This window comes from Halococcus salsus, from assembly GCF_009900715.1.
Taxonomy (GTDB): Archaea; Halobacteriota; Halobacteria; order Halobacteriales; family Halococcaceae; genus Halococcus; species Halococcus salsus.
Genome location: NZ_JAAAJC010000009.1, coordinates 1 through 57,671, shown reverse-complemented (window position 1 = coordinate 57,671; position 57,671 = coordinate 1). Strand labels below are relative to the sequence as shown.

Annotated in this window: 49 protein-coding genes, 2 tRNA genes and 5 pseudogenes (1 of these 56 running past the window's edge); 30 read left to right on the top strand and 26 right to left on the bottom strand. The window is 54.3% G+C overall.

Features of this window, described 5'->3' with window-relative positions; genetic code table 11:
- On the bottom strand, positions 1 to 1,402 hold the 5' portion of the coding sequence (locus tag GT355_RS15600; RefSeq protein ID WP_160135477.1) for an alkaline phosphatase D family protein. 587 nt of this gene lie to the left of the window's left edge; only the first 1,402 of its 1,989 coding nucleotides appear in the window; the start codon lies at positions 1,400 to 1,402; its stop codon lies off the left edge, out of view.
- 283 nt (positions 1,403 to 1,685) lie between these two features.
- Here GT355_RS15600 and GT355_RS15595 point away from each other — a divergent pair, with 283 nt between their 5' ends.
- Positions 1,686 to 2,033, top strand: a complete 348-nt coding sequence (locus GT355_RS15595; protein ID WP_160135476.1) for a DUF4870 domain-containing protein — start codon at positions 1,686 to 1,688, stop codon at positions 2,031 to 2,033.
- A gap of 15 nt (positions 2,034 to 2,048) precedes the next feature.
- On the opposite strand, the gene GT355_RS15590 is transcribed toward GT355_RS15595, so the two are convergent.
- Positions 2,049 to 2,357, bottom strand: coding sequence for a hypothetical protein (locus GT355_RS15590; protein ID WP_160135475.1), 309 nt, complete (start codon positions 2,355 to 2,357; stop codon positions 2,049 to 2,051).
- A gap of 320 nt (positions 2,358 to 2,677) precedes the next feature.
- Between GT355_RS15590 and GT355_RS15585 the strand changes: the two genes are divergently transcribed.
- Entirely contained in the window at positions 2,678 to 2,977 is a 300-nt protein-coding gene (locus tag GT355_RS15585; protein WP_160135474.1) for a hypothetical protein, read from the top strand.
- 355 nt (positions 2,978 to 3,332) lie between these two features.
- On the opposite strand, the pseudogene GT355_RS18615 reads toward GT355_RS15585, so the two are convergent.
- Positions 3,333 to 3,568, bottom strand: a pseudogene (locus tag GT355_RS18615) (zinc ribbon domain-containing protein); the annotation flags it as partial.
- Positions 3,569 to 3,750: 182 nt separating this feature from the next.
- On the opposite strand from GT355_RS18615, the pseudogene GT355_RS18610 reads away from it, so the two are divergent.
- Together GT355_RS18610 and GT355_RS18325 are read left to right on the top strand one after the other, a co-directional pair.
- A pseudogene (locus GT355_RS18610) lies at positions 3,751 to 3,954 on the top strand (HNH endonuclease); the annotation flags it as partial.
- 39 nt (positions 3,955 to 3,993) lie between these two features.
- Entirely contained in the window at positions 3,994 to 4,434 is a 441-nt protein-coding gene (locus tag GT355_RS18325) for a hypothetical protein (protein WP_240145841.1), read from the top strand.
- 24 nt (positions 4,435 to 4,458) lie between these two features.
- On the opposite strand, the gene GT355_RS15570 is transcribed toward GT355_RS18325, so the two are convergent.
- Together GT355_RS15570 and GT355_RS15565 are read right to left on the bottom strand one after the other, a co-directional pair.
- On the bottom strand, positions 4,459 to 4,839 hold the full coding sequence (locus GT355_RS15570) for a hypothetical protein (protein WP_160135473.1): 381 nt from the start codon (positions 4,837 to 4,839) through the stop codon (positions 4,459 to 4,461).
- Between the two features lie 600 nt (positions 4,840 to 5,439).
- Positions 5,440 to 5,871: an SRPBCC family protein gene (locus GT355_RS15565; protein WP_160135486.1), complete on the bottom strand. Its 432-nt coding sequence runs from the start codon at positions 5,869 to 5,871 to the stop codon at positions 5,440 to 5,442.
- 747 nt (positions 5,872 to 6,618) lie between these two features.
- Here GT355_RS15565 and GT355_RS15560 point away from each other — a divergent pair.
- Positions 6,619 to 7,134 carry a hypothetical protein gene (locus tag GT355_RS15560; RefSeq protein WP_160135472.1) on the top strand — a complete coding sequence of 172 codons (516 nt, stop codon included), beginning with the start codon at positions 6,619 to 6,621 and terminating at the stop codon, positions 7,132 to 7,134.
- A gap of 610 nt (positions 7,135 to 7,744) precedes the next feature.
- Here the strand turns inward: GT355_RS15560 and GT355_RS18605 are convergent.
- Positions 7,745 to 8,173, bottom strand: a complete 429-nt coding sequence (locus GT355_RS18605; protein ID WP_160135471.1) for a class I SAM-dependent methyltransferase — start codon at positions 8,171 to 8,173, stop codon at positions 7,745 to 7,747.
- 174 nt (positions 8,174 to 8,347) lie between these two features.
- Here GT355_RS18605 and GT355_RS18750 point away from each other — a divergent pair, with 174 nt between their 5' ends.
- Positions 8,348 to 8,731 carry a DUF8106 domain-containing protein gene (locus tag GT355_RS18750; protein WP_476702762.1) on the top strand — a complete coding sequence of 128 codons (384 nt, stop codon included), beginning with the start codon at positions 8,348 to 8,350 and terminating at the stop codon, positions 8,729 to 8,731.
- A 38-nt stretch (positions 8,732 to 8,769) separates the two neighbouring features.
- Here the strand turns inward: GT355_RS18750 and GT355_RS15550 are convergent.
- The 3 genes from GT355_RS15550 to GT355_RS15540 form a co-directional block, all read right to left on the bottom strand.
- Positions 8,770 to 8,844 (bottom strand) — tRNA-Thr (locus GT355_RS15550).
- A 449-nt stretch (positions 8,845 to 9,293) separates the two neighbouring features.
- The gene (locus GT355_RS15545) at positions 9,294 to 9,947 is read right to left on the bottom strand and encodes a hypothetical protein (RefSeq protein WP_160135470.1); all 654 of its coding nucleotides are present in this window, start codon (positions 9,945 to 9,947) and stop codon (positions 9,294 to 9,296) included.
- Positions 9,944 to 10,288 (bottom strand): DUF8112 family protein, encoded by a 345-nt coding sequence (locus GT355_RS15540; protein WP_160135469.1) that lies wholly within the window; start codon positions 10,286 to 10,288, stop codon positions 9,944 to 9,946. The genes GT355_RS15545 and GT355_RS15540 overlap by 4 nt, the downstream gene beginning before the upstream one ends.
- A 378-nt stretch (positions 10,289 to 10,666) precedes the next feature.
- On the opposite strand from GT355_RS15540, the gene GT355_RS15535 reads away from it, so the two are divergent.
- The gene (locus tag GT355_RS15535; protein ID WP_160135468.1) at positions 10,667 to 10,897 is read left to right on the top strand and encodes an ArsR family transcriptional regulator; all 231 of its coding nucleotides are present in this window, start codon (positions 10,667 to 10,669) and stop codon (positions 10,895 to 10,897) included.
- Between the two features lie 554 nt (positions 10,898 to 11,451).
- Here the strand turns inward: GT355_RS15535 and GT355_RS15530 are convergent.
- On the bottom strand, positions 11,452 to 12,447 hold the full coding sequence (locus GT355_RS15530; RefSeq protein ID WP_160135467.1) for an ABC transporter permease: 996 nt from the start codon (positions 12,445 to 12,447) through the stop codon (positions 11,452 to 11,454).
- 265 nt (positions 12,448 to 12,712) lie between these two features.
- Between GT355_RS15530 and GT355_RS15525 the strand changes: the two genes are divergently transcribed.
- The 3 genes from GT355_RS15525 to GT355_RS15515 are packed head-to-tail and all read left to right on the top strand — an operon-like array spanning position 12,713 to position 16,274.
- On the top strand, positions 12,713 to 13,912 hold the full coding sequence (locus GT355_RS15525) for an ABC transporter permease (RefSeq protein ID WP_160135466.1): 1,200 nt from the start codon (positions 12,713 to 12,715) through the stop codon (positions 13,910 to 13,912).
- Positions 13,909 to 15,009 carry an ABC transporter ATP-binding protein gene (locus GT355_RS15520; protein ID WP_160135465.1) on the top strand — a complete coding sequence of 367 codons (1,101 nt, stop codon included), beginning with the start codon at positions 13,909 to 13,911 and terminating at the stop codon, positions 15,007 to 15,009. Before GT355_RS15525 ends, GT355_RS15520 begins: the two co-directional genes overlap by 4 nt.
- Positions 15,006 to 16,274, top strand: a complete 1,269-nt coding sequence (locus GT355_RS15515) for an ABC transporter ATP-binding protein (protein WP_160135464.1) — start codon at positions 15,006 to 15,008, stop codon at positions 16,272 to 16,274. The genes GT355_RS15520 and GT355_RS15515 overlap by 4 nt, the downstream gene beginning before the upstream one ends.
- 100 nt (positions 16,275 to 16,374) lie before the next feature.
- On the opposite strand, the gene GT355_RS15510 is transcribed toward GT355_RS15515, so the two are convergent.
- Both GT355_RS15510 and GT355_RS15505 read right to left on the bottom strand, forming a co-directional pair.
- The gene (locus GT355_RS15510) at positions 16,375 to 16,851 is read right to left on the bottom strand and encodes a toxin-antitoxin system TumE family protein (RefSeq protein WP_240145840.1); all 477 of its coding nucleotides are present in this window, start codon (positions 16,849 to 16,851) and stop codon (positions 16,375 to 16,377) included.
- Positions 16,852 to 16,854: 3 nt separating this feature from the next.
- Entirely contained in the window at positions 16,855 to 17,454 is a 600-nt protein-coding gene (locus tag GT355_RS15505) for an ArsR/SmtB family transcription factor (protein ID WP_160135463.1), read from the bottom strand.
- An 802-nt stretch (positions 17,455 to 18,256) separates the two neighbouring features.
- Here GT355_RS15505 and GT355_RS15500 point away from each other — a divergent pair.
- Both GT355_RS15500 and nucS read left to right on the top strand, forming a co-directional pair.
- Positions 18,257 to 19,120 carry a TSUP family transporter gene (locus GT355_RS15500; RefSeq protein ID WP_240145839.1) on the top strand — a complete coding sequence of 288 codons (864 nt, stop codon included), beginning with the start codon at positions 18,257 to 18,259 and terminating at the stop codon, positions 19,118 to 19,120.
- Between the two features lie 69 nt (positions 19,121 to 19,189).
- Positions 19,190 to 19,966, top strand: a pseudogene (gene nucS, locus GT355_RS18600) (endonuclease NucS).
- A gap of 104 nt (positions 19,967 to 20,070) precedes the next feature.
- Here nucS and GT355_RS15490 read toward each other — a convergent pair.
- The 3 genes from GT355_RS15490 to GT355_RS15480 all read right to left on the bottom strand — a co-directional run bounded on the left by GT355_RS15490 (position 20,071) and on the right by GT355_RS15480 (position 22,690).
- Positions 20,071 to 20,145 (bottom strand) — tRNA-Thr (locus GT355_RS15490).
- Positions 20,146 to 20,668: 523 nt separating this feature from the next.
- On the bottom strand, positions 20,669 to 21,409 hold the full coding sequence (locus GT355_RS15485; RefSeq protein ID WP_160135461.1) for a ThuA domain-containing protein: 741 nt from the start codon (positions 21,407 to 21,409) through the stop codon (positions 20,669 to 20,671).
- 213 nt (positions 21,410 to 21,622) lie between these two features.
- Positions 21,623 to 22,690, bottom strand: coding sequence for a Gfo/Idh/MocA family protein (locus GT355_RS15480; RefSeq protein WP_160135460.1), 1,068 nt, complete (start codon positions 22,688 to 22,690; stop codon positions 21,623 to 21,625).
- Between the two features lie 113 nt (positions 22,691 to 22,803).
- Here GT355_RS15480 and GT355_RS15475 point away from each other — a divergent pair, with 113 nt between their 5' ends.
- The 7 genes from GT355_RS15475 to GT355_RS15445 all read left to right on the top strand — a co-directional run bounded on the left by GT355_RS15475 (position 22,804) and on the right by GT355_RS15445 (position 30,209).
- The gene (locus GT355_RS15475; protein ID WP_160135459.1) at positions 22,804 to 23,781 is read left to right on the top strand and encodes a Gfo/Idh/MocA family protein; all 978 of its coding nucleotides are present in this window, start codon (positions 22,804 to 22,806) and stop codon (positions 23,779 to 23,781) included.
- 26 nt (positions 23,782 to 23,807) lie between these two features.
- Positions 23,808 to 24,575 (top strand): hydroxypyruvate isomerase family protein, encoded by a 768-nt coding sequence (locus GT355_RS15470; RefSeq protein WP_160135458.1) that lies wholly within the window; start codon positions 23,808 to 23,810, stop codon positions 24,573 to 24,575.
- 105 nt (positions 24,576 to 24,680) lie between these two features.
- Positions 24,681 to 25,733 (top strand): TrmB family transcriptional regulator, encoded by a 1,053-nt coding sequence (locus GT355_RS15465; RefSeq protein ID WP_160135457.1) that lies wholly within the window; start codon positions 24,681 to 24,683, stop codon positions 25,731 to 25,733.
- A 243-nt stretch (positions 25,734 to 25,976) separates the two neighbouring features.
- The gene (locus GT355_RS15460; RefSeq protein WP_160135456.1) at positions 25,977 to 27,200 is read left to right on the top strand and encodes an extracellular solute-binding protein; all 1,224 of its coding nucleotides are present in this window, start codon (positions 25,977 to 25,979) and stop codon (positions 27,198 to 27,200) included.
- Entirely contained in the window at positions 27,200 to 28,360 is a 1,161-nt protein-coding gene (locus GT355_RS15455) for an ABC transporter ATP-binding protein (protein ID WP_160135455.1), read from the top strand. The genes GT355_RS15460 and GT355_RS15455 overlap by 1 nt, the downstream gene beginning before the upstream one ends.
- 20 nt (positions 28,361 to 28,380) lie before the next feature.
- Positions 28,381 to 29,349 (top strand): carbohydrate ABC transporter permease, encoded by a 969-nt coding sequence (locus GT355_RS15450; protein WP_338036192.1) that lies wholly within the window; start codon positions 28,381 to 28,383, stop codon positions 29,347 to 29,349.
- Entirely contained in the window at positions 29,349 to 30,209 is an 861-nt protein-coding gene (locus GT355_RS15445) for a carbohydrate ABC transporter permease (protein ID WP_160135453.1), read from the top strand. The genes GT355_RS15450 and GT355_RS15445 overlap by 1 nt, the downstream gene beginning before the upstream one ends.
- A gap of 22 nt (positions 30,210 to 30,231) precedes the next feature.
- Here the strand turns inward: GT355_RS15445 and GT355_RS15440 are convergent, their stop codons facing one another.
- On the bottom strand, positions 30,232 to 30,906 hold the full coding sequence (locus GT355_RS15440) for a hypothetical protein (protein WP_160135452.1): 675 nt from the start codon (positions 30,904 to 30,906) through the stop codon (positions 30,232 to 30,234).
- 138 nt (positions 30,907 to 31,044) lie between these two features.
- Here GT355_RS15440 and melA point away from each other — a divergent pair, with 138 nt between their 5' ends.
- Both melA and GT355_RS15430 read left to right on the top strand, forming a co-directional pair.
- On the top strand, positions 31,045 to 32,352 hold the full coding sequence (gene melA / locus GT355_RS15435; protein WP_160135451.1) for an alpha-galactosidase: 1,308 nt from the start codon (positions 31,045 to 31,047) through the stop codon (positions 32,350 to 32,352).
- 294 nt (positions 32,353 to 32,646) lie between these two features.
- Positions 32,647 to 33,624: pseudogene (locus tag GT355_RS15430) on the top strand (aldo/keto reductase).
- Between the two features lie 44 nt (positions 33,625 to 33,668).
- Here GT355_RS15430 and GT355_RS15425 read toward each other — a convergent pair.
- The 8 genes and pseudogenes from GT355_RS15425 to GT355_RS15395 form a co-directional block, all read right to left on the bottom strand.
- Positions 33,669 to 34,016, bottom strand: a complete 348-nt coding sequence (locus GT355_RS15425; protein ID WP_160135450.1) for a hypothetical protein — start codon at positions 34,014 to 34,016, stop codon at positions 33,669 to 33,671.
- A gap of 1,296 nt (positions 34,017 to 35,312) precedes the next feature.
- On the bottom strand, positions 35,313 to 36,029 hold the full coding sequence (locus tag GT355_RS15420; RefSeq protein ID WP_160135449.1) for a helix-turn-helix domain-containing protein: 717 nt from the start codon (positions 36,027 to 36,029) through the stop codon (positions 35,313 to 35,315).
- Between the two features lie 18 nt (positions 36,030 to 36,047).
- Positions 36,048 to 36,419, bottom strand: a complete 372-nt coding sequence (locus GT355_RS15415) for a tautomerase family protein (protein WP_160135484.1) — start codon at positions 36,417 to 36,419, stop codon at positions 36,048 to 36,050.
- Positions 36,420 to 36,424: 5 nt separating this feature from the next.
- Positions 36,425 to 37,558: an acyl-CoA dehydrogenase family protein gene (locus GT355_RS15410; protein ID WP_160135448.1), complete on the bottom strand. Its 1,134-nt coding sequence runs from the start codon at positions 37,556 to 37,558 to the stop codon at positions 36,425 to 36,427.
- A gap of 176 nt (positions 37,559 to 37,734) precedes the next feature.
- Positions 37,735 to 37,851 (bottom strand): annotated as a pseudogene (locus GT355_RS18745) (hypothetical protein); the annotation flags it as partial.
- Between the two features lie 95 nt (positions 37,852 to 37,946).
- Positions 37,947 to 40,097 (bottom strand): alpha-amylase family glycosyl hydrolase, encoded by a 2,151-nt coding sequence (locus tag GT355_RS15405; protein ID WP_160135447.1) that lies wholly within the window; start codon positions 40,095 to 40,097, stop codon positions 37,947 to 37,949.
- 230 nt (positions 40,098 to 40,327) lie between these two features.
- The gene (locus GT355_RS15400; RefSeq protein ID WP_160135483.1) at positions 40,328 to 41,386 is read right to left on the bottom strand and encodes a TrmB family transcriptional regulator; all 1,059 of its coding nucleotides are present in this window, start codon (positions 41,384 to 41,386) and stop codon (positions 40,328 to 40,330) included.
- A gap of 74 nt (positions 41,387 to 41,460) precedes the next feature.
- A complete protein-coding gene (locus tag GT355_RS15395) occupies positions 41,461 to 43,515 on the bottom strand; it encodes an alpha-amylase family glycosyl hydrolase (protein ID WP_160135446.1) in 2,055 nt (684 codons plus the stop codon).
- A gap of 105 nt (positions 43,516 to 43,620) precedes the next feature.
- Between GT355_RS15395 and GT355_RS15390 the strand changes: the two genes are divergently transcribed.
- Positions 43,621 to 45,654 carry a DUF7997 domain-containing protein gene (locus GT355_RS15390; RefSeq protein WP_160135445.1) on the top strand — a complete coding sequence of 678 codons (2,034 nt, stop codon included), beginning with the start codon at positions 43,621 to 43,623 and terminating at the stop codon, positions 45,652 to 45,654.
- A gap of 1 nt (position 45,655) precedes the next feature.
- Here GT355_RS15390 and GT355_RS15385 read toward each other — a convergent pair whose 3' ends face one another.
- A complete protein-coding gene (locus GT355_RS15385) occupies positions 45,656 to 46,786 on the bottom strand; it encodes an ABC transporter ATP-binding protein (RefSeq protein ID WP_160135444.1) in 1,131 nt (376 codons plus the stop codon).
- A gap of 257 nt (positions 46,787 to 47,043) precedes the next feature.
- Between GT355_RS15385 and GT355_RS15380 the strand changes: the two genes are divergently transcribed.
- From GT355_RS15380 to GT355_RS15370, 3 genes are read left to right on the top strand one after another with little or no spacing between them, the layout of a single operon-like run.
- The gene (locus tag GT355_RS15380; RefSeq protein WP_160135443.1) at positions 47,044 to 48,342 is read left to right on the top strand and encodes an extracellular solute-binding protein; all 1,299 of its coding nucleotides are present in this window, start codon (positions 47,044 to 47,046) and stop codon (positions 48,340 to 48,342) included.
- 8 nt (positions 48,343 to 48,350) lie between these two features.
- Positions 48,351 to 49,313, top strand: a complete 963-nt coding sequence (locus GT355_RS15375; protein WP_160135442.1) for a carbohydrate ABC transporter permease — start codon at positions 48,351 to 48,353, stop codon at positions 49,311 to 49,313.
- The gene (locus GT355_RS15370) at positions 49,313 to 50,395 is read left to right on the top strand and encodes a sugar ABC transporter permease (protein WP_160135441.1); all 1,083 of its coding nucleotides are present in this window, start codon (positions 49,313 to 49,315) and stop codon (positions 50,393 to 50,395) included. The genes GT355_RS15375 and GT355_RS15370 overlap by 1 nt, the downstream gene beginning before the upstream one ends.
- Positions 50,396 to 50,904: 509 nt before the next feature.
- On the opposite strand, the gene GT355_RS15365 is transcribed toward GT355_RS15370, so the two are convergent.
- Positions 50,905 to 51,855 (bottom strand): ABC transporter permease, encoded by a 951-nt coding sequence (locus GT355_RS15365; protein ID WP_160135440.1) that lies wholly within the window; start codon positions 51,853 to 51,855, stop codon positions 50,905 to 50,907.
- A 314-nt stretch (positions 51,856 to 52,169) separates the two neighbouring features.
- Between GT355_RS15365 and GT355_RS15360 the strand changes: the two genes are divergently transcribed.
- From GT355_RS15360 to hepT, 5 genes are all read left to right on the top strand, one after another.
- Complete coding sequence (locus tag GT355_RS15360; protein WP_160135439.1) at positions 52,170 to 53,369, top strand: ABC transporter permease; 1,200 nt, start codon at positions 52,170 to 52,172, stop codon at positions 53,367 to 53,369.
- Positions 53,366 to 54,415: an ABC transporter ATP-binding protein gene (locus GT355_RS15355; RefSeq protein ID WP_160135438.1), complete on the top strand. Its 1,050-nt coding sequence runs from the start codon at positions 53,366 to 53,368 to the stop codon at positions 54,413 to 54,415. The genes GT355_RS15360 and GT355_RS15355 overlap by 4 nt, the downstream gene beginning before the upstream one ends.
- Positions 54,412 to 55,698 carry an ABC transporter ATP-binding protein gene (locus tag GT355_RS15350; protein ID WP_160135437.1) on the top strand — a complete coding sequence of 429 codons (1,287 nt, stop codon included), beginning with the start codon at positions 54,412 to 54,414 and terminating at the stop codon, positions 55,696 to 55,698. The genes GT355_RS15355 and GT355_RS15350 overlap by 4 nt, the downstream gene beginning before the upstream one ends.
- A gap of 631 nt (positions 55,699 to 56,329) precedes the next feature.
- Entirely contained in the window at positions 56,330 to 56,821 is a 492-nt protein-coding gene (gene mntA / locus GT355_RS15340) for a type VII toxin-antitoxin system MntA family adenylyltransferase antitoxin (protein ID WP_160135435.1), read from the top strand.
- Positions 56,811 to 57,116 (top strand): type VII toxin-antitoxin system HepT family RNase toxin, encoded by a 306-nt coding sequence (gene hepT, locus GT355_RS15335; protein WP_205250456.1) that lies wholly within the window; start codon positions 56,811 to 56,813, stop codon positions 57,114 to 57,116. Before mntA ends, hepT begins: the two co-directional genes overlap by 11 nt.
- Positions 57,117 to 57,671: the final 555 nt, after the last annotated feature.

Here is a 57,671-nt window from a genome sequence, read left to right as displayed (position 1 = left end):
CGACGTACTCCGTACCAACTGTTTCGGAATTAGGGTCCGAGAAGTCGGCTTTGAGGTTGTAGGCGTAGTTCCGATGGACATCGCCGGTGATCACGACGGGATTCAGGTCCTCATCCGCAGCCATGGTATCAAGGAGCGTCTGTCGGTCGGCCCGGTATCCGTCCCACTTATCGCCGCCGCCAAAGTCCTGAACGTCTGGATTGGGGTTTTCGTCGGTTGCAGCGACCGGAACTTGATTGGCAAGGACGTTCCACTGTGATGTCGAACTGTTCAGTCCCGCTACGAGCCAGTCTTCCTGTTCATCGCCGAGGATCGTTCGTTCCGGGTCACTCGCTTCCTCGGAGGAGTAGACCTGATCGTCGCGGTACTGGCGAGTGTCGAGCACGTTGAATTCAGCTAAGTCACCGAACGTGAACCGTCGGTAAAGCGGCAGGTTCGGGCCATCGGGCATCCGTGAGGGACGCAGTGGTTGGTGTTCGAAATAGGCCTGGTAGGCATCGGCCCGGCGTTCGAGGAATTCCTCCGTGGGGTCGTCAGCCTGGGAAACCTCGTCGGCGTAGTTGTTCTCGACCTCGTGGTCGTCCCATGTCACGAGCCACGGGAATGCAGCATGAGCATCCTGGAGATTCGAGTCAGTTTTGTGCTGTGCCTCGCGGATTCGGTACTCACTCAGGCTCTCGATTTCGCGCGGTGGTTCATGACCACGCCCGAGCGAGCCCTGACCGCCACCTTCGTAGATGTAATCACCGAGGTGGACAGCGAGGTCGAGATCCTCGTCGGCGAGATGGTCGTGAGCGGTGTAGTAGCCGGCCGGGTAATTTTGGCACGAAGCGAACGCGAACCGGAATTCATCGATGTTAGTGTCTTCTGCGGGTGCCGTCTTCGTTCTACCAACTGGACTCCGATCGGGACCAATCTTGAACTGATAGTAGTATTCGGTTCCAGCGTCCAATCCTTTGACGTCGATGTGGACGGAGTGGGCGTACTCGGGGCGTGCCTTTGCATTGCCCTTGCCAACAGTATTCTTCATGTCCTCGTCAGTAGCGATCTCCCACTGTACGGGCACCTGTCGGTCGGGCATTCCACCGTCTTCTGAGAGTGGTTCGGGTGCGAGGCGGGTCCAGAGAACGACGGAGTCGGGAAGTGGGTCACCGGAAGCGACGCCAAGGGTGAATGGATCCCCTTTCAGTGGTCCCCGACCATTGTTTCCTTTCTCTTTGGCGGTAGCGGCACCTACACCGGATGTACCGATGCCGACTACCGTCGCGGTAGTGACTGCCTTACGAAGGAAATTACGACGCTCCTCATCGAGAGGGTGGTCCAGACTGTCTTTCACACCCTTCCCCCGAAGACGGTGGTTATGAGAATATCTTACGTAAAATACATAGTGAACAAATCTCATTCAGCATTGGGTGATGTAGAGATGGCAAACGAGAGCGATACTAGGACACGAACCCGCAACTGCAACAGTATCAATGTCGAATAAGACTGGATACGAGTTCTTGTTGGTACTACTACAATGACTATTCAGTGAGTAAGCGGGGTAGACTTCACCTGTATTTGATTTCGCCTATCTGGGGCGATCGGACTCATTTGTAGACCTACTTCGGGCTCTTTGCAATCATATTGTGTTTAGTACATGTGGACAACGTGAGAATTATATGTGGTCTGGTTTAACGAATAATATGAGTAGCAACACGCCTATCGATGGTCGGACAACCCTCGGGATGTCAGTTCATCTTCTTGGGTTTGTTCTTGGACTCTTTGGCCCGCTCATTGTGTACCTTGTCGCTAGCAATAACTTCACAAAGGCAAATGCACGAAATGCCCTGAACTGGCAACTCTTCGTTCTAGCAGCGTCGCTAATACTCATCGTTGTATTCTTTGTTGTGACGCATGATGTCGTCGGATTGCTTACTGGAGGACTCTTGCTTTGTCTTCTTTTCTTGAACTTCGTTTTGCCACTCTGGGCGACAATCAAGGCGCTCAGAAGCGAAGCGTGGCAGTATCCATTAGCCCCGAATTTTCTCTGACTGTCGAATATCGCCTCACACGCTCTCAGACATCTCTTCAGCGAGGTTGCCATACCCTCGGAATACAAGCCACGCTACGATACAAACCAAAACAAACCCTGCTCCGAGATACCCATTCAACGTACTTGGGTATCCCTCAAGATCGAATAGCTTTGTACTCAGTATAGAGAAAGCACCTGTAAGCACTGGAGAGATGAAACCGAAATAGAGTGTCACTGAGGTAACCATTGCCGCACAAGCTTCGATAACACCTATGGGTTCAACTTCTTCTCCTCTATATTCCCTTGCTATATCAGATTCTACTACATAGTACGACAAGAACACTGTTATGACTGATTACAGTATACGGAATTTCGCTCAACGGACTGAGGTGGGTCATTGTTTTCCTCATATTAGCGCTCAGCAATTTTTCGTAATAGCTCCGTTGCTGACAGATTTTACCCCATATTTAGATTGCCTCCCGGTGAAGACTCCATGATGTAAAATGGGTATGTACTTTTGTTTTGGTGCAGATGGATGCCATGTGCCGGTATCTATCGATCTCTGTGCGTTTTCCGAGACCGATTATGAACGACTGATAGAATGGATAGATTCCCCGAGGGATCTTCTTCAGTGGGCAGGCCCCGTGTTCTCGTATCCATTAGATGCTCGTCAACTCCAGAACCATCTCGCTGAGGCAACTGGTGAAAACCCTACACGACAAGCGTACAAAGCCATCAAGTGACGTCGTCAGAGAGCTGGGTAATTCTGGTGAAGCACATCTTGAAGACGTTTCTCTCCAAGTTCCGGATGCTAATGGAGCGAGAGAGGCTTTCAACGAGATATTTCACCCTCTTTCCGAGCTCAATATCGGTGACAGTGAAAATTCATGGGTGGAATCGTTCAGCATTGCCGCTCAACAAGGGAATCAGCAAATCAATGTCGGCGCTTTGTTAGGAAATTAACCGTTTTCAGTGTAGGGCGAGGTTAGTGCCTCGTAGTGGAGTGTGTACCGCCAACCGGATGGATACGCTGTATCCTCTGTCCGGCGAACCGACACGCGAACAGGGGTGTCGTCCTCGTAAACGTCCGTTCGTAAGTAGCCATTTAGACGGACGAGACGGCAGTAGGACCAGAGACCGGGCCGACTCTTACCAAACATTAGATCCGAATTACGTTCTGGTGTTTGGTAAGAGAATCCAACCGTCGTGAACCTACTCACTGAAAACCAGCCTGAACGGTCGAACCAGTCGCTCTCGAATGTGGGAATGGCTCCCAAAAAGGGTTAAACCTCGAAGAAAACCTGTCAACTTCCCCGGCCTAAAGGCCGGCGCTTGTCGGTGGACTCCCGCTCTGGCCAATACTCTCGGCGGGTTCAAAGGAACCACTCGCGTTCAGCGTCCCCGACTTCAGGGCCAGTTGATGTGTGGCCCGTCCACGCGGAGACTTTGCCCCGCGTGGACGTGTTTGAAACCGATGTTCTTCGCCGCATTGTAATCGGCGTGAACCTCGTACCCGCACTTCGCACACGAAAAGTCCGCTTGCGACGTGCGATTGTTGCCGCATATCTACCCACCGGGTGAGCACTCGCCCAAGCGGTGAGCGGTCGCCTACCGAGAAAGTTCCGACTTGAGAAGTGAACTCTCTTTACTCATGACGGCTATTGAGCTCCTTCCCGATAGCAGTTAGATTCATCACAAGAGGCTGTCTGAGCCAATTCATGTCGCGGGGAGAGTAGATTGACCCACAATGGAACGACCCGAGTTCCTATGGCGGTGGTCTTCCGCCCGATTGGGATATTCGTCGAAAGAGGGTCTACAGGCGGGATGACTGGACGTGTACCCGATGTGGGCATCAGAGTGGTCCATATGCGGGGGGTGATGGGACACGTCTCCACGCCCATCACGTTGTTCCGCGCTCCGAAGGTGGGTCGAACCAGCTCTCGAATCTCACTACACTCTGTGAATCCTGTCACAATGAGGTGCACGACCACGATATCTTCGCGAGCGACGGCTGGGTTGGTGATACGGGCCGTGGAACCGGCCTTGGTGGTCGCTTGATTCGGGCACTCAAGTTCGTTGGCGCGACAGTTGTTGGGCTCTTCAGCTATCTTTTCGCTGTGTTGGTTGCTCTCAACTTCGTGAGTCCGACCGATGCGCCTCTCTGGAGTGCGCTCCCGTTTCCACCAACGTGGTGGGCAGGACTTGCAGCGGTGATTCTTTTAGTTGTTCTCGGAGCAATGCTCTGGCGGCCGCTACAGGTACTTCTGGGCTCCGTGCTTTCAATGGGCGGTGTCGCGTTGTTCGCCACCATGGTGATGCCCCAGATTGGATTTTCCCGAGTCATCGTTCTCATCGAGATCTTCACAGCCGTTCCTGCAGTCGGGGCACTCCTTGTGTACGGATTGAAACGGCTCTTTTGAGGACTATGCCCGACAGCTGGGCCATTATCTGATACTCAGATTGAAGTCCCGCTCGGCAATGGTGTATCCTTGCACAGCTAACGCTTCGTGTCGATAACGTTCAGCTACCAACCACTGTGGAAGTCGGCGAAGACCGAACTTGCGGGCTGATTCGTACTTGATCTCTATCGCTGTTTTTCGACCCTGTTCATCGATCGACACCAGGTATGTTCCCCATGCCTTCCCGTTGGCTGTGACAGTCAGCTCGAAGCCGTCGTGGGCTTCATTCTCACCATCCGACTGGGGCGAGCTCGTTTTTACTTCCATAGTTATCGAGACCAATCCGAAGAGATACGATATATCGTAGGCCCACCCCTCCGAAGTCGGACGGATGTCGTTAGCGAGTCCCCACTGGAAGGCAAGCACTCGTGGGGCCGCACCTCCGAATCTTGCTCGTGCCGTCTCAGCGCTCACGTCAGTTTCTAGTTTCATACTTCCGTGGCTCCTCAATAGTGGAAATCGAGCGAGAGCGAGAACTGCACTCGCTACAAGCAGTACTGGGATCAGAGAAAGTGAGAAAAGAGCGATCGTGACGACAGCAGCGAGGAGAAGAGACACTCCCCAACTAACTGGTCGCTCAACACGGCGATACCGCTGCACGACAGTAACAGCCTCCGAAGGTATCTCGACGTTCTCACGGGGATGGGACACATATAATCCGAGAATCGAAGAGGATAATTAATCTTCTCAACTGCTTCTCTATCTCGGAATAAATGAGTGGAGTACGACCATTCCTTTGATGAATTCAAATTACCAGCTTCAAGGATGGATGCCAATTGATGAAAAACTCTGAGGATGGGGCCAACCCAGAGGAGAATTGCTGCCGAGGCGAGTGAGCGAGCAAACATTCCGTGGACTCGCTTCCAGGTCCTCAACCTAGTCTGTACCGAGGTTAATATTTACTATAACTATTATTGAGAAGATAATATTTGGGACTATTCAGCCCCGATTACTTACTAAAAAACATCACTTCGGGGAAATTTCAGTCTTCCTACGAATAGCGCTTTCTAAGTTCTCAAGCTCACTGTCAAAATTAGCTTCAAAAAACTGCTCGACGCCCGGTATTTGTCCTTCAACAGTGAACCGATTCTTCAACCGCGTCCCTTCTTCAAGCTCTTCGAGGTCGTGTTCACCAATGATTCTCATGACGTCTGACCGACCAACAAACTCTACATGAGAGGGTGGATCACGTTTGGTGTCCTCGGTTTCTACAGTGATGGTACTATCAATCACTGAAATTGGTATCGAGAGATGCCAAGTGGCGTGAGTTTCGTCGTGAACTTCGAAGGATTCGACGACACTAATCGGTTCTGCGCGATTCTCTGGGTCAGTAATAAATTCCCAAACCTGGTCCGGTGAAGCATCCAGATCGAACGTACGCTCAACTCGGGTAGTCATATACATGACATCGGTTTGCTCAGTTAAGGCTTCGCCAAATCCGGTGAGAATGGCCGAATTCCTCCGATTATCAAGGAGGTATTGGTCCATCTTTTCTACCGACTGCCGTTCAAAATCCACTTGACCGGATATCACTACGCTCAACGCCTGGAAATACGGATGAGAGGTGAGATCTCCGCCTTCAGTACGCTATCCATTCAAACCTGAGTCATTGCCTATAGAATTCAAGGACATGATTGATACTGACACCCTGCTTGTAAATGTGTCATAATGAAACTGAACGTGCTGCTAAGCATTTCAATTAGGTACAAAAAAGAACTGGCACTCCGGAGAAGAGGGGGGTTACTTACACTCGTTGTGGGAAAATGATTCTTCCTCCCCGTCTCTACTTACTCGCGACACTGGACGTACCACACGGTAGCGGTGGGTTGCTTGCGGTGTGGTGGTATGTGGAACGAATTGGACGCGTTAGGCCGCCGTTAGTCTGGGTGGTTCGTCTCGCTATTTCGAGGATGGCTTACGCCCCCTGTGCTAACGACGGTTGCAAAAGCATCTAGCCGTGTTTGGAATGTCGGCGCTCGGACTTGCGGTTTCAGCCGACAGCCAATCCGACGAAGCCCAGCTGTCCACGTGATTGACCCCTTTCTGAGAGAGCGCGACAGATCCTCGCTGCATGCTCATCGACTCATACCACCGCCCGACGAGCGCAGCTATTCTTACCTAACACTAGAACGAGCTACTGATTCAATGTTTGGTAAGACACCCCGGAAGTCACTACTGGCTATAGGCTTGAAAGAAGAGTTCGAATCTAAGGGAAAGGCCACTGCCATTCGTTGTAAAGTAGCGATTCTTTCTTCTGCGCCTTTGCCTACTAATGGCATCAATACAACACTCGATATACACCGATCGGTTCACGAACTGGGTGGCTATATTATACTCGACCATATTGCAATAGAGGACTCTTCAAACAGTGGTACGCTGGCTTCCGCAAGGCGCAGCTACTTGATTGGGCTCTGCATATTCGTTGCGATGGATTTCAGTGAAAGCGACAAGGGAAAGCGAGTAGTTGACCAGCAAGGGAACACGATTGGTGCGGTTGATGATATCAGAGACGGCAATGCGTACGTCAAAAAGAGCGGCGAAGAGAAGGTCATTGATGCGATCACTTCCAGTCTCGGATGGGATGACAGCGCAATCCAGGAACTAGAAAGCAAGCACGTAGACTCGATTGACGATACCCAAATCAAAGTCCGAGAGCTCTAAAGAAGCGCTGGGACGTTATCCAAACTGCCATTTCGTCAGTAGTGTTCAAGCAATTGTATCCTCGTAGAACGACTGGGCAGGCCGCACTCCACGGTAGTAGCTAGTAGGCTGCAGGTGATTGCTCTATCCCGAGCAAGCTGACTCGGCGAGAACTCCATTCTTCGGCTCAACGAGACCTCTACGCTGGATGCAGACAAGACTACGGCCATCCGACTGCGAGACAAAGGAGATTACGGGAACAGCGGCTGTTTGAGGGTATGATCCCGAAACCGTTTGTCCGCCGCGCAACCCCGTGGTTACTCGCGTCAAATCCGAGTTTTGTTTGGCTGATTTGTGCAGGTCGTTAGGCATGTGATCCAGCGATAACCACTGGAACTGAGCGCAAACTCAGATGAAGAGGCGGTACTCGTTGGTTGCTCAGTAGCTTGAATCGCCTGCCGACGCTGGGGGGTTCTTACCTAACACAGAAATGAATCTTAGTTCGTTGTTTGGTAAGACCGTTTGGGAGTCACCGTCGACCAGTGATTGGTTCTGAGAGAAGAGGCGAACTCCGGAGGAAATCGCCTATACTCGTTGTAGGAGGGCGATTCTCCCTCCTTATCCCTGCTCACTAGCAGCACCGACACAGTACTCGACCCACCACACGGAAGCGGCGGGTTGTTTGCGGTGCGGTGGGGGCAAGGAACGAGTGGGTCTTATCAAACATGTCCGCTGAATCGGGCGCTTCACTGGTGGCCTGCTCCGTAAGACCTCGTTCTTCAACCTTCTCTCGGGCAATTCGGCACTGCTCGTCGCTTAGATCAACCAGTGTTACCTCATAGTCCTGTTCTGCGAGCCAGACTGTGTACCGACCTGCCCCGCCTCCAGCATCGAGTACGTGACCTCGATCTGGAAGATGCTCTCTAAGGTATTCTATAGTGTTCTCGAATTCGAATTGCGCTTTTCGCGTTGCTTGCAATCGTTTCCGCTCTTCATTACCGTATTCATTGTAGTAGTTCTCGGGGTTGAGTGCGGCGAACGGGTCGGCAGCATCATCCATTTTGGGACGAGACCGCTGGGGAAACACATGCAAGTTCCGCTCGCTTAGCGAATTAGTCGCGAATACCAATCTCAAGCGTTAAAAACAGCCGAACAACACCGGAGAGGAACACTCACATCATCAACCACACGAATTGCCACCAAGCTTACAAGAAGACAGGTACTAGCGCGCGTTGTGAACCAGACCAACCCGCACCCCGATAGCGGTTCTGGCTGCGCTGAGGCCGAAGGGGGCCCCTCGCAGCACCGAAAGTCGGTTCTCATCTGTCCCGAGTGCGGGCGCGAAGCGCCTGCGGAAGATGACTGGGTAAGGAAGCAAACAGACAGAGAGGATCGAATTGCCCTTGCTTGTCCCATCTGTGGGACTCACCTCGCGGTTCGAGGGAATTCCCCATCTAACGCCAACTTTGGACAAGACGTCCCTATTCCGGCGGTGTCGGGAACTACGTTTCCGCAATTAGCCGCCTCTGCTGGTTTACAAGCGACGGCATTGCAACTCGATCTCTGGACTCGTCTTTGGAATCGTTCGACTTCTAACCACGGTCAAGGTCGTTCTTAGGCGATACTGCGTATTCCTTTGCCACTCGGAGTTAGAAAAGCCGAAGGGGGGATTCGAACCCCCGGCAAGCTCCTTACAAGGGAGCTGCTCTGGCCAAGCTGAGCTACTTCGGCCCGCTCTCTGTAATCAGACCGTCGCCAAGTGAGTAAAGACTACGGATCACTCGGTATCTTCCGTAATACGATTCAGTTTTCTTCCAGAGAGCAATCGATACTCGTCAATTACTCGCTGGCTCGAATCGTCTGCCGACGGTACAATTCTTACCTAACATTGGAATGGCGATGCCGATTCGATGTTTGGTAAGACGGTTCGGGGATTACTACTGACTAGCGAGTGGTTCCAAGAGAAGAATCGATACTTCGGAGCAGAGAGGGTCACTTACACTCGTTGTCGGACGGCGATTCTCCCACCCTGTCTCCTCATACTAGCAGCACCGACGCAGCACTTGACGCACCACACGGTAGCGGTGGGTTGCTTGCGGTGTGGTGCGGGCGTGGAACGAGAGGGTCGTGTTGGACCGTCGTTAGTTTGTGGTGGTTCGACTCGCTATTTGGAGGAGGACTTACGCCCCCTCTGCTGACGACGGCTGTAAGAGCATCCAGCCATGTCTGGTGTGTTTGGTGAAGACGATCTTTCCGTTAGTGAGGTGCTCGACCTTCTTGCAGGCTCGGTAGACCTGGTTCCAAGCGAGGTCGTCTTCGTCGAGTTCGGTTTCGATGAGTGGCTTCAGTCCATCGCGAATGTTCCGGCCTTTCGGACCTTTCTTCGACCACTGCGTCCAGTTGCGCATGATGGCTGCGGCACGGTCCACCGAGGAGGTGATTTGGACGCCGACAGGATTGGTGTCGTCTTCGTCGGCGATCCGCTCCAAGGGGGTGCGCTTGGAATCGGATTCGCTCTCCGCCGGTTCGTTGGCGGAGTTGGTGTCTTTGACTTTCTTCGTGAGGCCTTCGATGATCTTGCCGAGGGGCTGGCCGGCGATCCAGACGTCATCGAGAGTGGCGTCTTCCGGGTCGACGCCGCGAACCTCGATGAGCTTGCTCACTTCCTCTCTGACGATGTCCCTGACTTCTTCTTCCATGAACCAGGGGTCGTCCTCGCTCTCGCTTGGAACTGAGACACTCGTGTCGCTGGTCGAGTCTGTTCGTTGTTTGTCGCTCTCTGCGTGTTCGGTGGTTTGTGTGTGAGGGTCTTTCCGTGGGGTGCTCTCGCTCATAGCGTATCCCCTTGTGGGCCGGATTGGTCGATGATCTCGATTCCAGTGAGGGTCGTCTCGTGTGATTGGTAAGCGACGTCGGATGTGGTTGCGAGGCGGGCTTTGGCGAGCCACTCATAGCATCCTAAGGCGGGGTGCTCGATCTCTCGGTGATTGCACTCACTGCAGTACAGTCGCGCGACCGAGACCAGTTGGTCTTCGACGGGGCGATAAGCGTAGGCAGTCACTTCGTCGCCCTCGCCGAGTTCTTTCGTGCAGTACTGGCAGAGAGCGGTGCCGCGGATGCCAAGACTCCAGCCCGTGATGGACTGTTCGGCCGCTGGAGCGGAATCGACGCTCATTCGCGTGCACCCCGCGTCGCACACTTCGGCGAGCAGAATACATCGTCGGTGAGGAGCGACTCGGTCCAACCGTCACCCAGAATTGTGGGTTGGTCGCAGTGCTCGCATCGTTCGATTGACTGTCCGCTAGAACGTTCGGCAGTTTCAAGGCTGCCGGAATTGTTGGCTTGCATGGGCTTTCGATCCGCCGTGAAGGCCTATGCTCGGATGTTGGCGCATCCGGGCGTTCTCTCATTGCAACGCCCCAAGGAGCACCGCCTTCACGCCCTTTACAACCACATGTATGGGTAAAAGTCTTCCTTTCCAGTTAGCTGTAACGGGAATGCTTTTGCTCATAAACCGTTATATCTACCTGTAATGCCACCTCAAACCCTATCAATGCCTGACCGCGACCAAGATACCGGCCGCTATACTGCGGAGTACTCTACGGCCGAGTTTCTTGAAGCCATCCAGAGTCTTGGTGGCGCAGGTGGAACTCAGGAGATCGCAGATGAGGTGGGATGCATCTACGATACGGCCTACAAGAAGCTCCGCCAGCTCGAAGACACCGACAAGGTACAGAGTAGAAAGGTCGCGAACGCCCGACTGTGGTCTGTAGCTGACGAATGAAGAACACGCCCCGGAAGCTGAGATAGTGGGAAGTCAAGCAGGAAGATGGTCTAAAGGAGTACCTTTTGGACACCACCAAGCGTCGCTTCCCGTGTTAAAATTTTTATCGTAACTCAACGTCAAGGCCGCAAACTCAGTAAATGGTCCGTCGTATCTGCCCCAAAGCGGGGCAGTTTGAGGGTTTGTTCTACGTTCCCGGTGGCGGTACGCACACTGTTCCGTCAGCGTTGGTGTAACAGTCTGGTTGGGGTCTTGGAAGACCAGTCGTACCTGATCCACTGGAGGAACTGGGATCTCCTACGCTGGGTCCACTCGTAGTGGTACTAGTCGCTGACGCACTTGCTGCCCCCATCATTGCGACGGCCGAGAAAACGACCATTACAACGAGGACAGCGCGAGTTAGCTTTCTCATGGGACTGACTCTGCGAGACGACGATTGCCATTTTCGCTGTCAAGCAATCTCGCCAATATAATATTTCGACACACTCTAGTAAATATTTCCAAATTTTGGAGTATATAAGAACCTGACAGGAAGAGACACCTTTGCGAGCGACTCACTCGCTGCTCGCCGCTTCGATCCGTGGGTCGAACACCCGATGGGCAACGTCCTGTAGCAGATTGCCTGCAACCCCGAAAAGAACGATCACCATCGTTGTGCCAAGGACCACAGGCAGGTCACGACCCTGAACCGCAACAAGTCCTAGTGACCCTATCCCTGGAATTCCGAAGACGTACTCAATGACGAATATGTTCAGCACGAGGAGTCCGAGCATATCGGCGAAAAACAACGACAAGAGTGGGATCGCTGCGTTACGGAGGAGATGACGTCCAACACGCCCGTTCGTTGCTCCTTTCGCCCGTACGAGTTTGATGAATTCGGCATCGATATATTCGAGTGATTGCGCCCGAGTGTATCGAAGCTGGCCCGCGAATAGCGTGGTGCCGAGCACTGCAGCGGGAAGTGCCGTCGTACGGAGGAACTCACTCCCATTCCGAATTCCCAACCAACCACCGGTACCGACGAGGACGAGAGCAATGGTTCCAAGCCAGAAATTCGGGAAGCTGAAGCCAAGGTAAGCGACACTCGTTCCCAGCCTGTCGAGCAAGCTTCCTTGGTGGGTCGCCGAGTAGAGACCCGCTCCGAGACCACAGACCACTGCAAAGAGAACTGCCGGTAGCACGTACCGAAGAGTATGACCGAGTGCGTTTCCAACCAGCCCGATGACTGGAACGTTTGCCGCGTATCCCGACCCATACGATCCGCCGAACGTCGTCTGTCCGTCCGCTCCGTATGACTCTCCCCAGTCGAACGTCGTATACGAGACCAGCACGTTCTCGTAGCGTTCGAGGAACGGTTCGTTGAGGCCGCGTTCGGCTTTGTACGTCTGTAGCTGCTCCCACGCATCCGTCTGTTCGACGGGAATACGCTGGTTGTTTGCCTGAGAGGTCGCGGCGTAGGTAAGCTCACCGACACGAGGGTCTGGGGTAAGAGCGACGAACACGAACACCGTCGACAGCACGAGATACGCCGCGAATACTGCAAAGACCACTCGCCGAGCGACCCACCATCCTCGACTCATACAGAGATACCCAACAAATCATGTCGTCGATGCTCGCTCTTCAAGTCGGAACTGAGGCTCATTGGACGGGATTCGATCTCTATATCGATGGTCACAGATCGCCGTGAGCTGAACATCCGGGTATAGTACCCATGTGAAACCACGATACAATAAACGTTGACCCGCTTGATTTCTCGCTCAACTCCCGGGCGGGAAACACTTATTTTCCATCCTCGTCCATCGATCACAGTCATCGATGTCAACGGATACCGGTCTGGGTTCCGACCCTGCGCTCGAACCGATCGACTGGGCGGAACTCGATGATGGTCGACTCAGCCTCGAATGGAGGACGTGGGGACTTCTGCTGGCACTCTTCGCGATCGGCGCACTGTTTTGCTACGACTATTTCACGAGCTATCGACTTGCGGTCGGTGCATGGTATACGCCAGCGCGCCTTGACTGGCTTTTCTTACTCTCGTTGGTGGTATTCGTCTTCGTCGTCGTCGTTCCGTTGTTCACGGACTACGAACGAACCCGGCGGTACTGGCAACGCTTCCGAAAAAATCGCCTTGCTGTGGTTTGTGCCGCCTATCTCGTTCTGTTCTTCATTCTTGGAATCCTGAGCCTGCTCGTTCTCGGTCGTCCGAGTACCAATATCGAGTACGCGAATCAGCCTGCGCTATTCGCCACTATCGAGTCCGGAACGGTCGCGCTCAACTGCGCTGGTCACGTAACTGGCCCTGCCGTCCAACAGCTCTGCCACGGCAGCCTCCGATTTCCGTTCGGTACCAATGACGTCGGCCAGAGTGTCCTCAGTCTAACGATCGCGGGGTTCGGAGTGAGCCTCCTCGTCGCTCTCGTAACGTCTATGATAATGGTTCCTATTGCAACGGTCGTGGGCGTTGTTGCGGGGTACTCGGGTGGATGGGTCGACACAGTCTTGATGGGGTATGTGGATGTTCAGCAGACAGTCCCCGCTTTTGTAGCGTACATCATCCTTGGATTCGTCTTTGGGCAAAGCCTCTTTCTCATCATCCTCGCCTTCGGTCTACTGAGTTGGGGCGGTGTCGCCCGCCTCGTCCGTAGTGAAGTGATCCAGCGGCGCGGTGAACTCTACGTCACCGCCGCTGAGAGCGCGGGCGCGAACCGTACGACGGTCATCCGCAAACACATCCTTCCCAACGTCTCGTCGACCGTGTTCACGGCCACGACCCGACAAATCCCACTGTTAATTCTCACTGAGGCAGCGATCTCCTTTATCGTCGTACTAGGCGACGAGAACGTCCCATCGTGGGGTCAGTTCATCAACAGCGTTACGACCGAAACGGGTGGCGTGAACGTGGAGCTGTGGTGGGTTTGGGTTTTCCCACTTGTCTTCCTCGTCGTCACGGTGTTCTCGTTCAGCGTCGTGGGTGATGCACTCCGGGACACGCTTGATCCGAGGTCGAGCGCATGAGTGACCCACTGCTCTCGGTCGAGGATCTTAGAACACACTTTCACACTTCGGCCGGCACGGTCAGAGCGGTCGATGGCGTGAGTTTTGCCGTTCATCGTGGTGAAACAGTTTGTCTCGTCGGAGAATCTGGGTCGGGAAAGACCATCGCCTGCGAGTCGCTCACCAAACTGTTCTCGAGTCCACCGGGAGAGCTCGTCGACGGTCGGATCGAGTTCGATGGGATGGACCTCACGGCGCGCTCACCAGCGCGGCTCACCGATATCCGTGGTGGACGGATCGCACATGTGTTTCAGAATCCTCAGGGAGCGCTCGATCCGGTCTATTCGATCGAGGCACAGCTCAGAGAGTCCATTCGGCTCCACCGTGATGTTTCAAAAGGGGTTGCTCGCGAGCGTGCCGTCGAACTGCTCGATAGAGTCGGGATCCCGAACGCTGCGACCCGAATCGCGGAATATCCGCACGAGTTTTCTGGTGGAATGAAACAACGGATCGTCATCGCGATGGCGCTCGCCGCCGAACCCGACCTATTGGTCGCCGACGAACCGACCACGGCACTCGACGTGACGACACAGGCAGGGATCCTCGATCTCTTGAACGATCTTCAGGCCGAACACGACATGGCGGTCCTCTTCGTGACACACGATCTCGGAGTCGTTGCGGAGATGGCCGACCGTGTCGTGGTACTCTACGCTGGAAAGGTGATGGAACGCGGGAGCGTCGAAGACGTGTTCGAGTCGCCAGCCCATCCATACACTCGAGCTCTCTTTCGGTGTCTTCCGGGCCGCGGTGAGCGACGCGAAACCATCGAGGGCGACCTCCCGAGCCCAACCGAACCGCCGGCTGGCTGTCGGTTCCACGCTCGATGCCCTCACGCGATCACGGAGTGTCGTGAGGGAACTCACCCCCGACTTCGGCCGACGGAGACCGAATCCCACACCGCTGCGTGTGTCTTCTACGAAGAGGGTCGTGACGCCTCGGCGATCCGAACCGACGACGAACGAGCGGGCGACGGACGAACCGGTAACCGCTCGGGGCCGACTCGGACTGATGACGGACGAAATTCGAACGATAGGCAGAAAGGCGGTGGCGCACGATGAGTGACGATCCACTGCTTTCGGTCCGTGGCCTCGAAAAACACTATCCGATAACCGAGGGACTGCTCGACCGCGAGACGGGACGAGTCCGTGCGGTCGACGGCGTCGATTTCGACCTTCGACGAGGGGAAACACTCGGTCTCGTTGGAGAGTCAGGATGTGGAAAATCCACCGCTGCACGGACGCTGCTTCACCTCGAGGAACCGACCTCCGGTCGGGTAGTCTTCGATGGCGACCCCATCGGTGATCAGGGGGATGCAGCACGGAAGCGGTTTCGACAACGGGCGGGCATGATCTTTCAAGATCCGACGTCGAGCCTCGATCCTCGAATGACGATCGGCGAAGCGGTGGCCGAACCCGCAGCGATCCATGGACTGCGGGACCACGACCGCCGCCGCAACCGATCGAAGGCTTTGCTCGAACGGGTTGGACTCTCGGTCGACGATTACGACCGCTATCCCTACGAACTCTCGGGTGGAGAGAAACAACGCGCTGCGCTCGCACGGGCGCTGATCCTGAATCCCGACCTGCTGGTCGCGGACGAGCCTGTGAGTGCGCTTGATGTGAGCGTGCAATCCGCGGTACTGGAGTTGATAGCCGACCTCCAATCGACGCTCGGCCTCTCGATTCTTCTTATAACTCACGATATGAACGTCGTGCGCGACGTCTGCGATCGAGTAGCAGTGATGTACCTAGGCGAGATCGTAGAGAACGGCCCCACCGCCGAGGTATTCGCCGAGCCTATGCATCCCTACACGAAAGCGCTCCTCGCATCGGTTCCGACACCCGACCTCACCACCCGTGGGGACCATGCGCACTTGGCGGGCGAAGTTCCGGATCCTGCCGATCCACCTACCGGATGTCGGTTCCACACGAGGTGTCCTGCGGTGATCCAGCCTGCCGAGTACGATCTCGACCAATCAGTCTGGCGGAATCTCCTCGACTTCGGAGTCGCGATCCGCGACCGGACGCTCGACGCTAAGGCGATTCGGAAGCGACTCGTTTCCGAGGGGAGCGCAACGAGTACCACAGCAGTCTCAGACCCCAAGCTCCGAGCGGCGATTCGAGAGGGCTACGATATCCCGAGCGAACTGGACGACGCGGATGCGGAACGAGCGGTCGCTGCGGTACTTACGGACGTCGCTGAGCAGAACATCGCGACCGCCGAAGAACGATTCACAGAGGAGTTCTCGACGGTCTGTGAACGGGAGTCGCCTGAGAACCAGGAGATGACGACCGGCCATTCAGCAACCTGCCATCTCTTGTGACGCACTATTGCACCCAGAAGTCGGTCGACTGACGCTTAATCCAGGTTTCTGTAACGGCGAAGCTTGAGAGTGTTGGGCCGAGATACGAGCGAAACATTGCTTATGGTGGATTTCGTGCGTTGTTCAGCTCAGCTACCGAATCGGTCTCGTATGCACGACGCCAGAGGTTCAGCACTGCCCGAGCGACGAGTCGGGGTTCTTCGACCGTGATGCACGACTGGCGGGCTGTTTTGGACGCTGCCGCTGGGGGCTCGTGAAAGTGCTTTTCGGGCGAATGGTCGTTCGGATGTCGGTCGAAACGCCAGTTGACATCGGCTTCGTCCACGTAATGAAATCGGTACGCATCGGTCGTGTACCAAGTGACGTCTAATCGGGACCAGCTTGCCTCTCCGATACCATCGGCGAACCGGATATGAAGCTCGCGGGGAGCAAGAACTGAGTCGAAGACAGCTTCCTCGATGAGGGGGTCATCACGAAGAAATAGGTCCCGTATTGCTTGCATATCCGCCACATCGGGAGCGCCGACATCACCAGTTAGCTCCTCTAAAGGGATCCCGTAGGAAGGTGAACCGCTCATCCCTCAGACTGATGCTCCGAACTCGGACTCGCGGGCGAAGGCCCCGTGATTTCCCCGGTCGCTATGAGAAACGCCACTTCGACTATCGGTATCAGGGGTGAAATCATAGAGCGCGAGAGCGGCTTGAGCGACATCGAGATCTCTTTCGAGCGCGCGCCACTCCGCGAGGATATCCCACTCGGCATCGTCAACTGAGGCGAATTGGAGTGCCAAGTCGTCGGGATCGGTTGCGTCGTACTCCTCCTGATAAGTGTGAATACGCTCTCGGAGGTTTCGGATTCCATTCGTCAGCTCTTCACGCGATAGCTGTGCATGCAGGTCTCTGATACGCTGCATTGCGACTGTCTGAGGTGAGCGCTTGTACTGCTTCCCGTGTCCCGTCGTGACTGTCTCAGCGATGCCCGCTTCAGTGAGGATCTCGAGGTGCTTCCGGGCGGTGGGTTCGCTTACACGGGCCCGCTCGGCGAGTTGGCTCGCATATTGCGGGTGAGTGGTCGAGCGAAGCACCTCACGAATCCGCTCGAATGGTGTCGTCTCGTCTTTCCACTCCTCGACGACGGTCTCGTTGATGTCGCCGTCCCAGAGGTGATCTCTATCTACCATGCTCTATCTTGCTCCTCGAAGAAAATATAGCTGTTCCTGACTATGCTATAGTTACCATTCTTAATTCATGACGCGAAGGAGTACCTTTTCGACACCTCTCAGATGCCGTTCTTACGGTGTGCGATTGGCGCGCTAACCTCAGCTACTGGTTTAGACAGTGTGGACCACAGTGCCCTTCTTACCAAACATTTAATCGAGCACATCGCTCCAATGTTAGGTAAGATTACCGGACGATTTCGACATTAATACCGGGCACAGATTCTGAAATCGAGGATATTGACTAATCGAACTATCAGAACTCTCTTCGGTGAGAATGAACTGCAGGACGCTGATACCGACGAATTCCCGGGTATCCTCAGCGATTGCTCTCAGAGGCGGCATAGTTCTCTCGGTTGGTATAACGAAGCCTAGCAGCACTTTTCCTGAGCCACAGTGAAATGTGGAGTGGCTCAGTACTGACTCGCTGTCGACGAGCTGCTGGTCACCGCAGTCATTTACTGTAGTTGTAAGTAGCTTATAGAGGTGTGAACAGCATATTGACCAATCAACCCTCGGGAATTACGACGCCAACACCGAGTCAGAAGACAGTACATGGATCTGTCATAGGTCACGGCAACAACACGGTATTCAGGACTGGTTTTGTACACCTGTCTTCAAGTACGATTACCACCCAATGTCAGAGGATTCTTCATCCGAAAGTCGAGGCCAAATCGGTGAATTAGCCCGCGAGCTGGATGCATTGTCGCTCTCCGAACGTCTCAAACTCGATCGACGCACATGGATTCGTATCGGTGGTGCGCTGGTGCTGTACGTAGTCTTACTCTGGGTACTCGTGACATATGTCGTGCCCCCATTTACGCCGACTTCGGCAGAAGGGACGGCACTCATCTTGCCGGTGGTAATCGTCTCGGCATTCGTCTTTGAGACGCTGGATTCGGCGTCAGGAATGGGATTCGGTGCAACGATAGGTGCCTTGCTGTTCGTTCTCGGTTATGACCCGCTTGCAGTCACACCCGTTCTGTTGCTCTCAGAGGGGGCGACTGGTATCGTCTCTGGGCTGTTCCATAACGAATTCAAGAATGTCGAATTCGGCACCAGCTCGGATTCAGCGGTCGAATCGACCCGAGTTCTTGGTATCATCGTACTACTGGGTGTACTCGCGGTAGTGGTTTCGGTTATTCTCACGTATCTGCAGTTTTCGATTCCGGATGCGTACATTAAGAGTTACGTTGGGGTAGTCGTACTGTTGATCGCCTCGACAACGCTGGTTCAGAAGTACGCTGGTGAAACGACAGAATATCGACCTCGATTGTTGGTGGGATTCGCGATATTCGCCGGGCTGAACAAGGGTATCGCTGGAAGCGGCTACGGGCCAGTGCTCACACTGGGTGAGATCCTCTCAGGTGTCTATGAGAAGAGCGCGACCGCGATTACATCAATGTCGGAAGGGATCGTTTCGATAGCGGGGATCGCGACGTTCTTCGGGATCACAGCCGCAGGTGTTGAGCTCAACTTAGTATTGCTTCCGTCGGTGTTCGCCGGCGGGTTCCTCGCATCGATCTTCTCCCCGTATACGGTCCGAGCCCTTCCAAACCGCGCGCTACAGTACCTTGTTCCGGGCTACGCGCTGGTATTAGTTGCAATTCTTTTCAGTCAGGTCCTCTGAGAGGAGCGCCTTTTTGACACGGGCTCTTTCCGGCGACAAACACTACTGGATTTCGCTCTAAGGAAGTGCATGCCTGTCTCGTCACTTTCCAACCCATCGTCTCCAGAAGCTTTTGAGTATCTTCAAACGGGCTTCGAGCAAAACGCGATGGTTACGGTTGTTGGAGGTTGTACAGTCGACTACGATGGTCGAGCCACAAGCCATCTTCCTCTCGGTGAGCGATTGGTAATTCTGAAACCAGATGGAACACTCCTTGTCCATCGAACTGAACAGCATGAACCTGTGAACTGACAACCACCTGGGTGCCCACACACTGCTCGGCTCGACGATGACCAGGAGAAGCTTGTTGTCGAAAGTGTTCGCTCGAATCCTCACGAAGAAATCACGGTTGCGTTCCACACGGTACTTCAGCTCTCGCTCTTGGAGTTAGAGGATTCACCTACTCTCGCTTTAGAGGGAAGCGAAGAGGATCTTCGCCAACGAATTCTCACTAACCCTGATGTCTTAGAAGAGGGGTTCGTCGCTCAGATGACCGAGCGTGAAACCGCTGCTGGAGCGATCGATATCTATGGAAAGGACGCCAATGTGATACCGACAGTCGTTGAACTCAAGCGACGTCGTGTGGGGCCAGATGCGGCAGGCCAATTGAACCGATATGTGAACGCGCTCCGTCGGGAACTCCCAGTTGAGAGGTCGGTTCGTGGCATTTTGGTCGCGCCATCAGTTACTGACCGCGCGGAGCGACTCCTCGCTGAACAGGGCCTCGAATTCACCGCGCTAGAGCCGAGTTCACCGGACTCCCAGCCGACTCAACTCTCAGAATTCGAGCGGACTGATCGTAGTTGATCGGGAAAACAGCCCACTCCTCAATCAGAGAGGAAGGGATGAGTGAACCTGATCGATGGCCTGCTCTTGCTCTCTTTGCTTGGTGCTGACACCGACTACTTCTAAGCCGAAGGGGGAATTCGAACCCCCGGCAAGCTCTTTACAAGGGAGCTGCTCTGGCCAAGCTGAGCTACTTCGGCCCGCTCCCCATAGTTGAACCAGCGCTAAGCCAATAAAGTCCGTCGTTATCCCCTCTCACTGCATGAGGCCTCCGTATCGGACAAGGTCTGTTGACTAAAGGGTTAAATCTTGGATACCTTTGTTCAACATTACTATCTATATTCCAACTAATGATGTCTTTGGCATTCTCAATGATGAAGAATTCTTGTCCTCGCTCGGTAAGAAGAACCCGCGAACCATAGTTCTAAAATCACTATGATTGTCGGAAAATAACTGGCTACTGGCAGGGGGTTCTCAAAGTTCATGATGTCTAATAACTGAATATCTGCAGATAGACGCGTACCGTTCCGGTGTGACCTGATTTCAGAACACCCGTCAACTGGGTGGGGCTAGCGAGGATACCTCTGGTCCGAACCAAGTCAGCTCTAGCTTTGACCGTGGCGGCTCCTCGGTATCCGTACAAACTGGAGATAGCTAAGGCCACCTAGAGCGTACTGTCTCAAAACTCATCGTCGGGATCTCGCGAGCTACGCCAGCACAGCTTTAGTGAACAGATCGGTCGTCAGTCATTTCAATGTCCTCTACTGGTTCAGTGTTGCCGAAATCCGGTGTTGGTCCATCACTGGGGGCCACCCACGAGGCAGCGTTTGCCAATACTTGTTGGATGGCTTCATCGTGATAGATGGGATAGGTTTCGTGGCCGGGACGAAAATAGAACACACGGCCATTTCCACGATGGTAACAACATCCGGATCGGAATACTTCCCCGCCCTCAAACCATGAATTGAAGACTAAGGTATCGGGTGCTGGGATATCGAACCGCTCGCCATACATTTCCGCCTCGGGTACCTCAATGTATTCGTCTATCTCATCCGCGATCGGATGGCTTGGTTCGATAACCCAAAGACGTTCTTTCTCTGCTGCTTCGCGCCACTTTAGTGAACACGTCGTCCCCATCAACTGTCGGAAAATTTTCGAATAGTGGCCTGAATGCAGAACGATGAGACCCATTCCATCGAGGACCCGTTGATAAACACGGTTCACGATCTTATCTTCAACCTCCTCGTGCGCTGCGTGCCCCCACCATGTCAGTACATCAGTGTCGTTGAGCACGCTCTCAGTGAGCCCATGCTCGGGTTCGTCGAGGGTTGCAGTTCTCGTTTCGAATCCTTCGGATTCGAGCGCACCAGCAATAACTGTGTGAATCCCCTTAGGATATATTTCCCCAACAGTATCGTTCTCCTTCTCATGACGATATTCGTTCCAGACTGTAACCGATGTCATAACTGCGCGTTTAACGGTTGCTCGTAAAGCATTGTTCGTTTTGGAGCCTCATGATAGATATACTGGTACAGACGATCTTTCCAGGATCAAACCAGTCGAAAAGCCAAATTCATTGACCAACAGCTCCCTCTATAGAGGTCTCAACACTCTTTCAGTACCGAGAAGTGACAAATATGGAAATACCGTCCAAATACACGCTACACGGAAGTTTGGTTACTCGATCTCGACTGCGCGTCCCAATTCTGCGGAGCGTTGGATAGCATCAAGGACTTCCTGGACCCGGAGGGCTTGTTCAGGGGTGTTACGTTCGGGTGGCCTCCCAGTACGAATGCTCGTAGCGAACGCCCGTTGTTCGGCTGCAATGGGGTCCACATCTCGAGTTTCGATTGAGGCATTAACGAAATGAGGGGTCCCGATCGTCTCCGCTCGGTGAATCGTGAGATCTTCGGTTCCTCGATCGAGCGTCGCGCCTGCCTCCGTTCCTTGAACCACGAATTCGTCGGTGGGTTCACGGTCGGCCGCCCACGCACATTCGAGCGAGATCGTCTGGCCGTCCGCACAGCTCAGAAACGCCGTCGTCGAATCGTCGACATCAAACTGTCCTGGTCCCGAATCTTCGCCAAACATATCGAGATAAGTATACTCATCACGAGTACCGAATTGACTTCGAGTCTGACCAAGCACCTCGTTAATCTCAGGGAAATCCAGAAAGTAGAGTGCGAGGTCGATTGCGTGGACGCCGATATCGATTAGCGCTCCACCACCCGCTGCATCCTTCTGCGTGAACCATGACCCACGACCCGGGATCCCGCGTCGTCGGACGTAGTTGGCCTCGACGTGGGTAATTTCACCCAATCGGCCTTCGTTTTTGTAACCATCGACCACCTCGACGGCGGGCAAGAATCGGTTTTTGAATCCCACCATGCACGTCCCTGATGCATCCTCGGCGGCGGCAGCGATTCGTTCAGCGCTTTCGAGAGTATGGGCAAGGGGTTTTTCGATTAATACGCTTAGACCCAAATCGAACGCTGACGTCGCTTGCTCTTCGTGATATTGGTTTGGCGTTGTGATCACAACCCCATCGGCACCTGCCTCGGCGAGACCGTTGAGGCTTGCATAGGTTGGGACATCAAACGTTTCTGTAAAGCGTTCGCGCGCCTCAGGGTCAATATCGACGCCGCCAACGAGATCTGCCTCAGTTTCACCGAGGCGGGTCGCGTGAAATGACCCCCAGTTACCAAGCCCAACAACACCGATTCGAACCGGCTCCATCGAGTCCATCAAAAAAGATCGTGAGTCAGCCACATATGATTGCTTTGCTCGATGTGCTGTTAATATAATGATATAATAGCACCGGTCGTATTAAGCCAAACACCATCTGTTGTTTGTACTGCATGGCCACGACTATCGGCTTTATCGGAGCTGGGGGCGTCACTGCCTGGCAGCACTTTCCGAATATCGAACACATGGATGATGCCGAGGTCGTCGGCATCTGCGACATCGATGAATCGACACGGTTGAACGCAGCTGAGCGTTTCGACGCCGCGGCTTACACTGACCCTGAGGCATTATGCGAGAGCCACGACCTCGATGCGGTGCTCGTGGCTGTTCCGCCGTTCGCACACGGACCACCGGAACACACTGTCATTGACCATGATATCAACCTCTTTGTTGAGAAACCGCTTGGCCTCGATATCGACACTGCCCGAGCGATCGGTGATGCTGCCGACAACGCTGGTCTTGTAACCCAAGTCGGGTACATGAACCGCTACGCCGACGTGATTGAGCAGGCGAAGGACCTCATCGAAGATCGAACCGTCTCATTTGTTTCCGGCCACTGGATCGGTGGAGTTCCCAGTACGGGGTGGTGGAGCGTTGCCGAACAGTCTGGTGGACAGGTCGTCGAACAATCGACACATATCTTCGACCTTGTGCGGTATTTCGCCGGCGAAGTCGAACGAGTCACCGCCTATGGGGGCCAGGAAGTCAACACTGACGAACTCGATTTTCCAGACACGACGACAGCATCGATGTATCACACGAATGGGGCGGTTAGCCAAGTTCTCTCGTCATCAGTTGCCTCCGAGGAGAGCGTCGGACTCGAACTTGCTGGCGATGACTTCCTGCTTGATGTTGATCTGACCGAGAGACGCCTCAGGGGTACCGTCGATGGTGAAGATGTTAGCTATGATGGAAAATCTCTCGACGAGGCCTTTCGTTCCGAAGTAAGTGACTTCTTTGAGGCGGTCAGCTTGGATGATGCCAACCGTCCGCGCTCACCGTATGCCGACGCCGAGCGGACATTCGGCCTTACTCTCGCGGTCAACGAGTCGATAGCGACCGACGCTCCAGTATCTCTCGGGGAGCGCTGATGGTTCGCGTTGGTGTGACGGTCCCGATGGTCTTCGAGAACTGTACGACAGTAGAGGGTATCGAACGAGCAGCAGAGGCGGGGGCGGATGGTGTCGAATTCTTCGACTGGGAAAGTGAGGACATAGACGCCCTTACGCGTGCGGCAGAGGATTCCAACATTGAGTTATTCGGAACCCTCGCCGCTGGCGCGGGGTCGAACATCGATGACCACGAGAGTGCGGCACTGGTACGGCCGGCAAACCACGATGTCGCAGTTAATGATATCGAACGCTCGCTTGAGACCGCCGCCACTCTCAGCTGTTCGACGCTTATCGTCACTGTCGGCCCTGAACAACCCGAGCTCGATCGCCAGACACAGCGCGAAGCGATCATCGACGTACTTCAGGCGGTTGCACCGACGGCCGAACGGCTGGAAGTCACCATTGTCGTCGAACCACTGAACGTCGTAGTTGACCACCCAGGATATTTCCTCACCACATCGTCAGAAGGCGCCGAAATCATTGAAGCAGTTGATAGCCCAAATGTGAAACTCCTGTTTGATATCTACCACCAACAGATAACTGAGGGAAACATCATACAGACGCTCAGGGAACATATCGATTCAGTTGGACACATACACATCGCGGACGTTCCAGGCCGTCACGAACCGGGCACAGGTGAACTCAACTACGGAAATGTTCTTCGAGCCCTCGCTGAGACCACATACGAGGGGAACGTCAGTGCCGAATTTGTTCCGGAGAGCGACCCCGCCGACGCAGTCAGCTCAGTTATCGAGATAGCCGATAACTGCTGACCCACTTTCCTTCAGCGCTTGTCAAGAAAGCGATTTTCAACAGTTCTCCGCCAACGTCTTCGGGAACAATCATACTAATGGTGAGGATCGAAGTAGGCCAATACGATGAATTCCGCTGATACCGATGACTCGATCGTTGCTGTGTTGAGCAGTATTGGGCTCTCGGAAGCATCGATACGGACGTACCTCGCGTTGCTATCCCGTGGTGAGTCGACAACCCGACCACTTGCCGAGGACGCCGGAATCACCCAACGTGCAGTCTACGACATTGTCGAAAGACTTGCCGACCGTGGACTAGTCCACGTCAACGACCACGCATCTCCGACAACAGTGCGTGCTGTTTCCCCTGACGAAGCAATTTCAGGCTTGACGAGCCAGCTCGATTCGATACGACCCGAACTTGAGGAGCGATTCGTTGAGACAGCGCCTCAGACAACAGACATCCAAATGATCAAGAGTCGTGAGACGGTTCTCAAACAACTCCATGAGGCGGTTGAAACCGCAAGCAACGAAGTTCTCCTCTCTATCCCGGCCTTCCTCTATCCGGAGCTGGAACCAACCCTCAAAATAGCAAGCGAGCGCGGCATCTTCATTTTGCTCATCCTCAGCGGACCGAACGAACTGGACGAAACTCCGGAGTCGTTTGACAGTGTCGCCACTGCTGTTCGCCGCTGGAAACAAGACCTTACCGTCGTCTCTGTCGTCGACAACGAGACTGCGATGATCGGCGACCCGGCTCTCCTGTCGGATACAAATACGACAGAAGAGTACGTATCTCTCTCACAGCGACATTTGGCGGGATCGGTCGCTGGCCTCTATCTCAGTGGCTACTGGCCCGCGAGCACCGAGGTATTCGTCGTCGACCCGGAGGAGCTTCCACGAACGTTCGGATGGTTCAGGCGAGCATTACTTTACGCGACACTCCATTACCACGCTGGGCAAAATCTCCATGCAACCATCGAAACGACGACTGACGATACGATATCCGGGCTGATAATCGACCTTCGACAAGCTCTGGTTGAGCCCTTCAACAATGAGTTCGCTCTCGAACAGGTTTTCGTCGTCGAAAGCGATGCTGGCTCGCTGACCATCGGTGGCCCCGGATCTTTCGCCGAAGATTACGAGGCCGACTCGGTGACACTTCGTCCACTGGAGTAAATAATCCCATCCACCTGCTCTGAATATTCAAATCTTGAAGAGGCCATTCTTCCAGAAGATTTATTGTGTAACATGTTAAAACGGAACAGACCGTGATGAAAGACAGAACTCGGTGTACCCTTCCCGCCGACCGGTCCCTCGCTGGCTGGCACGGACAGCTATCGGGGAGAACGTGGCACTAGGCCCATGAATCAGAATCACTCGCTCACTCGGCGAAAGTTCGTTGCGACAGGTGGTATTGGGATGGCAACGGCCCTCACTGGCTGTTCAACGAATGTACTGAGCCAATCGGCATCAACCACCCCCACCATCTCTGCGTCGAGCTGGGCAACAGGGACCGAGGATGAGATCGTTACTCGGATCCTCAGTGAGTACGATCAGGCTCATCCGGAAGTCAACGTCGTCTATCAAAATATCCCAAGCGGTTTCGACCAGCAATTGAAAACGGAGTACGCCGGTGGCACTGAACCGGATGTATTCTACCTCAGTGCTGAGGAAGCGCCCCAGTACATGGAGAATGAGGCACTACTGGATATGACTCCGTATATCCAGAACGCGGCGTACAATGTAGACGGCCTCATTGACAACCTAATTTCAGCCTTTCAGCACCAGGGGAAAACATACGGTATTCCGAAGGACTATACACCAGTTGGGATCTACTACAACGAGGCCCATCTCCAGAAAGCGGGCACGAAGACAACTTTCGATACATGGGACGACTTTCGGACAGCACTTGAGGATGTCAAACGGAAGACGGAGATTGAGTACCCACTGGCATTCAACAGCGAACCACGCGAGACGTTCCTCCCTCTTGTCTGGCAGAACGGCGGCGCCGTTCTCAACGAAGATGGAACAGAATGTGTGATCGGTTCTACAGAGGCCATTGAGGCCCTCCAGTTCCTCATGGACCTCTACGATGATGGCCTCGCGGGGATGTACAGTGCCGAGATTCCTGTCGACTGGGGCGCTCCAGCACTGGGCGAAAACCACACTACAGCGGCGATGGGTGGTGCGTGGTTCGTTTCGGCACTTCAAGAGGAATACCCCGAAACAACGAAGTCACTCCAAATGGTGAAGCGAATGCCGAAACCGCCCGGTGGCGAGCGAGCCACATTGCTGTTGACAACGGCGTGGGCCCCATCCGCGACGCCAACCGACAAAAAAGGAGCCGCTGGTCTCGTGAAGGCGTTGACGAACCAGCAGGGCATGTGGGCATGGGCAAAGACTGGGACTGCACTCCCTTCCCGGCAATCACTGTTGGAGCGCAACTTCTACAACAAACAACCGCTGCTCGGGAATATTGCGAACTTGACCGAGGGCGGATACCCGCTCCAGTTCGGTCTCAACACCGGACGCATCATCGATACCGTTCTCTCGGAGGTTGAGGGGGCGGTCAGTGGAGACAACTCCGCGGACAGCGCGATGAAATCGGCCGAACGGCTAATCAACAACAACATCCTCTCATAATGGCAAACGCAACACTAACGAACGTAACCAAGCGCTTCGGCGACGGCGGCGACGCAGTTGTCGCCGTTGATGATGTCTCAATCGAGATCGAAGATGGGGAGTTCATCGTCCTCGTTGGTCCATCTGGGTGCGGCAAGTCGACGACGCTTCGTCTCATCGCCGGTCTCGAAACCATTTCCGACGGCGAGGTCGCAATCGACCAGCGCGTTGTCAATGACGTGAAACCGAAGAACCGTGACATCGCGATGGTCTTCCAGAATTACGCGCTTTATCCACAGCGAACGGTTCACGGCAACATGGCGTTCGGTCTTCGGATGACGTCGGACCTCTCAGATTCCAAGATAGACGAACGAGTTGAGCAGACCGCTTCGATGCTTTCGATCTCCGACCTTCTTGATCGAAAACCTGCGGCGCTCTCGGGTGGCCAACAACAACGCGTCGCATTGGGGCGGGCGATCGTTCGCGACCCAGCGCTATTCTTGATGGATGAACCACTCTCGAATCTCGATGCGAAGCTCCGCACGCAGATGCGGACGGAGCTCCAAGAACTCCATCAGCAACTGGGGACGGCAACGGTGTACGTTACACACGACCAGACCGAAGCAATGACGATGGGTGACCGTATTGCCGTCCTTGATGGCGGGACGCTCCAGCAGATCGGCACCCCACTGGAGTGCTATTACGAACCGTCGAACGCCTTCGTCGCCGGGTTCATTGGATCGCCGTCGATGAACCAAATTGAGGGCCTCTTGACTAGCGAGGGGATTGATACTGGTGCGTTCGCGTATCCATTGAGTGACGAACAGCGCGCCGCGACAGAGGACGCGATCACCGGCGATAGCATCACTCTTGGTATCCGTCCAGAGGACGTGGTACTCACTGATACGCCGGACGAACGAACGGTTGAGTTGCGCGTGAACGTCGTCGAACCGATGGGAAGCGACAACCTACTTCATCTCCAGAAAGACGATGTCGAGATGACCGCCTCGGTATCGGGTGACCAGATCGTTTCGGGTGGAGACACAGTTCGCGTCCGCTTCCCGGAAAAGCGGGTCCACGCCTTCGATGGTAAGACCGGCGCGGCACTGTTCAACCGCGAACGGACCGAACAACGCCCGCCGGGTCTCCTCGCTGATGGTGGTGAACACCATGGCGACTGAGGACGGGAGCACGAATCAGAGTGGATTCGGGGGGACGCTTGGTTCAATCCAAGACGCGTTACCGACAATCGATTCGTCGGGGGACAGCGACCTTGCGGGCTATCTGTTCGTTCTTCCGAACATCATCGTGTTTTCGATCTTCCTGCTTGGCCCGGTGTTGTTTGCGTTCTACCTCGCGTTTCTCGATTGGAACATCTTCCTCGGGAGGGGTGAGTGGGCGTGGACGACTATTTTCGGTCGTGAGTATACTCACCCCGTGGCCTTGGGAAAACAATTGGGCCTCGTTGCGGAGTCCATCCTACAACCTCTGGTGGTTCGCGCTCCGAAACACGTTCATCTACGTGATCGTCGTCGTCCCGGCTCAGATCATCGGTGCGTTCTTCCTTGCGCTCGCGCTCGACTCGCGTATCCGGGGTAAGAAAGCGCTCCGGGCAGCGTACTTCATGCCCGTCATGCTGACCTCGGCGGCGAGCGGTGTCATCTGGCGTTGGTTGCTCGCGTCGAACGGTGTCGTCAACGAGATCCTTCGTCCACTGGGTCTTGCGCACGGCTGGGCGAGCGACCCGAATACTGCGCTGTGGGCACTGACGATCATCGGCATCTGGGGTGGTATCGGATTCAACATGATATTCTATCTCGCCGGCTTACAGAACATTCCCGAGGAGTTGTACGAAGCCGCGCGGATTGACGGCGCGAGCGGCTGGGATCGGATTCGGGAGGTAACGTGGCCGAACCTCAGAAACACGAACTTCTTCGTGATCGTGCTCTCGATTATCGGCACCTTCCAGATCTTCGGTATCGCGCTCGTCTTCGCGGAGGGTGGGCCATACTACTCGACCACTACCGCTGTGGTTCATATCTACAATACGGCGTTTGTCTACGCTGACTACGGCGAGGGTGCGGCGATGGCGTTCATTCTCTTCTGTATTCTGTTCATCTTTAGCTACTATCAGTATCGCTACCGCCAACAAGAGGAGGTCGAATACTGATGGCCCGTTCGAACTACGATTACCCTGGTTACGACCGGTCAGGACCGACGTATTGGACGAAGACGACTCTCCTCTACGCAGTCGTGGTCGGCGGAGCGATCCTCTGGTCGCTTCCCTTCTGGTGGACGATTGCGACCTCAATAAGTGCGGCACCAGCGACGACATCGGTCGCATTGGCTCCAAGTGACTTGACGCTTGGCAACTTCCAGACGCTTTTTGAAACTCAGCCAGTCGGGCGGTGGTTCGCGAACACTATTATCTTCGCTGGGTCGGTGACAGCGTTCAATCTCGTGTTCGATAGCTTGGCCGGCTACGCGCTGGCGAGGCTTGACTTCGCCGGTCGAGACAAACTCTTCTTGCTGTTCGTCTCAACGATGATGATCCCTGGGATGGTAACGCTCATTCCCGTCTACGTTCTGCTCTCGGAGCTCGGTTGGGTAAACACCTATCAGGGGATCATTGCACCGCTCATCGCCCAGCCGATCGGTATCTTCCTACTACGTCAGCACTTCAAGAGCATGCCTTCGGCGCTTGGTGAGGCTGCTCAGATCGACGGCTGCAACCAGTTCCAGACGTTCTACAAAGTCTATTTGCCGCTCGCAAAACCGGCACTCGCGACGCTCGGCATCTACACGTTCATCACGACTTGGAATAACTTCGAGTGGCCCCTCATCATCGCGAGCGATAGTTCGATGTACACTCTCCCTGTGGCGTTGTTCTCGGTGCGAAACGAGTACTTCACCGAATGGGGACTCGTCATGGCGGCCGCAGCGGTAATCGTCGTACCCATCATCATCGTCTTCCTCTCCGCGCAGCGCTACTTCATCGAGGGAATGACGCTTTCGGGGATGAAAGGCTAAGCGGCACAATTTTCTGTCCCAGTCACCGGGCGTACGCCGCTCGAATTCGCTCTGCACCATTACCGAACAGTTCTTCAAATCCGACTGATTCCGACACTGCGATCACCCCCGGACCGAGCGCAACAAAAGCCGGTGGAAACAGGCTGGCGAGGAGTAAGACCCCCCCAAACCCTACGAATTGGAGAACAGTGTAACCGGGCCGTTCGATGAGGCTATACGCTCCTCGTTCCATCGCCTCACGGAATCCTGGACGATCCGAATCGGGAGAGCGCATCCGGATACTTGCGGCTCGAAATTCCCAGCCGATGACGATGACGACAAGATAGAGGCTGAGAAGCGTCCAGACGAGGTAGAGTCCTGACCCACTGATCGAACTGAGCACAAGATAGGTGTAGCTTCCACCAAGAACGACGACGAGAACGGTCCCATAGGGGATACCGGAACGTATATTCGCTTGCCAGGTTTCGATGAACAGTTTTAGTCGACGACGTTCGGTGAGGGTCCGGCCGTCCGTCTCGGTGTCGATGACGGTCAGCCACATTTCGGTGAGGGCGAGCACCGATGCACCAGTGGTAACCAACGGCACCGACCCGATGATACACAATGCACTTGACCAAGCCAGCGTGAGTGCGTCGGTATAGCAGACCCGACCAACGGCTCGGAATACGGTGCCGAGACTGGGTTGGCTATCAGCCATCACGTGGTGGATTAATGAGATAGCTGATAAATGACGTGGTCGGCACGGCGGCCTGATACGACCCGCTCATCACACTAATCGCTAGCTTCGGTTGATAATGCAAAATAGTTATACCAGTTCGGGATGACGCTTTGAAGAATGACGAAGATCACGTTCATCGGAGCTGGGAGCATGGTGTTCTCGACGAATCTCATCGGCGACATCCTTTCGTTTGATGAGCTGGCCGGGAGCACGATCTCGCTGATGGATATCGACAAACACCGTCTCGAGCAGACGACAAAGGTCGCAGAGGCGATTGTCGATAACGAGGGCCTCGATGCGAAGATTGAATCAACGACCGACCGTGCTGAAGCCCTCGAAGGCGCGTCTTACGTCCTCAACATGATCAACGTAGGCGGAACCGAACCGTTCGAGAACGAGATCGAAATACCACGGTCGTATGGTGTTCCACAGGCCATTGGTGATACGATCGGACCTGGTGGAATCTTCCGTGGACTCCGGACCGTCGAACCCCTCCTTGATATCGCTGCTGACATTGAAGCCTACTGTCCAGACGCGCTGTTCATGAACTACACCAACCCGATGTCGATCCTTTGTGGAACACTCTTTGAGGCAGCCGATATCGAAACTGTCGGGCTGTGTCACAGTGTTCCTCACACTGCTGAAGCAATCGCCTCCTATATCGACGTTCCGGAGGAGGAGTTACGCTACTGGGTCGCCGGTATCAATCACGTCGCATGGTTTCTCGAAGCCACTCACGACGGGGAATCAGTCTACCCGGCGCTCCGCGAGGCAATGACCGATACCGAGGTCTACGAACGCGACACGGTTCGCTTCGAGATGATGAAACATTTCGGCTACTTCCCGACCGAATCCTCCCATCACATGTCGGAATACGTCCCCTACTTCCGGACGGATCAAGAGACAATCGATGCCATGGAAGGGACTGACTACGCCGAACGAATGGCGACCGGGACGTACCTCGATGGATGGACGGAACGCTCAGACGAACGGGATGACCCCGACATCGACGTCGACCTTGCGAGCGTTGGCGCTGAACGCTCGGAGGAGTACGCCGCCCGACTCATCCATTCCATCGAAACCGATACACCGAGGCGACTCAACCTGAACGTCTCGAACGAGCATGAATCTATTATGAGCCTCCCGATCGAGGCCTGTGTGGAAGTCCCGACGCTCGTCGATGGGACGGGTCTCAGACCGTGTTCGGTCGGAGCGCTTCCACCGCAAGTCGAAGGGTTCTGTCAACAGCACACTACGGTACATCGCCTTGTTATCGATGGCGTGCTCAAGAACGACCGGGAGATGATCAAACAAGCTGTCAAACACGACCCACTGACCGCCGCTTGCCTTTCACTGGATGAGATCGATAGCATGACCGAGGACTTGCTTGCGGCCAACGAGGCGTACCTGCCGGACCTACACTGATAGATGACGTTTACCTGCTGGGATCAAATCCTCGACAAGCGATGTCGGTCAGAGTAGACGCGCTCGCGGGTAAACCGTATGAGTCAGAGCGAGTTCGTCAACGGGAACCGAATTCATGCATGGCCGTCTAAGAGTTTTTGATGGCGGTTGTTCACGTACTTCTGACCGACAGCATCTCAATTTGACTATTACCTCCTTACTGCTACGTTCAATTCATTGGAGTGGTTTAGTATTGCTTTCTGTATAGCATCAGAGCCAAGTGAAGCAGTACCGTTTCTCTCAGTGGTTGCGATCATGGAATACACAACGCTCGGCCCAACCGGGATGGAGGTCAGTCGTATCTGCCTTGGCTGTATGAGCTTTGGGACAGGATAGAGTGACTGGACACTTGATGTGGACAAAAGCAGAGAATAATTGAACAAATGCTCGACCTTGAGATCAAATTCTTCGATACCGCAAACACCTATTCACACGGCGAATCGGAAGAGATCTTTGAGGACGTGCTTGCGGACTACAATCGTGACTAGCAAGTCGTTGCGACGAAGGTCTTCTTCCCTCCAGAGGAAGAGTCCCATCCAAATGCCACCGGCTTGTCACGCAAGACTATTGAGCAGGAACTGGCGAATTCCTTGGATCGGCTTGGAATGGAAACGATTGACCTCTACCAGATCCACCGCTGGGACTACGACACGCCGATCGAACAGACGCTGCGCGCGCTTGACGACGCAGTGCGGCGCAACCAGATTCGATATCTCGGGGCGTCTTCGATGTGGGCCCATCAGTTCGCTGAGGCGCTGCATACGAGTGATCGATTAAATCTCGAACGATTCGCGACGATGCAAGACCACTACAACTTGGTCTATCGCGAGGAGGAACGCGAAATGCTGCCGTTCTGTGAGCGAGAGCGAATCGGTGTAATTCCCTGGAGTCCACTCGTTCAGGGGTATCTCACCCGGCCACACGAGGAGATGACAACGACCACCCGTGGTGAGGGACTGACTGACTGACTGGCATGAGGAGTACCGTATGGGCGGTGGCCCGGGTGTTAACGATCACGTCAATGAAATCGCTAAAGAAAAAGGGATCACGATAGCGCAGGTTTCGTTAGCGTGGATGCTTCATCAGGATGCTGTCGATGCGCCTATCGTTGGGATAACCAGTGTTGAGCATTTGGAGGATGCCGTCGAAGCCTTAGAAATCGATCTGTCCGATTCGGATCTCGAATACTTGGAAGAACCCTACGAACCGCTCCCGGTTGCAGGACACGAGTAACGAGTCAAATTGTCCTAGCAGGAATTTGAGATTTCTGACAACTGTCAATTGACAGGCATAGGTTTAACTTTTGATATCAAGTATTTTGTTAAATATGGGATAGAATCTCGCGCTGACCTTGCATAGGCCGTTATCGTTCTGTAATCAGAGAACTGTGATGTCTGAAAGGAGTACCTTTTGGACAGTAGAGTAATCGACATAAGCATCTCTATGAGTATTGAAATATTGGTCTCTATCTCGACCACGCCACCTGGCTCGCCCAGGCACTTCGCAGCGATATCGAGGGCCGCCAGGCCCTCTTCGAGGAGGGCCTCTGGAGCGACGAGTAGGTCCGGGCGTGGCTTCGTGGCAACGCCATCGACACAATCGTGTTGGTCGCACAGACCGACCACTATCTCGACCTCATGGCTCGGATGCTCGATGCGCTCGCCATTGTCGACGATATCCTTGCTGCAGCGGTTGAAGACGAGACCAAATCTAACGACGAGGATGGTGGCGACGAAGGTGGGGTTCGAGGGCGGATTACACGAAGGATGAGGCTACAGCCACCCTCCTGGAGGACGAGGATTTCACAGAGGGGGACGCAAAATACGCACTGGAGGTGCTCTTCCAGCGAGAATATATCTACTATGTCGACGACGATGTCCACATCACCCCGGCCGACGACTGAGTGCTGTTCAGTTGGGCACCGATCCCGCGAGCATCGTGATTGAGTTCTCGTTTAGACTGGTTTGGAAACGACTATACGAGTCTAACCGGATACGATTCGATAAAGGCCAGTGTTGACACTGGTCCTGAACTCAGAGCGCGTCACACGCTCTTTCACCCTTCCTATGCTCAAGACAGTGACCGAACTCCTGAATCAGTCAAGCGATCAGCCCGTGTTTGAGTGTCGCCACTGCGGTACGATGGTTGAGGCACTGGATGAACCGTGTCCAGCGTGCGGGTCGGCCGAAATCGCCAAGTACGACCTAAGCACTGAGTGAGCAGGCTGAATCGATAGAAGTTACCGAAAGAGTATGTAGACTAAGGGGAAGAGAATCTCGTTTTCGGAGTTGATTCCGGCTGATTTGCATGGATCCGATATCAAGCAGTAGAATTCGGAGCGTTATTCAACTTCCCAAATAGTTTAGTGATCCTCACGTTGTTCGACGTGAATGTAGAGCATGGGTGCATTATGCAAGAGGAATTCTCTGCTTTTCTTCGGCATGCTCGCGTCTGATATGCTTTTTTAGGGGTTTGTAGCCCTTAGTGCCGATCTCAAAGTTTGTTGACAGAAGAGACAGCGGTGGTAGACAGTCACGATGTTCGGGCATAGCACTGGAGATGTTTGCAGATGTCGGTTAGTTTCTAGACTATGATGTGTGGTCCTCCCCAGTTGAGAACTAAATTGAGGTGAGGAGGAGTGTCGATTAAGGGATTGATCAAAGATGCTCTCAACCACCAGCTTCAGAAAGGGGTACCATTTTGACATTTCCGTTGGAACACCTCGTTCGATTCCAACATCGATAGCGACAGTCGCATTCTAAGAATGAGACACTTTGTCCATGCTCAGCAGAAAGAATCCATGAACTGCAGATTTAGAAGTTCGGCCACCTCCTGTCAGCTACCACTATGTTACTGACAGGAGGTCGTTGTTTGGCGTCAGGCTATAGGATGGGGTGGTGATACAGCTTGATTACTTTGCCTCACCCGATTTTTGTGTCACCGAGAAGAATCGCCTCAATTTTGTGCAAGTGTTCGTGCAACGTCGATGTAGTGATAGACAATTCAGCGGCTAACTCGCCAGCCGACGTTTCTTTCGGGTATCCATAGTAACCGTTCTCGCGAGCTAGTTGAAACACCTCTAATTGTCGTTTCGTCAGCCGATCTATCGGCAGTGTCGTCACCGCATTTTGACCACTCGCTTGCGTCATGCTCCGAATGTTGATCTCCGCGTTCATCTCTTCACGGAGAATTTCGAACTGCTCTCGAACCTCGTTTCGACTGTGGTTAGTAACAAGCTTCCAGTACTCGCGTCCATCTCGAATGTCGATCGGACCGGTACAGACGAATCCCTTGGACGTCAGTGGTTGGCTGATCTGTTTGTTTCCATCGTGAATGACGAGCAACTCTCGTATTGCGTTCCCCGGTTTCGGAACAGTCGTTCGCCGAAACCCCGATGCAATCTCTGAGACCGAGTGAACGTGCTTAGACTCCGCAACAGCCTCGACACCGTCTGCAATCGTTGCTTGGTCGTTCGCATACATCGAGAAGAGCGTGGCAACTTCCTCACCCGTCATGTAGATGCCGTACCCGAGCAACCCGACGTCAATTCGCTCCGTGACCGCTATCTCCCAGCAATCGGGATACCACAGGTCGATCGATACGAAGAGTCCATCGTCGAATCGGTCGGAACTCGTCATTGATAGTACGACCCTCGCTCAGCGGCTGGCGATGAACTGAGCAATCCCATCTCGAAACGACCAGTCCTCTTCGCCGTTCTCAGTAATGACTATCATTAGATTCTCCGACGGGATGCCCGGATCTTGTTTCAGTAGTTCTGCTGCACGCGCGTAAAATGCTTCTTTGTCCTCTTGGGCTTGGCCAGCACGCATCGTCAACTCGAGTACGGCCCGATCACCCTCTCTCTCCTGTAGCTCGAAGTCCCGTGAAGCGATTCCCTGCACGAGTTGATAGCGGTCGTTCGGAGGGAAATCGAGCGTGTCAATAACTGCCTCGTTGACACTATCTGCGACCGCTTCGCGATAGGCATCGGACTTATTCTGAAGGACTGAGATCCTCACTAACGGCATGAAACTCACGCCTCCTCGAAGACCGCATTCGCGAGCGTATCTTTGTGCCCTTCGTTGGGGCCGCCTGCGATGGTCAGGAGCTTTGCATCCCGGAGATAGCGTTCGACGTGCTGGTTAGTCGTGTATCCAAGACCCCCGTGGAGTTGAACCGCTTTGTTCGCGTTATCGACCGCTGCTTGGGTGGCATTGATTTTCGCCATGGCAAACTCTCGAGTTACATCATAGCCTCGGTCGGCGCGGTCAGCGGCCCGAAGTGTGAGGAGTCGAGCTGTATCGACACGTTCGGCCATCTCGCCGATCTCCCACCTCACGCCTTGGAAATCGCTGATATGCTGCCCGTACTGTTCGCGGTCGCTAGTGTACGAAACAGTGTCCTCCAGCGCGGCACGAGCGATGCCGACACCGCGAGCAGGGACATTGACACCGGTGTGGGTCTCTTGACGCTGCACGTAGCCCTCGCCTTCATCGCCGATGAGCTGATCGTCAGGAACACGGACATCAGTGAGCGTGACACGCGGCGATTTGACACTGTTCGCACCAAGCGTCTCCCAGACTTCTTCGACTTCGAATTCAGTGGTTGGAACGAGAAACGCACTGATATTGTGTGGTGCGTCCTCCTCAGACCCAGTCTTCGCGTATGTGAGCACATAATCGGCGTCGAGGAAGTTCGTCACCCACTGTTTGTGGCCGTTGAGAATCCACTCGTCACCGCTTCGTTCCGCAGTGGTTTCCATTTCAAGTTTGTTGCTCCCGGCATTGGCTTCGCTGAAGCCGAGCGCCCCCACGGTATCGAAGCTCGCCATCTCCGGTAGAAACATCTCGCATTGTTCGTCGGTTCCGAATCGCTCGACGACAGTTGCAACGCCGATGTGAAGCCCGATGCTACTCGCGACGGACATGAGCCCCGCCGAGAGCTCTTCAGTCATCAAGGCGAGTTCGAGGAGCCCCTCTCCACGACCGCCATATTCTTCCGGGAGAGTGATCCCGGTGAGACGGCGCTCACCGAGTTCGTCTAAGATCTCAGTGGGATATGTTTCCTGTCGGTCGAGTTCGATCGCTTGAGGTTTGATTTCGCGCTCGACAAACTCCCGGACATCGTTTCGAAGTGCTTGCTGGCTCTTCGTCAGTTCGAACTGCATATCCTATGGGAATGGCAGAACGGGAGTAAACCCGGAACCTGCTATAGCAGGTTTTCATGTGACGCATGAACATCCTACACCTCGGGAGTAGACACGGCGCGACCAACTAAGCGTGTCTTTGCAACGTATCTCGGTCTTTGACTAGGTAGCGAGGAATTACTTTGTTAGCGTCTGATCTAAGAGTCGATGAGCTTGTTCTGCTGAGCCGCCCTCTCCTCGTTTGGGTGTGTTTCAATGTAATCATCCTCCACTGATTGACGAACGAATGTCTTTCGGCGATGTTCTTCCTCATTGCAACTGCGAGATAAGTGTACTCGGGGTTAGAGAGCAAAGGACGAGTAAAATTCACGGACGCATTGAGCACGGAATGCCCGCTGGTTTCATCTTTTCATTCTTGCCAATCTCCAGAATAGTTGGCAGTCGATCCGCTTGGAGATGTGTATTGTCGGTTCGTACCTGACTCATAAATCACGTTCCCGCTGCCGTCTTTTTTGATGAACTTGAACTCAATGGTCGTCCCAGCTGGGAGATTGACATCGTAATACCAGGTTGGATAGTCGTGCACAACTTGGTTGAAAAACGGTCCAACAGCCAAGTCCGGGTTCCAGTTACCTAGTTCGTAGACGTTCCCTACGATGTAGACGTTCTCACCGGAGTTCGTGTTCGCATCGTTGACCACGAATCTGGCAGAGACTTGGTCGCCACTAAGAACCTCAAAATCAGCAGATGGCGAGCTTTGGGTACCGTTTGTATCGGTGACCGTGATGTTGTAGTTGCCGGCTGCTATGGCGGGGACCTCTACGACAATTTGGGTATCAGACCAAGAAACGACGGTTGCGTTCGTCGAATCGAATTGAACCGAACCACCTGTGCTTCCGAATCCTTCACCGCTTATCGTCACATGATGACCAACCTGCCCCATTGTTGGCCCCACATGGCCGATAGTGGGCTCAGCCGTGTTTCCAGCGTGTGCCCAGACGCAAACAGTCTGTGGCCCAAATGAAAATTCGGGAATTGACCCGTCACTGCGTACCGTCGTGCTGAATCCATCAAGCGTGCCCTCGAGAACATCAGAGTACGTCCCTTGTGGGAGAGACGTATAGAGCCCGCTAACGTTGTATTGCTCTTGGCTTCTGTTGACCGCCACGAGGACGACATTGTCTCCGAACTCGCGTTCAAAAATATATATATCGCTGTTTATCCACCGCTCTTGTGTATCGCCGTAGGCGAGACTGGAATTAGAGTGCCGAAGAGTGGCTAGCTTCTCTATCACGGTGTATGCCGTTGTAGTGGTGTCGAACGACGACATCGGCTTCCGATTTTGTGGATCTCTGTTTCCAGTCATATACTGTTCAGTACCGTAGTAGACAGTTGGGACACCCCTAGACGTCAGCAGCACCGCCATCGCCATCTCTGTGTTTCGAGGGTCACCATCAGGCAGGGTGAACCGATCCATGTCGTGGTTGTCCACGAAAGTTACTTGATCGCTCACTTGGTCGTGTGAGGCGGCCGTCTCAGTGATGACATCATGGAACCCTTCCCAGCCGTCCGTCCAATCACGGAGGACTTCCCTGATCTTCTGCCCATAGCGGAAGTCCAGTAAGCTCATTCCGCTCTCATTGGAAAAGTCGTAATATCGCTGACTCGTCTGACCGGTACCGAGGAACCACTCACCGAAGGTGAACACTGGTTCGTGGTCGTAGATAGTGTCCATCAGCGTTTTCTGCCACTTTGGGGGCATGTGTTTGACTGCATCGACACGAATGCCGTCGATCCCCTTGTCAAGCCAGAGCTCGATGGCATCCTTCAGGTATTGGTCGATGAACGTCTCATGGTGGTCGAGATCCGCGAGGTCGTAGAGGTTCCGGTAGATCCCGTCTTCATAGGTCGAGAAGTCGGTTCCACCATTATGGTGAAAGTAGCTGTTCGGATCGTCGTTGTACGCTGCGACATAAGAACCATTGTCGTAGAGATTTCCATCCTCCACGTAGCTCGCGTCGCTCGAACTCGCTGGAGAGGTATGGTTTGGAACGAAGTCAATGATGATCTTGATATCGTTGTTATGAGCCACATCTACGAGTCGCTCAAACGTGGACATACTCCCGAAGAACGGGTTTGTCTTCTTGAAGTCGCGAGGCCAGAAGCCGTGGTACGACGCCCCGTTGTTCGGATGAGGTTCAAAGATGTTCTCCATCGGCGGCGATATCCAGAGGGCGGTGACACCCAAGCCCGTGAGATATCCGTCCTGTATCTTCTCGATGATGCCCTGCCAATCCCCACCGTGATATTTCTGCAAGTCCGACCCATCGCTGCTGTAGATATCCCCACTCGGGTCGTTGGAAGTGTCTCCGTTTCTGAACCGGTCGGTGACTATCTGATAAATCACGTCGTCTGCGTAGTTGATCGCACTGGCGCTTCCCGTTGAGGCACCCGATGCCTGCGTAACGAACGAGAGTTCACTGTTCACGCCCCCGCTTCCGGCGAGCGCGATAGGACTGAGGCCGAGCATCTTGAGCAGCCGCCGTCTGTTCGAGTTCATATGAACCGTGAAGTACTACTACCTCACAAATACATAACTTTATTTCAAGATCGTTGACTACTTTGTTGCGCGGCAAAAGGCGTGTTTTTAAGCTATCAGATGATGGGTGGCCCAATCCATTGCTGGGAAGCACCGCAGTAGCCACGGCCGCAAATCCGCACGAAATTGAGGAGTATTTCTCTAAGTACTAGCTTCCGATTTGAGTCCTTTTTTGGGGGCCAAGTCAGCTGCTACTCGTCGTCGGTTTGTTGAAGTTCGACGCTCGACGCTTCGAAATCCTCCACAAACGCACCTCGTCCACCGACACTGTAGACCCCTTCGGCCGTCTCGACAGTCAGCGTATTCTCGACGGGGAACGAACTTGTTGACGGCTCAAGTAGTGACTGCCGGAAATCAACGACGGTTCCACTGAGTTTGGTTTGCTCGTCTTCGTCATGGAGTGAGCGGCCTACGATGTTCGCACGAACCTCGGTTCCAACACGTGAATGGAGGACGACCTGAAACACGGCGTGGCGAAAGTTTGTATAGGTAACCGGGAGCCCCGCCGGCTCGGCAACGTACATCTCGGTCGCCATCTGGAAGTAGTTTCCTAGGAACGATCCGATGATGATCGGCCCGATCTGTTCTTGGGCGAACTCGATAGCTTGCGTCGTGCTGTTGGCTTGCGAAAGCAGCTCGGGAGGAGATACTAAGCCTGCTTTCCGGTCCACGGTAAGCATCGCTGGCATCGGCTGGTTCCACGCGCGGGCGACGGATGCGAGACCGTTAAAGTCCAAGTCGTTGCTGGGGTCAACATCCGTTGCAAGAAGCAAAATAAGGATGTCACGCTCGATCGCGTCCTGGAGCTCGTCGGCCACTTCGTGAAGCAACCGGTACGGGAGGGCGAGCATTATTTCCATCTCAGCTTGATCGATGAGTTCCGATATCCGCTTGAGTATCGTCACACGAGATTTGATGACCCTGAACGGCTCCGCGTGGGGAGTAGCCTGCGAAAAACGGGATTCGAGAGCGGGCTGCATCCGGTCGAGATCGCTGGAGAGCTTGCCGACAACCTCCTTGACAGGATTGGCTTTAATGGTCGTCGGCACGACATGGTCGTTGACCTCGACGAATCCTCTGTCTTCGAGGGTCTCAGCAACGCTGTAGACGTGACGCTTCGAGACATCTGCTTCGTCAGCGACGTTTTTGGCTTTCGCCTCACCAAGTTTCAGGATCGTAAGATAGGTGTCGATCTCTTTTTCAGAGAACCCGAAGCGCCGGAGAAGGTCCGCCAGCGAGGCATCGTCCATGTCGAACCATGAAAGAGAACGATACTTACGTTGCTCGGTGAAGAGCACCGGTACTCGACGTCCGCTTTACCGGTTCACCTCAGCTTCAGGATAGCTGCATCGTGGACTTGGATCCCATTTCCATTGCCTATATCGGTGCCACTAAGAAGATCCTCGGAATCCACAGCCGGGTCGAGCGTGACAGTCGTTGGGTCGGCACCAAAGTTCAAGACGACGGCCAGTCGTGTGTCTCCATCCGTGCGTTCGTACGCCACGACTCGCTCCCCGTCGGTCTCCGACGTCTCATACGCAATAGGATCGACAGTCGGCGACCTGAGTGCCGATAGCTCGTTACGAAGCTCAACGAGCCGACGATGGAACGTCGTCAGTTTGGCGTCGCCGTCGTGCCACCGCATTGTTCCGCGGTCTTCCGGAACACCACGCTCTTGGCCGTAGTAGATCATCGGGACGCCGGGAAGGGTAAATGTCGCCGCGGCGGCGGGCCGGAGAGTACCCTCCTCGCACTCCGTGGCGTAGCGGTCCTCGTCGTGGTTCTCGACGTAGCGCATATGGATGGCGTCGTCCGGATACCCGTGTCGTTGCGAGGCTGCCAGCGCATCGAAGATAGCCGTTGCCGGTGCCTCGTTGTTACCGATTTCCCGAAGTGTGTAGTAGAGGTCTGTATCGTAGTGGAAGTCGAACTCGTTTTCGCGAAAGTCTGCATCCCGTGGGACTGTTTCATCCAGCAGTAGAAAGTCGCTATCCTCGGATTTCAATCGCTCACGCGCTTCTTTCCAGAAGCCGTGCGAAACGCCCCACGCGACATCACAGCGGAATCCGTCGACCAGCGGTGCCCACTCATCAAGAACGTCGAGCATCCAGGCACGAACTGCGAGTGAATCGTAGTTGACGTTCGGAATCATCTTCCAGCTGAAGTAGTGACCTGGTGCGTCATCCCCTGCCCAGTCTACACCTGTCATGTCCTGTTCGGCTGGAATCCGCTCGTAGTGATCGGCATACTCTGTGACGCCTGCCCGGTGCAGCTGAAAGTTCGGATGGTCACGCGAAGTATGATTGATAACGAGATCAAAGAGTACCTTGATGCCTGCCGCGTGGAGGCGCTCGACGAGGGACTCGAACTCTCGACGGCTTCCAAGATCGGTGGCAGTGTCGAAGAAATCGGTTATATGGTAGCCGTGGCGGGTTGGACTCTCTAAAACGGGTGTCAACCAGACGGCGTCAACGCCGAGCGATTCGAGATACGGAACTCGGCGTTCTATCTCTTCGAAGGTCGTATCAACGGTTTCACCAGCGAACTCGCGAACGAAAATTTCGTAGAGGGTCGCGTTGCGGAGCCACTCGGGGGCGTCGGCTGGCCGGTCGAACGAGACGGCACCGGTCTCCTCAGATTGGATCAGAAGGGTGTCGGCGATACCGTGGCGTTCGGCAACTGGAACAGCGTGAACGCGCGCAGATTCTGGAAGTGAACCTGTAGGCACGCGTAGCTCTTTCCCATCGATGGTCACGTCGTCGTTTCCGAGCGCATCTCGGTCATCGAAGTAAAACTCGACAGCTGGATTATCACTATCGGGGGCGGATTCGGTTGTCGCAGTGACAACGACCTTGTCGTCCTCTTCACGGCCGTCAAGGTGGAGACGAGGGCGACCGGGTCCCTCGACAACGGTTGTTGTAGTGGCGAACGGGTCGAATTCTTCTCCAAACGTGAAGATGGCTTCGTGGTCGCCCGGTGGAAGCTCGACATCGATATTCCACTCGTCGCCATTGCGTTCCGCCTGATGTATGCCCATCGTGAAATCATTGAATTTCCCGATAACGGTCGCGGATTCGACGTGGTCGACATCCCCGTCGACGTCCTCCGTGGAGACGCTAAAGCGTGCCTCGCGGCGTGGGTCCGGGAAAGCGCGCACCGTTTGGACGTGTGTACCATCTGGGGCGTTGAGTTCAGCACGATACGTTCCTGGTGTATCGGGCGTGAGATGGACAACTGGACTATCTTCAATCGTCACCTGACTCCCGTCTGGACGATCCAGAATGTTCCAAGTGAACGTCGCTGCTGGGTCGGGTGATCGTGGCGCCAGCTCGACTGACTCACCGACTTGAACGAATCGTGGAGGTCCTGGGTGGTGCATATCCGCACGATTGATGGGTAGTGGTTTGACCGTTTCGCTTCGCGCGAAATCTATGAAGTACAATTGCAACAATGTTATTACGCCCTGGTAGAGACATATCCGACAATGCAACTCCGGGACGCACTCAACGACTACAAATCCCAACGGAACAGCAGGACGGCCTTTCCTGGCGAACGCCGGACGACAACTGGCCGCTTTTCCGGTTTCGATAACCGACTCGTCCACATCGACGAGAGTGGCTCTCTACGGGATTTCAGTTATCCCCTATCGGGATTGAGCGGCATCGCCCGGTCCCGATTCGGCGTCCAAAAGACGGGCGATCGGGACGCTAACGCCAACTGGTTCGATGCGGAAAGCAGCGTTCAGCATTACCACAACGACACTGGATTGGTCGTTACGGAGCACGAGATCGAGTCGGGAACGGTTCGGCAGTACGATCTCACGCTTGGTGACGGCCACATCACCCACTTCAACCTTGGCGATGTCGATAGATCACTAAATCTCGTTGTCGCTCTCGGATTCGCCCCGGATGGCCGGGACACGGGAATCGCACAGATCCACCACGATGGTGTGGTCGAGGTGTACCATGCTCAGGAAACCGACTACCTTGCGAGCGCGACCGGTTTTGGGACGGTCGCCGGTGTCGTCCCCGAGCGGATCCCAGACCTGCTCGCGGAGTCGCCAACAGACTATCCACCCGGACGCTCCCCGTCCACAACGGAAGAGAACCTACTGAGTGGTGATGTCTTCTGTACCCTTCCGATCGAGAACGAGTCAGCAACGCTCACGACGCTACTGACGACCCGTGATGAGATGTCACGTGAGGCGGCGCTAAACATGGTCCGAACCATGGCCGAGGGTCAGAACACCGAAAGACTCGCTGAATCAGCCGATGGGCAGGCGCCGGCTTCACTTAGATCCGACCTCCCATACGGAGGCGCGGTTGCCGCGGATCTCCGTGTTCTTTCGCTACTCACTGGCCGATCGGGCCTCCGAATCGCTGGTCCCGACTTCGACCCGTACTTCACCCATTCCGGTGGCTATGGCTACTCGTGGTTCCGCGACGACGCGGAGATTTCGCGATACCTCTATGAGGTGGATCAGGGAACTGATCTAGAACTTGGTGACTGGCATCGCCGTAGCGCCGAAGCGTACATCGAAACACAACACGAAGACGGGACGTGGCCCCACCGAGTTTGGCCGTTCGATACAACCCTTGCACCCGGCTGGGCAAACGGCCATCTCGGAACAGATGAAAGCGAATATCAGGCCGACCAAACTGCCAGTATAACGACATTCTTGGCGACTTACGGTGCTGAACATGGACATGAGGACGCCATTGAACGCGCTATTGATAGTTTGAACGCAAGTCTCGCGGATGATGCTCGACCGACGACATGCCAGAATGCGTGGGAAGACATGACCGGCAGGTTCACTCACACCGCAGCGACTTTCCTCGAAGCCTACTCGACGGTAGCCACGCTTGACGGTGACGCTGCTGATCGAGCAGCTGCCCGTGCCACAGATCTCTACGACGCAATGGACGACCTCTGGATTGAAGAGCGTGGGATCTACGCGCTCCGAGAATACGGACCGAATCACGATGACCAGGGAGGCCTCGATAAACGTTGTGACGCCGCGACGCTTGCGCTCGTAGGCGCACATCAGGCGTACGCTCGAATCAAAACGATCGACGAGAAACGGCTTGACCGGCTCGTTTCACATGTCGAAACCGTCGTCGAAACACTCTACCGCGATCCCCCATCTGGAGCAGTCGCCGGTCTTATCCGATATGAGGGTGACAATTGGCGGCGTCGCGAGCAGGCCGATGAGAAAATTTGGACAGTCTCGACGGCGTGGGGGGCACACGCTGCTGGGGCCCTCGCGGTGATGCTCACTGACCGTGGCGACGCCCGTGCCAGCGACGTTGCTTCGACCGCACGACGGCTGCTCGCACTTCTCCTGCCGGACGGCCCCCTCTGTTTCGCTAGTAGTTACCTGCCGGAACAGGTGTTCGACGATGGAACCGCCGATAGTGCAACGCCGCTCGGCTGGCCACACGCGATTCGTCTAGCGACGATTGTCTTACTACACGAACACGACCTTCTCGACAAACAAACGGTTGCGGCTGACGATTGAACTACGGCGCCACGGTAGCCGGTTCCCGTCTCGAGCCTTCGAAAAGGAGTGCGTTCCCGGTCCGAGAGTCAAACAGATGAATATCTCGCTCGTCGAACTGCACCTCGACGATCTCGCCTGTTGTCGGCTCGATACGTGAATCGACCCGAGCGATGAACTCGTCCCCCAGATCAAGATGCAGATAGTTGTCGCTACCGACGGGTTCGACCACTTCCACGGTCGTTTCGATACCCGACCGCTCCTCGACCACGGCAACGTTCTCCGGCCGGATTCCAAGTCGAGCCGTTGAGACCTTAGCTGAGCTAACTCGGTTCGCGCGTTCGCCGCCGAGCGTGTACTTGAATCGGTTGCCGTTTGTGAGTGTCACCTCATCGTCCGTGTGTTCGACATCGACGTCGAGCACGTTCATTGACGGCGAGCCGACGAAGCTACCAACGAATTCGTTTGCTGGGTTCGTGTAAACGTCCGTTGGGGCTCCAGTCTGTTGGAGACAGCCGTCGTTCATGATAGCGAGACGATCGCCCATCGTCATCGCCTCCTCTTGGTCATGTGTCACGTATATCGAAGTGATCCCTAACTCCTCTTGGAGGCGCTGGATCTCGGTTCGCATCCCTGTTCGGAGCTTCGCATCGAGGTTACTCAACGGTTCGTCGAACAGAAACACGTCCGGTTCGCGTACGATCGCCCGCCCCAACGCAACCCGCTGTTTCTGTCCGCCAGAGAGTTCCTCTGGCCGGTCATCGAGTAGTTCCTCGATACCCATCATCGACGCCGTCTCGGCGACTCTGTCGTGCCGCTCGTCCTTCGTGAGGTCCGTACTCATCCGTAGTCCGAAGGCCATGTTCTGGCGGACGGTCTTGTGTGGGTAGAGGGCGTAATTCTGGAACACCATCGCCACGTTTCGGTGGCGCGCGTGAACGTTCGTCACGTCCTCTCCACCAATACGCACCTGGCCTGAAGTGGGTTGCTCTAGCCCAGCGATCATCCGGAGTGTTGTCGACTTCCCACAGCCAGATGGGCCGACGACGGTAACGAACTCCCCGTCCGCGATTTCGAGTGAGACGTCGTCGACGGCGACGATGCGTCCACTGCCGAACTCTTTTCTGAGACCATCGAGCGTGACAGTTGCCATTCACCGCCCCCTGTAGGCGGTGAGGTATAGCTTTTCCCCTTGTTGTAGAATTTGTGAAGTAGTTGTTCGTAATAGATACTTGCGCTTCACTCTATTTAGAAGATCGGGCGAAGGTGGCCGCCGAACCAGAATGAATGCCCCCTCACGACGATCCTGAATGAAATATTCGGCTTTACCTGCGACCTAAGGTATGTAATTATCCATGTACGTTTCGAAGAGTTTAATACGTGAAGCATTGTTTCCTCTATAGTCACACTATGTCACTGGATCGCAGAACGGCACTGAAGCACCTCGGTGGAGCGAGTACTGTTGCACTCCTTGCAGGATGTATTGGTGTCCAACAACAGGGATCTGGAGGGGACCAGACAAACCAATCCAGCGGCAACGGATCTCAGGGAGGGAGCAATCAATCCAATAGCAGTAGCGGATCAAGTGGTCCATCAGGTTCGGCGACAGCCTGGTACTCGCTTCCTGAGCCGGAGATGCCCGCTCGCAAGCAGGCAATCAAGACTTTCAATCAGCAATCGAATCACCAGATTTCGGGGGCTGACATCTCCGATATGGAGAAGAAAACCACGAGTGCGATCCCTGCCGGCCAAGGTCCACAGACGTTCGAGTGGGCTCACGATTGGGTTGGTGACTATTTCCAGCGTGGGTTCGTGGTTGACAAGAGTGATAGTCTCAGTGTAAACCTAGACACGTTTACGAGCGCCGCCAGAGAGGCCATCCAATTCAAGGGCAATGTGGTTGGACTGCCACACTCGGCTGAGACAGTCGCATTGATCTATAACACGGATATCGTTGATGAGGCTCCGAAAACGGTCTCAGAGATGGTGGATGTGATGAAGGACTATCACGACCCAGGAAAGAGCCAGTACGGGCTGAGTTACCCGTTCGACCCGTATTTCACCAGCGGATGGCTACAAGCGTTCGGTGGGTACTATTTCGATGTCAATAAGAACCCAACGCTCGGAATCAACACACCTGAGTGCATTAGAGGGCTTGAGTTCGCGCTGGATTCGTTCAAGCCGTATATGCCAAGTGATCCAACGTACGAACCACAAGCAGCCGTCTTTGCCGAGGGCAACGCTGCCTTCGCAATTAACGGACCGTGGTACCTTGCGACGCTAAACGAGAAGGATGTAAACTACGAAGTAACGACCCTTCCGAAACCCGAAGGTGGCGAGGTGAACCCATATACCGGTATTACAATGTGGTACTTTTCCAAAGGAATGTCCGAGGAGAACGCCGACACGAAGGCCGCTCGCGAATTTATCGAATGGTATGTGACGAACGAGGACCATCTCCTCAGCCTCGCGAAGAAACAAGGATCTATTCCGATCCTAGAGGAGCTCGTTGGAAGCAACAAGCTCCCAGCTGAAGTTCAGGCGTTCTCACAAATGGTTGAACGTGGCACGCCGATGCCGACGCGCCCACGGGTGAACAAGGTCTGGTCGGCAATGGAAACCGCCCTCATCAAGGCGTTCAACGGCGATGCGACGGCCAAAGCTGCGCTCAACGGAGCCGCGAAAACGGCTCGAAGCAACTGGAATTGAGGTCGACTATGAGCACGGTTTCACACGTTACACGTCGTCTCGAGTCGATTCCGTTTCTCGAAAAGCGCGACGCCTCGCTGCTCTTCGTTCTCCCTGGGCTTTTCGTGTTTTCGGCGTTCATGCTGTTCCCGATACTCTACTTACTCGGTATCTCGTTTACCAACGCTGCACCGTCGAACCTCTTCGCTGGTGAGGGCACGTTTTCGGTGCTCACTTTTGGGGAAGCAACTTTCATCGGATTCCAGAATTACGTTAGCGTCCTCACAGATCTGCAGTTCTGGAACTCTTTCGGCGTGACGTGGTTGTTCGTGGCGACGAGCGTCTGTCTGAAGATCGGTCTGAGTCTCGGTATCGCCCTCGTCGTGACGAGCGACTACGTACGTGGCAAACGACTCATGCGCTCTTTTATTATCCTCCCAATGGGGCTTCCCGCGATCTTTACAGTTACCGTGTGGCGTGGCATCTTCAGCACAGCTGATTTCGGCCTCGCAAACCAACTGCTCACCTCGGCCGGTCTGGAAGCGGTGGCTTGGCTTTCGGGTCGCTGGTCCGCCTTCTTCGCCTACAACATTACTGAGGCATGGCTTTCCTATCCGTTCATGGTTATCATCACAGTTAGTGCCCTCCAAGACGTGCCAGAAGAGCTCCATGAAGCGGCGAAAGTCGATGGTGCGGGTTATTTTGCTCGGCTCGGTCACATCACGCTTCCATCGATCAAGCGTCCGGTCCTGTTCGCATCTATCTTGACTGCTGCAGCATCGTTTCAGCAGTTCCTGATCCCATTCGTGTTCAACCAAGGTGGGCCTGCTCGAGCGAACGAACTGCTGGTCGTCTATGGCTACCGCGAAGCGCTATCCTTCTCCGAATACGGTCGTGGTGCGGCAATAAGTCTCATCGCCGTCGTTTTCATTGGTACATTCATGTGGCTGAACGTCAAACGTGGTAGGCTTGCCGACGGGGTGTCCGAATAATGAGTCTCTTGGGCCGCATTATGCAGAAGCTGACGACTGACATTCGAAATATCGCCTTCACACCGATTGAAACAGCACGCCACATACGATACACTGCGGTGATGATCAAACGAGGCGACCTCTCTCCGAAAGGGCCATTGAGGACGCTCGGTTCTACGGTTGGCGCGCTCATCGTTGTGCTAGCGCTATTGTTCCCGATCTACTGGATCCTCATGGCCGCGCTGTCAAGCTCTGGTGGCTCAATATACTCAGCCAATGGTTTTCAACTCTTCCCGAATGACCCCTCTCTCCAGCCATTTTTGTGGGTTATCGGCGATCTCATTATCCCTGGGTATACGATCTCACTAAATATCCCTTTCAGTGAGCTCGCCGTTGTCTTCAACACACCAACCATAAGTCTTCTTGACGTTTCACAGTACGGCGTCCAAAATCCATCTAGCTTCAAACACTTCCTTTGGAACAGTGTCTCTGTTGCTATCCCAACCGTAATTATCTCAATGTCTCTCGTTGTCCCAGCCTCGTACGCACTTTCGCGCCGCAAATTCATTCTGCGTCGTAAGATCCTCTTTCTCTATGTATTGCTAACGCAAGTTGGTGGGGGGCTCGGTATCGCACTCCTCATCGGACTATACACAGTCTACGTGCAGTTTGGGATAAACAACAGTAAGCTTGCACTTGCGGTCTACTACGCGGCGACTGCTGTCCCGTTTAACACGTGGCTCCTGAAAACGTACATGGACGGAATTCCAGTCTCCTACGAGGAGGCTGCTATTGTCGACGGCGCCCCACCCTGGCGAGTAATCACAGAGGTGATCCTTCCACTCTCAGCAGCAGGACTGGCAACTGTGTTTATCTTCACATTCCTCACTGGCTGGACAGAGTTCGTTGTCGCGCAGACCCTATTGAGCACTGAGAACTATACACTGCCTGTCGGGCTATTCTCATTAGTCAGTGAGTACTCAATCCCGTGGGCTCAGTTTTCTGCATTCGCGCTCACTTTTGCCACTCCAATAATGCTCGTTTATCTATTTGCACAGCGGTATATCGAGGGTGGACTCTCTTTCAGTGGTATGGAGGGATAGTCGTTCACAAGGCTCCAAAGGAGTACCTTTTGGACACCATCAGATCCCATTTCGTATGTCATTCTAACATCATAATAGGGGTCAAGGTCGCAAGCTTAGTAAACAGCCAGTCGTACCTGTCTAAAAACAGGTAGCTTCACGGTTTCTCCTACGTTCCTGGTGGTACGCACACCGTTCCGTCAGCGTTGGTGTAACAGTCTGGCTGGAGCCCCGGGATACCAGTTGTACCTGATCCACTGGAAGAGCTGATATCTCCTATGTTGGAGCCACTTGTAGTGGTACTAGTCGCCGACGCACTTGCCGCCCCTGTCATTGCAACGGCCGAGAGGACGACCACTACAACAAGGACAGCGCGAATTAGCTTTTTCATGGTACTGACTTTACGGGACGACGATTGCTATTTTCGCTACCAAGCAATCTCGCCGATACAATATTTGAATACAAATAATATAAATATTTCCTAGATAAAGTTGCATTTATCTACTGACTACAAGAGATACGTCTGAAATCTACTCTCTCGTTGTTTGCTCACCGATTCGTGGGTCAAACACTTGATAGGCAACATCTTGCAACAAGTTGCCTGCAACACCGAAGAGAACAATTATCATTGTCGTACCGAGGATCACAGGCAAGTCCCGACCCTGTATCGCGACTAGTGCCAGCGACCCAATTCCAGATATCCCGAAAACGTACTCAATAACGAATACGTTCAGCACGAGGAGTCCGAGCATGTCGGCGAAGAATAACGATAATAGAGGAACTGCCGCATTGCGAAGGAGATGACGCGCAACGCGCCCATTTGTTGCTCCTTTCGCCCTAACGAGTTTGATAAATTCTGTATCAATATATTCGAGCGACTGCGCCCGAGTGTACCGGAGCTGGCCTGCAAATAGTGTGGTACCGAGCACTGCAGCGGGAAGTACTGTTGTGCGGAGGAACTCGCTTTCATTTTGAGCTCCTAGCCAGCTACCGGTGCCGACAAGAGCAAGGGCGATGGTCCCAAGCCAGAAATTGGGGAAACTAAAACTGAGGTAAGCAATACTTGTTCCTAGCCTGTCGAGCAAGTTGCTCCGATGGGTCGCTGAGTAGAGACCGGCTCCAAGGCCACAGACCACCGCAAAGAGAACTGCTGGCAGCACGTACTGAAGAGTATGACCAAGTGCTTTCCCAACCAACCCGATGACCGGAATGTTTGCCGCGTATCCTGAACCATACGATCCTCCGAACGTCGTCTGTCCATCTGCTCCATAGGATTCACCCCAATCGAACATAGTGTATGAGACAAGTATGCTCTCATAACGTTCGAAGAACGGATCGTCAAGGTTGCGTTCAGCTTTGTAATCCTGTAACCGCTCCCAAGAATCAGTTTGTTCAACAGGAATCCGCTTGTCATTTGCCTCGGAGGTCGCGGCGTAGGTAAGCTCACCAACGCGAGGATCTGGGGTGAGTGCGACGAACATGAACACTGTCGACAGTACGAGATACGCCGCGAACACCGCAAAAACTACTCGCCGAGCGAACCACCATCCTCGACTCATGGAGAGACACCCAGCAAACCACGTAGTTGGTGCTTGCCCTCTGAGTCGAGTCTGAGTCCTTTCAGATGGGGTTCGGTATCCAGATCGGTGAGCACAAATCGCCGTGAACTGAACATCTGGATATGTTGGTTATGTGGAGGGCACAATATAATAAATGTTGAGTCTCTTGATTACGCTACTCAACCATAGCCGGGAAAAACTTATTTGCTACCCTCATCCATCGATCATAGTTATCGATGTCAACGGATACCGGTTCAGGTTCTGACTCCGCGTTCGAACCGATCGACTGGGACGAACTCGGTGATGGACGATTCAAACTTGAATGGAGGACGTGGGGATTTCTGCTGGCGCTCTTCGCGCTCGGTGCACTGTTTTGCTACGACTATTTCACGAGCTATCGACTCGCGGTCGGTGCGTGGTATACGCCAGCGCGCCTTGACTGGCTCTTCTTGCTCTCGTTGGTGGTGTTCGTCTTCGTCGTCGTCGTTCCGTTGCTCACGGACTACGAACGAACCCGACGGTACTGGCAACGTTTTCGGAAAAATCGTCTCGCTGTGGTTTGTGCGGCCTATCTCGTCCTGTTTTTCGTCCTTGGGATCACGAGCCTGCTCGTTCTCGGTCGTCCGAGTACTAATATCGAGTACGCGAACCAGCCTGCGCTATTCGCCACTATCGAATCCGGAACGGTAGCGCTCAACTGCGCTGGCGACGTGACCGGTCCTCCCACCCAACAATTCTGTCACGGGAGCCTCCGATTCCCGTTCGGTACCAATAGTGTCGGCCAGAGCGTCCTCGGTCTAACGATCGCGGGGTTCGGAGTGAGCCTTCTCGTTGCCCTCGTAACGTCTATGATCATGATTCCTATCGCAACGGTCGTGGGCGTTGTTGCGGGGTATTCGGGTGGATGGGTCGACACAATCTTGATGAGGTATGTAGATGTTCAGCAGACAGTCCCCGCTTTTGTAGCGTACATCATCCTCGGATTCGTCTTCGGCCAGAGCCTCTTTCTCATCATCCTCGCGTTTGGTCTACTGAGTTGGGGCGGTGTCGCCCGTCTCGTCCGTAGTGAAGTGATCCAGCGGAGCGATGAACTCTACGTCACTGCCGCGGAGAGCGCGGGCGCGAACCGTACGACGGCCATCCGCAAACACATCCTTCCCAACATCTCGTCGACGGTATTCACGTCCACGACCCGGCAGATCCCACTGTTGATCCTCACCGAGGCAGCGATCTCCTTCATCGTCGTGCTGGGCGACGAAAACGTTCCATCATGGGGTCAGTTCATCAACAGCGTTACAACTGAAGGAGGTGCTGTGAACGTAGAGCTCTGGTGGGTCTGGGTTTTCCCGCTCGTCTTCCTCGTCATCACGGTGTTTTCGTTTAGCGTCGTAGGTGATGCACTCAGGGACACACTTGACCCGCGGGGGAGTACATGAGTGGCCCACTTCTCTCAGTCGAGGACCTTAGAACGTACTTTCACACTTCGGGGGGCACGGTCAGAGCGGTTGATGGCGTGAGCTTTGCCGTAAATCGCGGAGAAACAGTCTGTCTTGAGTCACTCACTAAACTATTCCCAAGTCCACCCGGGGAGCTCGTTGACGGTCGGATCAAGTTCGATGGAACGGATCTCACAGCGCGCTCGCCAACGCAGCTCACTGACATCCGCGGTGGGCGGATCGCCCACGTGTTCCAGAATCCACAGGGTGCGCTCGATCCAGTCTATTCGATCGAGGCACAGCTTCTCGAATCTATTCAACTCCACCGTGACGTTTCGAAGACCGTCGCTCGTGAGCGTGCCGTCGAACTGCTGGATAGAGTAGGAATCCCCAAAGCTGCGAGCCGAATCTCCGAGTATCCACACGAATTCTCGGGTGGGATGAAACAGCGGATCGTTATCGCGATGGCGCTTGCCGCCGAACCCGATCTGTTGATTGCCGATGAACCCACTACGGCGCTTGATGTCACGACACAAGCGGGGATCCTCGACCTTTTAAACGATCTTCAGGCCGAGCACGAGATGGCGCTCCTCTTCGTGACGCACGATCTCGGAGTCGTGGCAGAGATAGCTGATCGTGTGGTGGTACTCTACGCTGGGAAGGTAATGGAACGTGGGAGCGTCCACGAAGTGTTTGAGTCGCCAGCTCATCCTTATACTCAAGCTCTCTTTCGCTGTCTCCCGGGACGAGGTGAGCAACGCGAAACTATCGAAGGTGAGCTCCCAAGCGCAACTGAACCGCCCCCTGGGTGTCGTTTCCACTCTCGATGCCCCCACGCAATCACGGAATGTCGCGAGGGCGAGCAACCACCGCTTCGACCGACGGAGACTGAAGACCACACAGCTGCGTGCATCTTCTATGAGCAAGGTCGCGATACTTCGGTGGTCCGGCCTGTAGAGAGACAAACGGACGGCCGCTTGAAATCGGCCCGGACTGATGACGGACAAGACTTGGACAATGGACAGGCAAACAACAACGTACGATGAGTGAAGATTCACTGCTCTCAGTTCATGATCTCGAAAAACACTATCCAATAACCGAGGGATTACCCAACCGCGAGACAGGACGGATACGCGCGGTCGACGGCATCGATTTCGATCTTCACCGGGGGGAAACGCTTGGCCTCGTTGGTGAGTCAGGATGCGGAAAGTCAACCGCTGCACGGGCGCTACTTCGTCTCGAGAAACCAACCTCCGGTCGAGTGGTCTTCGATGGCGAACCTATCGGTGACCTCCAGAATGACGAACGGAAGCGGTTTCGACGGCGGGCAAGCATGACATTTCAAGATCCGACATCAAGCTTTGATCCCCGAATGACGATCGGTGAGGCAGTGGCTGAACCCGCAGCGATCCATGGACTTCGGGACCGCGAACGCCGCCGCAGTCGATCCAAAGCCTTGCTCGAACGGGTCGGGCTCTCGGCCGACGATTATGACCACTATCCACACGAACTCTCAGGCGGGCAGAAACAACGCGCCGCGCTCGCACGGGCATTAACGTTGAACCCTGACCTGTTAGTCGCCGATGAACCTGTGAGCGCGCTCGATGTAAGCGTGCAATCTGCGGTACTTGATTTGATAGCAAGTCTCCAATCGGCGTTCAACCTCTCGATCCTTCTGATTAGCCATGATATGAACGTCGTGCGTGACGTCTGTGATCGGGTAGCGGTAATGTATCTTGGCGAGATCGTGGAGATAGGGTCGACTGGCGAGGTATTCGCTGACCCCAAGCACCCATACACGAAAGCGCTACTAGCATCAGTGCCGACACCCGACCCCACTAAGCGCAAAGACCATGCGCGGCTTGGGAGCGAAGTTCCAGATCCTGCCGATCCACCCACAGGGTGTCGATTCCATACGAGGTGTCCTGCCGTAATCCAGCCTGCTGAGTATGATCTCGATCAATCCGTATGGCGAAATCTCTTTGATCTGCGGGTCGCGGTCCGCGACCATACGATCGACATTGAAGCATCTCGAGAGAGACTCGTTACTGAAGGCAAAGCGACGAGCGCAGCAGAAATTTCGGACTCTCAGCTCCAAATGGCGATCCGGGAGGTCTACGATATCCCGGGCGAACTAGAGGATCCAACTGCAGAACAGGCGCTATCGGAAGCACTTATAGATCTAGCTGGGGGGAACATCTCAGCCGCCGAGAACCGCTTCACGAACGCTTTCTCGACGGTCTGCGAACAAAGATCTCCAAATATGCAGGAAACGGCTGCCGGCCATTCAGCAGCGTGTCATCTTCATACTGAACCCACGATCCACTGAGCGCATAGGAAGAGGGACTTTTTTCCAGTAGTAGTGAGACCAGCGTTAGTACCCTCGCTTTATGAAGTAGGCGTCCGAATGGAGGTCATGAGTGATCTCTCTCAGTGATTGCCCACCACAATTATTGCAGTTGGGTGGCTCATCCGGCGACGCATAGACCGTCTCGCATTGCTCACACACGAAGTACCGCAGGCTGAGCACACTCAACCTACGCGAGCAGACCTCAAAGTAACGTGGGTTCATCAGTCGCCGATCGCGTGGAGTGCTTTCTCACTGAGCAGGCTCTTGGATGCAATGCGCTAAAATCGAGTTCATGGAATTTGCAACGGGCCCAGCTCACTGAATTTGAAGGAGGTGACCACGACTAACCGAGGTAGTTTGCTCGCTATTAGAGAGCAAAGGATGAGTAACAATCAGGAACTCCAGTTTATTAGGCGATAAGAGCGGAACATCCTATTACCCTATTTGCTGCGTGTTCAACTGTCTCTGCTGGCTACCTCTGCCCGCCTTCTTCTCACCTTTCTTGGAGTGGGGCATCTATTGCAGCCGCTAGTCTACTCTAAGAGCTGTAGCTTGTGCATGAGGGAGCGAGCCCTTCGTTTTTATATGCCTGAAGGCCTGAGTCATTATTATGAGGATCGTTGAATCGGCTGCTACTGCTTCCTCTCTTCCGATCGAGAGAATGAGGCATACATTACAGCAGTACCCAGTTGAACTAGCGATCCTCTTCGGCTCACACGCAACAGACACCTCGACCTCGCAGAGTGATATCGATATCGCGATTGCATTTGAGAATGTGCGCTCAAGTGATCCGGGTTATAATAGACTGTTCTTCGGGTTGAGTGCGGATCTCAGCGAAATTCTCGGAAGTGATGATGTTGACCTTGCTGACCTACATTCGATGCCCTCGTCACTTCTCAGGTCGGTTTTTGAGAACGGGGTGCTTCTCGTCGGTGATGAGGAGACAGCTATCAGGATGCATCGCGAACTTACTGAATTGACCGACACTGAGCACCCACCTCAGGATCGACTCAACGCAGCACTTGCACGAATCGACGAGCATCTCGATACCGATCCTGCCGCATCGAGGACGACAGCACAAGGAGATCGTAATGGCAAATGAGAAATTGCCAGCGGATCGCCTCAGCCGAATTCTAACCGGTATCGAAACGATCGAAGAAAGCCTTGGTGTACTCGCACGCAAACAGCGGGTGAGCCGTGATGAGTACAAAAGCCATTCAGATACTCAGGATATCGTTGAACGTCGGTTCGTGAAAATGACCGAAGCTGCGATCGACATTGCAGAGGAACTCGTGAAACACGAACGCGGACAGCCACCTGAGAGTAATCCGGCTGCGATGCGGGCGCTCGGTGAGGAGGGAATCCTTTCAACGAACCTCGCGGAAGAAATGGCTTAAGGAGCACGATTTCGCAACGTGTTATCGCATACCTACGGGTCGATTATCGACCAGGATGTGGTCTACAACGCCCTCCAGGATCTCGAACGCTACCGAGAGTTTGCCCAAACGGTTGGTAACTATCTGGAATCGCTCAATGTGTTAGATGAGTGATTCAGCTTAACAACCCGATAGTACGGACATGTTTTTCTGTGGCACCCCTGCAATTATAGCTGGTGTCTTACCTAAGACTTCACGGATACTCGTGTTCTATTGTTTGGTAAGACACAAAGCGCTGACCAGTTCTTGGAATCGCAAGTCGATACTTCAGACTACATGAGTATTCTGCCAAGTTTAGGTAGCAAGAATAGTATAAGTTGTAGAGTAGCTAAGCCAAGTTGAAGACGCTGAGACAGTTCGAAAGGAGCACCTTTTCGACAGTAGAATAATCGACATAAGTAGGTCAATACTCATTGAGATACTGAACTCTATTTCGACCACGCCATCCGGCTCGCTCAGGCGCTTCGCAGCGACTTCGTGCTGAGTGAGGAACTCGACAAAGCGATTGAGCTCTCT

What these genes read in the sequence shown, in the direction of transcription:
- GT355_RS15565 (WP_160135486.1), bottom strand. Translation starts at nt 5,871, where the DNA reads ATGACTACCCGAGTTGAGCGTACGTTCGATCTGGATGCTTCACCGGAC.
- GT355_RS15510 (WP_240145840.1), bottom strand. Translation starts at nt 16,851, where the DNA reads ATGAGCGGTTCACCTTCCTACGGGATCCCTTTAGAGGAGCTAACTGGT.
- GT355_RS15400 (WP_160135483.1), bottom strand. Translation starts at nt 41,386, where the DNA reads ATGGACGATGCCTCGCTGGCGGACCTTCTCCGGCGCTTCGGGTTCTCT.
- GT355_RS15465 (WP_160135457.1), top strand. Translation starts at nt 24,681, where the DNA reads ATGAATTCCGCTGATACCGATGACTCGATCGTTGCTGTGTTGAGCAGT.
- GT355_RS15480 (WP_160135460.1), bottom strand. Translation starts at nt 22,690, where the DNA reads ATGGACTCGATGGAGCCGGTTCGAATCGGTGTTGTTGGGCTTGGTAAC.
- GT355_RS15380 (WP_160135443.1), top strand. Translation starts at nt 47,044, where the DNA reads ATGTCACTGGATCGCAGAACGGCACTGAAGCACCTCGGTGGAGCGAGT.
- hepT (WP_205250456.1), top strand. Translation starts at nt 56,811, where the DNA reads ATGGCAAATGAGAAATTGCCAGCGGATCGCCTCAGCCGAATTCTAACC.
- GT355_RS15545 (WP_160135470.1), bottom strand. Translation starts at nt 9,947, where the DNA reads ATGAGCGAGAGCACCCCACGGAAAGACCCTCACACACAAACCACCGAA.
- GT355_RS15585 (WP_160135474.1), top strand. Translation starts at nt 2,678, where the DNA reads ATGCTCGTCAACTCCAGAACCATCTCGCTGAGGCAACTGGTGAAAACC.
- GT355_RS15455 (WP_160135455.1), top strand. Translation starts at nt 27,200, where the DNA reads ATGGCAAACGCAACACTAACGAACGTAACCAAGCGCTTCGGCGACGGC.
- GT355_RS15515 (WP_160135464.1), top strand. Translation starts at nt 15,006, where the DNA reads ATGAGTGACGATCCACTGCTTTCGGTCCGTGGCCTCGAAAAACACTAT.
- GT355_RS15390 (WP_160135445.1), top strand. Translation starts at nt 43,621, where the DNA reads ATGCAACTCCGGGACGCACTCAACGACTACAAATCCCAACGGAACAGC.
- GT355_RS15440 (WP_160135452.1), bottom strand. Translation starts at nt 30,906, where the DNA reads ATGGCTGATAGCCAACCCAGTCTCGGCACCGTATTCCGAGCCGTTGGT.
- GT355_RS15505 (WP_160135463.1), bottom strand. Translation starts at nt 17,454, where the DNA reads ATGGTAGATAGAGATCACCTCTGGGACGGCGACATCAACGAGACCGTC.
- GT355_RS18605 (WP_160135471.1), bottom strand. Translation starts at nt 8,173, where the DNA reads ATGGATGATGCTGCCGACCCGTTCGCCGCACTCAACCCCGAGAACTAC.
- GT355_RS15375 (WP_160135442.1), top strand. Translation starts at nt 48,351, where the DNA reads ATGAGCACGGTTTCACACGTTACACGTCGTCTCGAGTCGATTCCGTTT.
- GT355_RS15535 (WP_160135468.1), top strand. Translation starts at nt 10,667, where the DNA reads ATGCCTGACCGCGACCAAGATACCGGCCGCTATACTGCGGAGTACTCT.
- GT355_RS15485 (WP_160135461.1), bottom strand. Translation starts at nt 21,409, where the DNA reads ATGACATCGGTTACAGTCTGGAACGAATATCGTCATGAGAAGGAGAAC.
- GT355_RS15355 (WP_160135438.1), top strand. Translation starts at nt 53,366, where the DNA reads ATGAGTGGCCCACTTCTCTCAGTCGAGGACCTTAGAACGTACTTTCAC.
- GT355_RS15360 (WP_160135439.1), top strand. Translation starts at nt 52,170, where the DNA reads ATGTCAACGGATACCGGTTCAGGTTCTGACTCCGCGTTCGAACCGATC.
- GT355_RS15470 (WP_160135458.1), top strand. Translation starts at nt 23,808, where the DNA reads ATGGTCTTCGAGAACTGTACGACAGTAGAGGGTATCGAACGAGCAGCA.
- GT355_RS15445 (WP_160135453.1), top strand. Translation starts at nt 29,349, where the DNA reads ATGGCCCGTTCGAACTACGATTACCCTGGTTACGACCGGTCAGGACCG.
- GT355_RS15405 (WP_160135447.1), bottom strand. Translation starts at nt 40,097, where the DNA reads ATGAACTCGAACAGACGGCGGCTGCTCAAGATGCTCGGCCTCAGTCCT.
- GT355_RS15595 (WP_160135476.1), top strand. Translation starts at nt 1,686, where the DNA reads ATGAGTAGCAACACGCCTATCGATGGTCGGACAACCCTCGGGATGTCA.
- GT355_RS15385 (WP_160135444.1), bottom strand. Translation starts at nt 46,786, where the DNA reads ATGGCAACTGTCACGCTCGATGGTCTCAGAAAAGAGTTCGGCAGTGGA.
- GT355_RS15370 (WP_160135441.1), top strand. Translation starts at nt 49,313, where the DNA reads ATGAGTCTCTTGGGCCGCATTATGCAGAAGCTGACGACTGACATTCGA.
- melA (WP_160135451.1), top strand. Translation starts at nt 31,045, where the DNA reads ATGACGAAGATCACGTTCATCGGAGCTGGGAGCATGGTGTTCTCGACG.
- GT355_RS15420 (WP_160135449.1), bottom strand. Translation starts at nt 36,029, where the DNA reads ATGACGAGTTCCGACCGATTCGACGATGGACTCTTCGTATCGATCGAC.
- GT355_RS15460 (WP_160135456.1), top strand. Translation starts at nt 25,977, where the DNA reads ATGGCAACGGCCCTCACTGGCTGTTCAACGAATGTACTGAGCCAATCG.
- GT355_RS15410 (WP_160135448.1), bottom strand. Translation starts at nt 37,558, where the DNA reads ATGCAGTTCGAACTGACGAAGAGCCAGCAAGCACTTCGAAACGATGTC.
- GT355_RS15475 (WP_160135459.1), top strand. Translation starts at nt 22,804, where the DNA reads ATGGCCACGACTATCGGCTTTATCGGAGCTGGGGGCGTCACTGCCTGG.
- GT355_RS15560 (WP_160135472.1), top strand. Translation starts at nt 6,619, where the DNA reads ATGTTTGGTAAGACACCCCGGAAGTCACTACTGGCTATAGGCTTGAAA.
- GT355_RS15395 (WP_160135446.1), bottom strand. Translation starts at nt 43,515, where the DNA reads ATGCACCACCCAGGACCTCCACGATTCGTTCAAGTCGGTGAGTCAGTC.
- GT355_RS15350 (WP_160135437.1), top strand. Translation starts at nt 54,412, where the DNA reads ATGAGTGAAGATTCACTGCTCTCAGTTCATGATCTCGAAAAACACTAT.
- GT355_RS15525 (WP_160135466.1), top strand. Translation starts at nt 12,713, where the DNA reads ATGTCAACGGATACCGGTCTGGGTTCCGACCCTGCGCTCGAACCGATC.
- GT355_RS15415 (WP_160135484.1), bottom strand. Translation starts at nt 36,419, where the DNA reads ATGCCGTTAGTGAGGATCTCAGTCCTTCAGAATAAGTCCGATGCCTAT.
- mntA (WP_160135435.1), top strand. Translation starts at nt 56,330, where the DNA reads ATGAGGATCGTTGAATCGGCTGCTACTGCTTCCTCTCTTCCGATCGAG.
- GT355_RS15520 (WP_160135465.1), top strand. Translation starts at nt 13,909, where the DNA reads ATGAGTGACCCACTGCTCTCGGTCGAGGATCTTAGAACACACTTTCAC.
- GT355_RS15365 (WP_160135440.1), bottom strand. Translation starts at nt 51,855, where the DNA reads ATGTTCGTCGCACTCACCCCAGATCCTCGCGTTGGTGAGCTTACCTAC.
- GT355_RS15540 (WP_160135469.1), bottom strand. Translation starts at nt 10,288, where the DNA reads ATGAGCGTCGATTCCGCTCCAGCGGCCGAACAGTCCATCACGGGCTGG.